54 protein-coding genes and 1 pseudogene (2 of these 55 only partly in view) are annotated in these 56,575 nt (G+C 62.4%); 30 read left to right on the top strand and 25 right to left on the bottom strand.

The window, feature by feature from the left end:
• A protein-coding gene (locus RB548_RS26315) for a family 4 glycosyl hydrolase (RefSeq protein WP_331376704.1) crosses the window boundary here: on the bottom strand, positions 1–1,082 show its 5' portion. Its footprint begins 304 nt before the window's first position; 1,082 of the gene's 1,386 nt are visible here — the first part of the coding sequence; its start codon is at positions 1,080–1,082; its stop codon lies beyond the left edge, outside the window.
• Between the two features lie 213 nt (positions 1,083–1,295).
• Here RB548_RS26315 and RB548_RS26310 point away from each other — a divergent pair, with 213 nt between their 5' ends.
• On the top strand, positions 1,296–2,069 hold the full coding sequence (locus RB548_RS26310; protein ID WP_331376703.1) for a GntR family transcriptional regulator: 774 nt from the start codon (positions 1,296–1,298) through the stop codon (positions 2,067–2,069).
• Between the two features lie 466 nt (positions 2,070–2,535).
• Positions 2,536–5,562, top strand: a complete 3,027-nt coding sequence (locus RB548_RS26305) for a calcium-binding protein (RefSeq protein WP_331376702.1) — start codon at positions 2,536–2,538, stop codon at positions 5,560–5,562.
• A gap of 87 nt (positions 5,563–5,649) precedes the next feature.
• Here the strand turns inward: RB548_RS26305 and RB548_RS26300 are convergent, their stop codons facing one another.
• A complete protein-coding gene (locus RB548_RS26300) occupies positions 5,650–6,612 on the bottom strand; it encodes a LysR family transcriptional regulator (RefSeq protein WP_331376701.1) in 963 nt (320 codons plus the stop codon).
• Between the two features lie 195 nt (positions 6,613–6,807).
• Here RB548_RS26300 and RB548_RS26295 point away from each other — a divergent pair, with 195 nt between their 5' ends.
• Positions 6,808–7,605: an NAD(P)H-dependent oxidoreductase gene (locus RB548_RS26295; RefSeq protein ID WP_331376700.1), complete on the top strand. Its 798-nt coding sequence runs from the start codon at positions 6,808–6,810 to the stop codon at positions 7,603–7,605.
• Positions 7,606–7,709: 104 nt separating this feature from the next.
• On the opposite strand, the gene RB548_RS26290 is transcribed toward RB548_RS26295, so the two are convergent.
• Complete coding sequence (locus RB548_RS26290) at positions 7,710–9,026, bottom strand: HlyD family type I secretion periplasmic adaptor subunit (protein ID WP_331376699.1); 1,317 nt, start codon at positions 9,024–9,026, stop codon at positions 7,710–7,712.
• The gene (locus RB548_RS26285; RefSeq protein ID WP_331376698.1) at positions 9,023–10,792 is read right to left on the bottom strand and encodes a type I secretion system permease/ATPase; all 1,770 of its coding nucleotides are present in this window, start codon (positions 10,790–10,792) and stop codon (positions 9,023–9,025) included. The genes RB548_RS26290 and RB548_RS26285 overlap by 4 nt, the downstream gene beginning before the upstream one ends.
• 391 nt (positions 10,793–11,183) lie before the next feature.
• Between RB548_RS26285 and RB548_RS26280 the strand changes: the two are divergent.
• A pseudogene (locus RB548_RS26280) lies at positions 11,184–11,915 on the top strand (YoaK family protein); the annotation flags it as partial.
• 35 nt (positions 11,916–11,950) lie between these two features.
• Here the strand turns inward: RB548_RS26280 and RB548_RS26275 are convergent.
• From RB548_RS26275 to RB548_RS26265, 3 genes are all read right to left on the bottom strand, one after another.
• A complete protein-coding gene (locus RB548_RS26275; protein WP_331376697.1) occupies positions 11,951–12,298 on the bottom strand; it encodes a hypothetical protein in 348 nt (115 codons plus the stop codon).
• Between the two features lie 304 nt (positions 12,299–12,602).
• Positions 12,603–13,046, bottom strand: coding sequence for a universal stress protein (locus tag RB548_RS26270; protein ID WP_331376696.1), 444 nt, complete (start codon positions 13,044–13,046; stop codon positions 12,603–12,605).
• A gap of 174 nt (positions 13,047–13,220) precedes the next feature.
• Entirely contained in the window at positions 13,221–14,318 is a 1,098-nt protein-coding gene (locus RB548_RS26265) for a DUF475 domain-containing protein (protein WP_331376695.1), read from the bottom strand.
• A gap of 432 nt (positions 14,319–14,750) precedes the next feature.
• Between RB548_RS26265 and RB548_RS26260 the strand changes: the two genes are divergently transcribed.
• On the top strand, positions 14,751–15,002 hold the full coding sequence (locus RB548_RS26260) for a DUF982 domain-containing protein (RefSeq protein WP_331376694.1): 252 nt from the start codon (positions 14,751–14,753) through the stop codon (positions 15,000–15,002).
• A 235-nt stretch (positions 15,003–15,237) separates the two neighbouring features.
• Positions 15,238–15,528 carry a DUF982 domain-containing protein gene (locus tag RB548_RS26255; RefSeq protein WP_331376693.1) on the top strand — a complete coding sequence of 97 codons (291 nt, stop codon included), beginning with the start codon at positions 15,238–15,240 and terminating at the stop codon, positions 15,526–15,528.
• A gap of 134 nt (positions 15,529–15,662) precedes the next feature.
• Here the strand turns inward: RB548_RS26255 and RB548_RS26250 are convergent, their stop codons facing one another.
• The 3 genes from RB548_RS26250 to RB548_RS26240 are packed head-to-tail and all read right to left on the bottom strand — an operon-like array spanning position 15,663 to position 18,452.
• On the bottom strand, positions 15,663–16,442 hold the full coding sequence (locus tag RB548_RS26250) for an SDR family oxidoreductase (protein WP_331376692.1): 780 nt from the start codon (positions 16,440–16,442) through the stop codon (positions 15,663–15,665).
• A gap of 36 nt (positions 16,443–16,478) precedes the next feature.
• A complete protein-coding gene (gene dgoD / locus RB548_RS26245) occupies positions 16,479–17,627 on the bottom strand; it encodes a galactonate dehydratase (RefSeq protein WP_331376691.1) in 1,149 nt (382 codons plus the stop codon).
• A gap of 57 nt (positions 17,628–17,684) precedes the next feature.
• Positions 17,685–18,452, bottom strand: coding sequence for a FadR/GntR family transcriptional regulator (locus tag RB548_RS26240; RefSeq protein ID WP_331377101.1), 768 nt, complete (start codon positions 18,450–18,452; stop codon positions 17,685–17,687).
• Between the two features lie 191 nt (positions 18,453–18,643).
• On the opposite strand from RB548_RS26240, the gene RB548_RS26235 reads away from it, so the two are divergent.
• The 4 genes from RB548_RS26235 to RB548_RS26220 all read left to right on the top strand — a co-directional run bounded on the left by RB548_RS26235 (position 18,644) and on the right by RB548_RS26220 (position 23,116).
• Positions 18,644–19,627, top strand: coding sequence for an arabinose ABC transporter substrate-binding protein (locus RB548_RS26235; RefSeq protein ID WP_331376690.1), 984 nt, complete (start codon positions 18,644–18,646; stop codon positions 19,625–19,627).
• Positions 19,628–19,696: 69 nt separating this feature from the next.
• On the top strand, positions 19,697–21,223 hold the full coding sequence (gene araG / locus RB548_RS26230) for an L-arabinose ABC transporter ATP-binding protein AraG (protein ID WP_331376689.1): 1,527 nt from the start codon (positions 19,697–19,699) through the stop codon (positions 21,221–21,223).
• A 2-nt stretch (positions 21,224–21,225) separates the two neighbouring features.
• A complete protein-coding gene (gene araH, locus RB548_RS26225; RefSeq protein WP_331376688.1) occupies positions 21,226–22,176 on the top strand; it encodes an L-arabinose ABC transporter permease AraH in 951 nt (316 codons plus the stop codon).
• Between the two features lie 7 nt (positions 22,177–22,183).
• On the top strand, positions 22,184–23,116 hold the full coding sequence (locus tag RB548_RS26220; protein WP_331376687.1) for an aldose 1-epimerase: 933 nt from the start codon (positions 22,184–22,186) through the stop codon (positions 23,114–23,116).
• Between the two features lie 189 nt (positions 23,117–23,305).
• Here the strand turns inward: RB548_RS26220 and RB548_RS26215 are convergent, their stop codons facing one another.
• The 7 genes from RB548_RS26215 to RB548_RS26185 all read right to left on the bottom strand — a co-directional run bounded on the left by RB548_RS26215 (position 23,306) and on the right by RB548_RS26185 (position 30,550).
• Positions 23,306–23,452: a DUF1127 domain-containing protein gene (locus RB548_RS26215; protein ID WP_128370480.1), complete on the bottom strand. Its 147-nt coding sequence runs from the start codon at positions 23,450–23,452 to the stop codon at positions 23,306–23,308.
• 217 nt (positions 23,453–23,669) lie between these two features.
• Positions 23,670–24,977 (bottom strand): Gfo/Idh/MocA family protein, encoded by a 1,308-nt coding sequence (locus RB548_RS26210; RefSeq protein WP_331376686.1) that lies wholly within the window; start codon positions 24,975–24,977, stop codon positions 23,670–23,672.
• Positions 24,978–25,141: 164 nt separating this feature from the next.
• Positions 25,142–25,966 (bottom strand): sugar phosphate isomerase/epimerase family protein, encoded by an 825-nt coding sequence (locus tag RB548_RS26205; RefSeq protein WP_331376685.1) that lies wholly within the window; start codon positions 25,964–25,966, stop codon positions 25,142–25,144.
• Between the two features lie 42 nt (positions 25,967–26,008).
• The gene (locus tag RB548_RS26200) at positions 26,009–27,427 is read right to left on the bottom strand and encodes an enolase C-terminal domain-like protein (RefSeq protein WP_331376684.1); all 1,419 of its coding nucleotides are present in this window, start codon (positions 27,425–27,427) and stop codon (positions 26,009–26,011) included.
• 7 nt (positions 27,428–27,434) lie between these two features.
• Positions 27,435–28,598, bottom strand: a complete 1,164-nt coding sequence (locus RB548_RS26195; protein ID WP_331376683.1) for a dihydrodipicolinate synthase family protein — start codon at positions 28,596–28,598, stop codon at positions 27,435–27,437.
• 3 nt (positions 28,599–28,601) lie between these two features.
• Positions 28,602–29,750 carry a Gfo/Idh/MocA family protein gene (locus RB548_RS26190; protein WP_331376682.1) on the bottom strand — a complete coding sequence of 383 codons (1,149 nt, stop codon included), beginning with the start codon at positions 29,748–29,750 and terminating at the stop codon, positions 28,602–28,604.
• A 122-nt stretch (positions 29,751–29,872) separates the two neighbouring features.
• Positions 29,873–30,550, bottom strand: coding sequence for a TetR/AcrR family transcriptional regulator (locus RB548_RS26185; protein WP_331376681.1), 678 nt, complete (start codon positions 30,548–30,550; stop codon positions 29,873–29,875).
• A gap of 211 nt (positions 30,551–30,761) precedes the next feature.
• Between RB548_RS26185 and RB548_RS26180 the strand changes: the two genes are divergently transcribed.
• From RB548_RS26180 to RB548_RS26135, 10 genes are all read left to right on the top strand, one after another.
• Positions 30,762–32,048, top strand: a complete 1,287-nt coding sequence (locus RB548_RS26180) for an ABC transporter substrate-binding protein (protein WP_331376680.1) — start codon at positions 30,762–30,764, stop codon at positions 32,046–32,048.
• 4 nt (positions 32,049–32,052) lie between these two features.
• The gene (locus RB548_RS26175) at positions 32,053–33,009 is read left to right on the top strand and encodes a carbohydrate ABC transporter permease (protein ID WP_331376679.1); all 957 of its coding nucleotides are present in this window, start codon (positions 32,053–32,055) and stop codon (positions 33,007–33,009) included.
• A complete protein-coding gene (locus RB548_RS26170) occupies positions 33,002–33,889 on the top strand; it encodes a carbohydrate ABC transporter permease (protein ID WP_331376678.1) in 888 nt (295 codons plus the stop codon). The genes RB548_RS26175 and RB548_RS26170 overlap by 8 nt, the downstream gene beginning before the upstream one ends.
• 22 nt (positions 33,890–33,911) lie before the next feature.
• A complete protein-coding gene (locus RB548_RS26165; protein WP_331376677.1) occupies positions 33,912–34,928 on the top strand; it encodes a Gfo/Idh/MocA family protein in 1,017 nt (338 codons plus the stop codon).
• Between the two features lies 1 nt (position 34,929).
• Positions 34,930–36,003 (top strand): Gfo/Idh/MocA family protein, encoded by a 1,074-nt coding sequence (locus tag RB548_RS26160; protein ID WP_331376676.1) that lies wholly within the window; start codon positions 34,930–34,932, stop codon positions 36,001–36,003.
• Positions 36,004–36,031: 28 nt separating this feature from the next.
• Positions 36,032–37,111, top strand: a complete 1,080-nt coding sequence (locus RB548_RS26155) for an ABC transporter ATP-binding protein (RefSeq protein ID WP_331376675.1) — start codon at positions 36,032–36,034, stop codon at positions 37,109–37,111.
• Between the two features lie 212 nt (positions 37,112–37,323).
• The gene (locus tag RB548_RS26150; RefSeq protein WP_331376674.1) at positions 37,324–38,004 is read left to right on the top strand and encodes a redoxin family protein; all 681 of its coding nucleotides are present in this window, start codon (positions 37,324–37,326) and stop codon (positions 38,002–38,004) included.
• Between the two features lie 285 nt (positions 38,005–38,289).
• A complete protein-coding gene (locus tag RB548_RS26145; protein WP_331376673.1) occupies positions 38,290–38,760 on the top strand; it encodes a carboxymuconolactone decarboxylase family protein in 471 nt (156 codons plus the stop codon).
• Positions 38,760–39,617, top strand: a complete 858-nt coding sequence (locus RB548_RS26140; RefSeq protein ID WP_331376672.1) for a sigma-70 family RNA polymerase sigma factor — start codon at positions 38,760–38,762, stop codon at positions 39,615–39,617. Before RB548_RS26145 ends, RB548_RS26140 begins: the two co-directional genes overlap by 1 nt.
• 208 nt (positions 39,618–39,825) lie before the next feature.
• Positions 39,826–40,626 (top strand): class I SAM-dependent methyltransferase, encoded by an 801-nt coding sequence (locus RB548_RS26135; protein WP_331376671.1) that lies wholly within the window; start codon positions 39,826–39,828, stop codon positions 40,624–40,626.
• A 19-nt stretch (positions 40,627–40,645) separates the two neighbouring features.
• Here RB548_RS26135 and RB548_RS26130 read toward each other — a convergent pair whose 3' ends face one another.
• Positions 40,646–41,530, bottom strand: coding sequence for an SMP-30/gluconolactonase/LRE family protein (locus tag RB548_RS26130; RefSeq protein WP_331376670.1), 885 nt, complete (start codon positions 41,528–41,530; stop codon positions 40,646–40,648).
• Positions 41,531–41,694: 164 nt separating this feature from the next.
• On the opposite strand from RB548_RS26130, the gene RB548_RS26125 reads away from it, so the two are divergent.
• Positions 41,695–42,651: a dihydrodipicolinate synthase family protein gene (locus RB548_RS26125; protein WP_331376669.1), complete on the top strand. Its 957-nt coding sequence runs from the start codon at positions 41,695–41,697 to the stop codon at positions 42,649–42,651.
• Positions 42,652–42,661: 10 nt separating this feature from the next.
• Here the strand turns inward: RB548_RS26125 and RB548_RS26120 are convergent, their stop codons facing one another.
• Positions 42,662–43,384 (bottom strand): FadR/GntR family transcriptional regulator, encoded by a 723-nt coding sequence (locus tag RB548_RS26120; RefSeq protein ID WP_331376668.1) that lies wholly within the window; start codon positions 43,382–43,384, stop codon positions 42,662–42,664.
• Between the two features lie 77 nt (positions 43,385–43,461).
• Between RB548_RS26120 and araD the strand changes: the two genes are divergently transcribed.
• Both araD and RB548_RS26110 read left to right on the top strand, forming a co-directional pair.
• Positions 43,462–45,186, top strand: a complete 1,725-nt coding sequence (araD, locus tag RB548_RS26115; RefSeq protein ID WP_331376667.1) for an L-arabinonate dehydratase — start codon at positions 43,462–43,464, stop codon at positions 45,184–45,186.
• Between the two features lie 13 nt (positions 45,187–45,199).
• Positions 45,200–45,991, top strand: coding sequence for an NAD-dependent epimerase/dehydratase family protein (locus RB548_RS26110; RefSeq protein WP_331376666.1), 792 nt, complete (start codon positions 45,200–45,202; stop codon positions 45,989–45,991).
• A 261-nt stretch (positions 45,992–46,252) separates the two neighbouring features.
• On the opposite strand, the gene RB548_RS26105 is transcribed toward RB548_RS26110, so the two are convergent.
• Positions 46,253–47,539: an ABC transporter substrate-binding protein gene (locus tag RB548_RS26105; protein ID WP_331376665.1), complete on the bottom strand. Its 1,287-nt coding sequence runs from the start codon at positions 47,537–47,539 to the stop codon at positions 46,253–46,255.
• A gap of 147 nt (positions 47,540–47,686) precedes the next feature.
• Between RB548_RS26105 and RB548_RS26100 the strand changes: the two genes are divergently transcribed.
• The 7 genes from RB548_RS26100 (at position 47,687) to RB548_RS26070 (ending at position 54,153) form a co-directional block, all read left to right on the top strand.
• Entirely contained in the window at positions 47,687–48,712 is a 1,026-nt protein-coding gene (locus RB548_RS26100) for a LacI family DNA-binding transcriptional regulator (RefSeq protein WP_331376664.1), read from the top strand.
• Complete coding sequence (locus RB548_RS26095; RefSeq protein ID WP_331376663.1) at positions 48,709–50,562, top strand: DUF2264 domain-containing protein; 1,854 nt, start codon at positions 48,709–48,711, stop codon at positions 50,560–50,562. Before RB548_RS26100 ends, RB548_RS26095 begins: the two co-directional genes overlap by 4 nt.
• Positions 50,559–51,569, top strand: coding sequence for a hydroxyacid dehydrogenase (locus RB548_RS26090; RefSeq protein WP_331376662.1), 1,011 nt, complete (start codon positions 50,559–50,561; stop codon positions 51,567–51,569). The genes RB548_RS26095 and RB548_RS26090 overlap by 4 nt, the downstream gene beginning before the upstream one ends.
• The gene (locus tag RB548_RS26085; RefSeq protein ID WP_331376661.1) at positions 51,566–52,336 is read left to right on the top strand and encodes a sugar phosphate isomerase/epimerase family protein; all 771 of its coding nucleotides are present in this window, start codon (positions 51,566–51,568) and stop codon (positions 52,334–52,336) included. The genes RB548_RS26090 and RB548_RS26085 overlap by 4 nt, the downstream gene beginning before the upstream one ends.
• Positions 52,337–52,470: 134 nt before the next feature.
• The gene (locus RB548_RS26080) at positions 52,471–52,896 is read left to right on the top strand and encodes a low affinity iron permease family protein (RefSeq protein WP_331376660.1); all 426 of its coding nucleotides are present in this window, start codon (positions 52,471–52,473) and stop codon (positions 52,894–52,896) included.
• Positions 52,897–52,995: 99 nt separating this feature from the next.
• A complete protein-coding gene (locus RB548_RS26075; protein WP_331376659.1) occupies positions 52,996–53,367 on the top strand; it encodes a hypothetical protein in 372 nt (123 codons plus the stop codon).
• 3 nt (positions 53,368–53,370) lie between these two features.
• Positions 53,371–54,153 (top strand): SDR family oxidoreductase, encoded by a 783-nt coding sequence (locus tag RB548_RS26070; protein WP_331376658.1) that lies wholly within the window; start codon positions 53,371–53,373, stop codon positions 54,151–54,153.
• Positions 54,154–54,465: 312 nt separating this feature from the next.
• Here RB548_RS26070 and RB548_RS26065 read toward each other — a convergent pair whose 3' ends face one another.
• From RB548_RS26065 to RB548_RS26045, 5 genes are all read right to left on the bottom strand, one after another.
• Entirely contained in the window at positions 54,466–54,714 is a 249-nt protein-coding gene (locus tag RB548_RS26065; protein WP_331376657.1) for a hypothetical protein, read from the bottom strand.
• 397 nt (positions 54,715–55,111) lie between these two features.
• On the bottom strand, positions 55,112–55,378 hold the full coding sequence (locus RB548_RS26060; RefSeq protein ID WP_331376656.1) for a DUF982 domain-containing protein: 267 nt from the start codon (positions 55,376–55,378) through the stop codon (positions 55,112–55,114).
• Positions 55,366–55,848: a CBS domain-containing protein gene (locus tag RB548_RS26055; RefSeq protein WP_331376655.1), complete on the bottom strand. Its 483-nt coding sequence runs from the start codon at positions 55,846–55,848 to the stop codon at positions 55,366–55,368. The genes RB548_RS26060 and RB548_RS26055 overlap by 13 nt, the downstream gene beginning before the upstream one ends.
• Positions 55,849–56,147: 299 nt before the next feature.
• Entirely contained in the window at positions 56,148–56,423 is a 276-nt protein-coding gene (locus tag RB548_RS26050; RefSeq protein WP_331376654.1) for a hypothetical protein, read from the bottom strand.
• Between the two features lie 57 nt (positions 56,424–56,480).
• On the bottom strand, positions 56,481–56,575 hold the final stretch of the coding sequence (locus RB548_RS26045; RefSeq protein WP_331376653.1) for a DUF1236 domain-containing protein. 190 nt of this gene lie beyond the right edge of the window; the window shows 95 of its 285 coding nt (coding positions 191–285); its start codon lies beyond the right edge, outside the window; it ends in the stop codon at positions 56,481–56,483.

Raw genomic sequence — 56,575 nt, 5'->3', positions numbered from 1 at the left:
TTGAGACCCGTGTAACAAGGCTTTCCAGTCTGCAGCGCATCGACAAGGTTGAGGGCGACGCCGGCGTAGCCCTCGCCCTCTTCACCGGTCTCTCCGACCGCAACGCTGTCGACAAACTTGTCGGCCTCTTCCATGCTTGGCGCATCGGCAAGCGCATAATGCATATAGGTCGCGTTGCGTCGCCGCTCGTAGGCATAATAGGCCGCCAGCGCACCCTCGGCGTCCGTCTCCAGATCGATCGTGCCTAGCTTGGCGATCAATGCCGCGTTCAGGTCCTTGACCTCTTCACCGCGCGTGCGCTCGTCGGACTTGAGCGCCTCGACGGCCCTTTCCGCATAGTAGTAGTAATAGAGGTATTCGTTGATCCAGTTGCGCCGGTGACGGATGAGCTTGCTGTCGAACATGCGCTGCGACGTCGCGCGGATGAAGGCGTCGTCGTCAAGCAAAGGCTGGAGCACTTCCTTGCCATCGATCTTCGCGCCCCTCGTAAAGGAAAGGTGGTTGAGGCCGTAGACCTCGGCGTGCACGTCGTTCTGCGGCACCTTGTACCAGCGGGCCAAGGCTTCCTGCGCGCCGTTCGCGCCGTCGCAAATGCCGACAGTGCGGTGATAGCCTTCATTCTGCAACGCTTGCGCGACCAAGCCGGCAGGGTTGGTGAAGTTGAACAGCCAGGCGTCCGGGCTGACCTTCTTCAGGATTTCCGCGTATTTGAGGATGACCGGAATGCTGCGGAGCGCCATCGCAAAGCCGCCCGGACCGGTGGTCTCCTGACCCAGTACGCCATGGGCAAGCGCGATGCGTTCGTCCTTGATCCGGCCCTCTTCATTGCCGGGCCGGACCGTGGTCACGACATAACTTGCCCCGTCCAGCGCCCGCTCGGCATCGGCAGACATCGTGATCCTGACCGGGGACTGCATGCGCCGCGCCAGCTCCTGACTGATCCGCCCGAAGAGATCGAGCTTCTGCTCATTGATGTCCTGCAAGCAGATCTCGGTCAGACCGCTTCTCTCCGCGCGCCTGAGGGCGGATCCGACAAACAGGGGTGCCCGGACTCCGCCGCCGCCAATCAAGGTCAGTTTCATTCTTTACTCCGCCATTCCGATCGTGCTATCGCTACTGGATATAACCAGTTATGTCAACTCAATCTGCAAGAGCTTTCTCGCGATCCACAGGTGGCCGAATCCGGTGTGAGCGACAACGCAAGGTGGACGGAAATCGCCCTGGCTCTTGTCTTCAACCTTGCCAGGTGCAATGCAGAAGGGCATCCGGCAACTGGCGGCTGAAACGAACGACTGATGGCACGACACGCAAATCTTCCGGACGAGAATTCCATCGATCGCAACCATCCGGATGCGCTCTACGTGCAACTGCGAAACCTGCTCAAGGGCATGATCGAAAGACGGGAACTTGCGGTCAACGACAAGCTTCCGTCCGAGCGGGAACTGGTCGCGGCCTATGGCGTCAGCCGCATTACGGTGCGCCAGGCAGTGAAGGACCTCGAGAATCTCGGCTATCTGCAGACACGGCCCGGCAAGGGCATCTATGTCACCGAACCAACGCCGATCTATGAACTCGAGATCGTGCGCAGTTTCACCCAGACGGCCTATGCGAACAATCGCAAGCCCGGCATGCGCCTTCTCAGCGGCAAGATCATCCGCGCCGACGCGGAAGTCGCGCGGCCACTGTCCCTGCCGACGGGCGCAGACGTCGTTTTCCTTGAAAGGTTGCGCCTGCTCGATGACGTTCCGGTGGTCATCCAGCGGGACTGGTTTTCCGCCTCGCTCGCACCGGGCATTCTGGACATCGATTGGACGGTCGAGAACCGGTCGCTCTATGCAGAGCTCGAGAACCGCTACGGCATCCTTCCGTCGCGCGGACAATCGACCCTGAGTGCCCGGCTCGCCACCGACGTCGAGGCGTCATTCCTGCAGCTCGAGCTTCCGGCAGCAGTTCTGACGCTGGACCAGATCGCCTACGACACGCACAACCGCACGGTCAATGTGAGCGCCGCCGCCTACCATCCGACCCGCTATCCGCTGTCGTTGACCCAGTCCCACAGAAGGCTGTGACCGTCCCATCCGGGCGTCCTTTTTTTGCAACCATAGATCTGTGTATCGATCCGAGAATCTACCCGTTTGGTCTGTTCCCGCGGAAACACAAAATGTTCTCGAACTCGTCAATATATGGCAGCGAGAACGGCAGGGAACGTTCTTCAAGTCACGCAATACCGCATGACTTGCAAGGGGTTAGACTGGGGAGACATTCCATGAAACGGCACCGCATCTAGAGCATCCCGCTTTCAAGTGGAATCACTGAAGGCGGATAAGATGCTCTAGAATCAAAGTGCTAGAGCGTCCTTTGTGCGTTCACTTGAACGCACGGCGCTCTAGTCTATTCGACGCCATGTCGCTCGTGACCATGAGCGATCGCCCGTCATGGGCGCCTCTTCCAAAAAATCCAGTAATCACCACGCCGAGGCGATCACCGCGGCGAACAGAGACGCATGTCCCGATGCAAAGGAACAAGGAAACAACTATGGCGACTACCTTCGGAACTGCCGGCAACGACGTTTTGACCGGCAGCGATCTTGAGAACGATTTCATCATAGCGCTTGCCGGCGACGACATCGTCAACGGCGGCATGGGAAGCGATACGGTGACCGGAGACGAGGGGAATGACACCGTCAACGGCTCGTTCCAATACGACAACCTCATGGGCGGCGACGGCAACGACACGCTGAACGGCAACAGCGGGGACGATCTGCTGACCGGTGGCGCCGGCGCCGACACGCTCAACGGCGGCAGCGGCAGGGACAGGTTTCTCGGCTCCACGCTTGACGATGCCTCCGGCGACGTGATCGACGGCGGCTCCGGCACCGATACCGCTCATGTCGACTATTCGGCCCACACGGCCGCCATCAATTTCACCGTCAAGGACTGGATTACGCCGCAAACGCTGACCGGCGGCCTTCAGACCATGAATGTCGAGGCTTTCACGATCAACGGCACGAATTTCAACGACGTCATAACCGGTGGTAACTATGCCGACATGCTGATGGGCGGCCTCGGCGATGACAGGCTTTCAGGCGGCCGCGGAACTGACGTCCTCTTCGGTGAAGACGGCAACGACAAATTGACGGGTGGCTACGGCTACGACGTGTTGCGAGGCGACGCAGGCAATGACGTGCTTTCCGGCGAAGCCGGCGCCGACGACCTCAATGGCGGTGAAGGTGACGACAAGGTCTATGGCGGCAACGACGGCGACTGGCTTTTTGGCGGGAACGGCAACGATCTCGTGTCGGGCGGAAACGACAACGACAATCTCATCGGCGGTGCAGGCGCAGACAATCTGGCGGGCGATGCCGGCAATGACATGCTCGACGGCGGTCTCGGTGACGACAGCCTCGAAGGCGGCGCCGGCGACGACACGATCACCTACAACTACGGCGAGGGCAAGGACACGATCACCGACGTAAGCGGCAGCGACCGGCTGGTGATTCGCAACTTCACCGGAAACTTCACCGCCAAGGCGCCGACCGACGTCAATACGCTTGCCGGCGGGACGACCTTCAAGGGCATCGAACACTACTCGATCTACGCGACTGGTTCCGCGGTCAACAAGGTCGTGACCGGCAGCGGCAATGACTATGTCGACGCCGCCGCTGGCGACGACATTATCGACGGCGGTGCTGGCAACGACACGCTCTTCGCCGGAATCGGCCGCGATACCGTCAATGGCGGCATCGGCAACGATTCCGTCACCTTGGGCGACGGCGGCGCCGACAAGGGCGATGGTGGCACCGGCACCGACACGGCTGCGGTGGACCGTCGCTCGCTGACAACCGCGCAGACGTTCTCCGCGACCGGCGCCACGGCGACGCTCTCCGACGGGACAAGCCTCAAGAACTTCGAGCATTATCGCGTCGAGTTCGGCTCGGGTAATGACGTCGTGAAGTCCGTTGGCTCGGCGCTCAGCGTTGCCTTCTACGGTTACGGCGGCAATGACACGCTGATCGGCACTAACGGCAACGACACGCTCGATGGTGGAGAGGGAAGCGACACGCTCAACTCGGGCGCGGGGAACGATGTCATCCGCGATTTTGGTGGCAAGAACTCGATCACTGCCGGAGACGGCAATGACGTGGTCAATGTCGGCGACAGCGCGACGGGAGCGGCCAGCTACAACACCGTCAATCTCGGAACCGGCAACGACAGCTTCACGCGCAGCGCCTCGACGGGCACGCTTGTCGTCGACGGTGGGACAGGCACCGACTTCGCCTCCATCAATTTCAGCAAGTACACGCAGGGCATCACCTTCAAGCTTGCTGCATTGGTGACGGCGACGAATGCGCCCGTCACGGTGAAAAACGTCGAACGGGTCGCGCTCGTCGGCGGAACGGGCAACGACGTTTTCGTCGGTGGCAGCCTCAATGACGATCTGCGCGGCGGCGCCGGCCATGACAGTCTCACCGCCGGAGCGGGCAACGATCTTCTGTCCGGCGATGCGGGCAATGATACGCTGCGGGGCGGAACGGGCAACGACACCATCTACGGTGACACTGCGACCACCAGCGGCGGCAGGGATGTAATCTACGCCGAGGATGGCAACGACAAGGTCTATGCCGGTATCGGCGACCGCTCCGACGGCGGCACGGGCACGGACGTGATCAGGCTGAACGTCTCGGAGCAGACGAAGGACATCGCGTTCAACTTCTCTACCGGCACGGTCAATGTCGATACGGCGACATCCTTCAACGCCTTCGAAGCGCTCGACTATGTCGGCAGCAAGGGCAAGGACACGGTTACAGGCGGTGCCCTCAATGACATCCTCGACGGCATGGCCGGCAATGATGTCCTCAGGGGCGGCAACGGCAACGACACGCTCCGCGACGGCGCCGGTGACGACCAGCTCTTCGGCGACGCCGGGAACGATGTTCTCACCCGCACCGTACATTCCGGCAAGGACCTCTTCGATGGTGGCGTCGGTATCGACACGCTGAGCTTCGTTGAAGGCGCGACGTCGGTCGTACTCGACCTGCAGGCCCAGGCCAAGAACAAGGGGCTGGCGCTCGGCCTCACCGTCAAGAATTTCGAAACCATCATCGGCAGCGCAGCGGATGACGAAATTCACGGTGATGCGAACGGCAACACGCTCCATGGCAAGGGCGCCGACGATATCCTCGATGGCCGCGACGGCAACGACACCCTGGTCGGCGGCGCAGGGGACGACTGGCTGACGGGCGGAGCCGGCAACGACCGGTTCGTCTTCGACCGCGAAGGACGCGACGGAGAAGGCGATGTCATCACCGACTTCGTCCGCGGGCAGGACAAGCTCGTCATCGATCGCGCCGCCTTCGGCATCGCCGCCGGCGACACGACCGTGACCCTGGTCACTGGCACCGACCCCGTCGCGACAAGCAGCAAGGGCACGTTCCTGTTCGAGACCGATAATGGCCGCCTCTGGTACGATGCCGACGGCAACGCCGCGACAGCGGATCTCGAACTGGTCGCGATCCTGCAGAACGTCAAGGCACTCTCGACGAGCGACTTCTCCTTCCTCTGAGCAGCTTTCGTCCAGCAAAGAGGCTCGACGATGCGCCCGTCCCGCGAAAGCGGGGCGGGCGTTTCGTTGTTTCCGGACCAACTGAGGTCATTTCTCGCGGCTGGTTCTTCGAGTCGGGAGTCGAACTGGCTTTGGCTTTTCGATCCCCGGGATAAAGCCTATTTGCTCGACGAGAAAGTCGACCAGCAGCCGCACCCGCGCAATGCCCGCGCGCTCCGGAACGATCAGCATGCTCAGCGGAACGGGCGGAAGCGAATAGTCGGGAAAGATCACCGCCAACCGTCCGGTCTCCAAGAGATCGTCGACCAGCCATCGATGCGCGGGCGCGATGCCGCGCCCAGCGACGAGGGCTTCGCGCACGGCAAGTCCGTGATCGACGCGAAACCGTCCGCCAAAGGGCACCGCGTGGATCTCTCCGTCCGGCCCCTGCAAGGTGAGGATGTCGCTTCCCGCCACGTTCGACATCCGGATACCCTCATGGCCAGACAGATCCTGCGGGACGGCCGGCACGCCGCGCGCCGCCAGATAGCCCGGCGCCGCCACCAGCAGACGCCGGGACTGACCGAGCGCTCTGAGCTTCATGGAGCTGTCCGCAAGCGGACCCAGGCGAAGTGCGACATCGACCCCCTCGCGCACGAGGTCGATCCGCTCGTCGGTGAGGCTGAGGTCGATCCCGATGTCGGGATAGCGATCCTGGAAAGCGAAAATCAGCCGGCTGACATGCATGACACCAAAGGCCGCCGTGCAGGATAGACGGATCGTACCGGCTGGCGCGCCACGCGTGCCGCGCGCCTCATCCACGGCCTGCTCGACGAGGCGAAGCACTTGAACGCTGTTCGCGTAATAGCGGCTGCCTTCATCGGTCATGGTGACGCGCCGTGTGGTCCTGCTGATGAGAGGTACCCCGACTGCCTCCTCGAGTTCCCTGAGATGCCGCGTGACCGTCGACTGGCCCACTCCGAACTCTCGCGCAACAGCCGACAGGCTCCCGCGCTCGGCCACCCGGACGAAGGTGCGCATGCGTTCCAGCGTGACGTCAGACTTATCCATTATTCGGCAGATTCATATCCATTACCCACATCTAGCGGATATCTATCGCGTTGGCTACCTACTGCCTGTTTCCTTAAATCGAAGCCGATTTGAGGACAAAAACATGCAGCAATTCAAAGTGCTACAGCGTCCTTTGTGCGTCTGAAAAGACGCACGGCGCTGTAGGGATCGATTTTGCTATTGGAGGCCGACGCCATGAAAGTCCTACTCGTCTTCGCCCATCCCGAACCGCGTTCGCTAAACGGCGCGCTTCGCGATATCGCCATCAAGGAACTGGAGGCCCAAGGCCACGAGGTGCGCATATCGGACCTTTATGCCGACCGCTGGAAATCCGAAGTCAATCATGCCGACTTTCGGTCGCGCGCGCCGGACGCACGATTGAAGGTGGCCAAGGCCTCGGGAGAAGCTTTCGCCACCAACGCTCTGACCGAAGACGTAAAAGCCGAGCACGAAAAGCTCTTGTGGGCAGACGTCCTGATCCTGCAGTTCCCGCTGTGGTGGTACAGCATGCCGGCGATCCTCAAGGGCTGGGTGGATCGCGTGTACGCCTACGGCTTCGCCTATGGTGTCGGCGAGCACAGTGACAAATATTGGGGCAACCGCTTCGGCGAAGGAACTCTTGCGGGCAAACGCGCGATGTTGCTCGTGACCACCGGCGGTTGGGAGGAGCATTACTCCGCCCGCGGGATCAACGGGCCGATCGACGACCTCCTATTCCCGATCAATCACGGGATCCTCTTTTATCCGGGTTACGACGTGCTTCCGCCATTCGTCGCCTACAGGGTTGATCGTCTCGATGAGCCCGGCTTCCATGTCGTGGCCGAACGCCTGCGCGAGAGGATGCGGACGCTCGGCTCCATGCCGCCCATCCCCTACCGGCGGCAGAACGGCGGAGACTATGTGATCCCGAGCCTTCAGCTTCGACCCGGTCTGGGTGATCCGAATGCGAACGGCTTCGCTCTTCACTTGAACGGCGCAAAAGCAGCAGACTAGAGCGCCGTGCGTTCAAGTGAACGCACAAAGGACGCTCTAGCACTTTGATTCTAGAGCATCTTATCCGCTTTCAGTGATTCCACTTGAAAGCGGGATGCTCTAGGCTAATCCTCCCGGAACGCATGCCGCATCTGGTCGGTGAGCGGCTTCGTCAGGTAGGAGATCACCGTGCGGTCGGCGATCTTGATGAACACCTCGGCCGGCATGCCGGGATAGAGCGAGAGTCCGTTGAGCTTGGCGAGGCTCTCTTTCTTCGGCCGGATGCGCAAGGGATAGTAGCTGGTGCCGGTGCGCTCGTCTGTTACGAGGTCCGGCGCGATCGTTGCCACCTCCGCCTCGACCTCGGGCGTCGTGCGTTGATTGAAGGCGCTGAAGCGGATTTCGACCGGCTGGCCGACATGGATCTGGTCGATGTCATGGGTGGCAACGCGTGCCTCCACCGTCAGGTCGTCGGCCTCGGGCACGACGAGCATCAGCGTCTCGCCCGGATTGACCACACCGTTTACGGTGTGGATGGCGAGCTGATAGACGCGGCCCGAAAGCGGCGCGGTAATGTCGAGCCGGCGCAACTGGTCGGATGCGGCGGTCCGCCGCTCCTCGTATTCGGCGATCTTCGCCTCGACATCCGTGAGATCCTTGGAGATTTCCGTCCGTCGATCCTCGTCGAGCTGCAGGATCTGCAGATCGATCTCGCTCGACTTGCCGCGCGCCTGGGCGCGGGCGGCGATGCGTTGTCCGCGGTCACCCTCGAGTTCGGCACGCTGGCGCTTCAGCGTCGTCACACGCTGCATCGGCACCAGGCCCTGACCGTAAAGCGAATCGACACCGGTAAGTTCCTCCGCGATCAGCTTGAGCGCGTCTTCGATTGCCTGCAACTGGACGGTCAGTCCTTCGATCTCGTCGGCCAACTGCGCCTTTCGGGAGGCAAGCTGGTCTCTCATGCCGATGAGCGCCGACCGGCGACTTGCAAAGAGCCTCTGCTCGCCGTCGACGAGCTTCGTCGCCGCGGCGCCGGAGATGAATTTGTCGAGATCCTTATCGACCTCGAACGAGACGGCACCGATCCGCTCGGCCTGAAGCCGGGCGCGGCGGGCATAGAGTTGCGCCAGCGTGCTTTCGACGATCGCCAGATTGGCGCGAACCGTGGTGCCGTCAAGACGGATCAGCACCTGCCCGGCATGGACCCGGTCGCCTTCGCGGACCAGGAGTTCGCCCACGATCCCTCCGGTAAGGTGCTGGACCTTTTTGACATTGTCGTCGACCACGACGACGCCACCGGCAACGATCGCGCTCGACAGCTCCGTCGTCGCCGCCCAGCCGCCCACGCCGGCGACAAGGGCGATAGCCAGCGTGGAGACGGCGACCATGTGGCGCCCGAGCGAGCGGCGGGCGCTCAACACCTGCTTTTTCCCGTCGCTCATTTCGCAACCTCCTGACCGTCACCGACAATTTTGAGCGGCGCCGAACGCTCCGCCTGCTGCACGCGTTCTCTGCGCAGCACCTTGCCCAGCACCTCATCCTTCGGGCCGAAGGCCTGCATGCGCCCGTCCTGCATCATCAGCACGAGGTCGGTACTTGCAAGCGCGCTCGGTCGATGCGCGACAACGACGACGATGCCGCCGCGCTCACGAACACTCATGATCGCCTCGCCGAGCGCCTGCTCGCCTTCGGCGTCGAGGTTGGAATTGGGCTCGTCGAGCACGACGAGGAAGGGATCTCCATAAAGCGCCCTGGCGAGCGCTATGCGCTGGCGCTGTCCGGCGGACAGCGCGGTGCCCCCCTCGCCGATCTCGGTTTCGTAGCCGTTCGGAAGGCGAAGGATCAGGTCGTTGACGCGCGCCGCCGTGGCAGCCGCGACGATCGCCTCGGGCGTGGCGTCTTCGATGAACCGGCAGATATTCTGTGCAACCGTTCCAGCGAAAAGTTCCACGTCCTGTGGCAGATAGCCAATGTGCTTGCCGAGAGCATCGCTATCCCACTGGTCAAGGGCCGCGCCGTCAAGCCGCACGGAACCGCGATAGGCGGGCCAAACGCCAAGGATGGCACGGGCGAGCGACGACTTGCCCGACGCGCTCGGACCGATGACGCCGACCGCGCTGCCGGCACGAACGGTGAAACTGATGTCGGAGAAGATCAACCGATGGGCGGCCGGCGGTCCGCTCGCCAGTCCCTCGACGCTCAGACGGTCGCGCGGGGCCGGCAATGCCAGCGGCGTCTCGGCCTCGGGCAGCGCCTTGAGCAGTTCCTTTAGCCGTTGCCAGCTCTGCCGCGCGCCGACAAGACCGCGCCAGTTGCCGATGGCGAGTTCCACCGGCGCAAGCGCGCGGGCCGTCAGGATCGAGCCGGCGATGATGATGCCCGGCGAGGCCTCGCCCTTGATCACCAGAACCGCGCCCGCCGCCAGCACACCCGACTGCAACGCCATGCGGAAGACCTTCGACACCGCGCCGTAACCGTTGCCGATATCGGATGTGCGACGGTTTTCGAGACGGAATTCCTCGTTGCGCCGTTCCCAGAGGTCGGTCATCCGCCCGGCCATGCCCATGGCCTGGACGACCTCGGCATTGCGCTGTGATGCCTGGGCGAAGGCATTGCGCAGGCCCCCCGCCTCTGCAGCCTTCTTGGCCGGCGCCTGGGTGCCGCTATTGGTGAGGTAGGTCAGAAGCGTGAGGATCAGCCCCCCGCCAATCGCTATGAAGCCGATGACGGGATGGAAGAGAAAGCAGATGGCGATATAGAAGGGTAACCAAGGCAGATCGAAAAGGGCGGCCGGACCGGCGCCCGACAGGAAGGACCGCACCTGATCGAAATCACGCAGCGCCTGCAGACCATCCCCGTGCATCCTCAGCTTCAAGGGTGCCTTGACCAGCGCCCGGTAGATCCGCCCACTCATCGTTTCGTCGAGGGCGCCGGCGATACGCACCAGCATGCGGCCGCGGATCAGCTCGAACGCGCCCTGGAAGCCGTAGAGCAGCAGTGCCAGGAAGGAGAGCGCGATCAGCGAGGGAATGCTTCGACTCGGCAGAACCCGGTCGTAGACTTCAAGCATGAAGAACGAGCCGGTGAGATAGAGAACGTTGACGAGCGCACTGGCGACACCAACGCCGATGAAGGCCGCGCGGCAGTCGCGCAACGCTTCCGCGGGATCGATGCTCTTTCGATTTGATGCTGCTCTTGACTTAGGCACTGATTGAAATCTCCGCGTCGGCCCCTCGGGCCGCTTGAACTCTGCTGACCGATCTATTCAGAGGCAGCAATGTAGAGTTGTTCCCCGGGAAACAATGATCCCTTCGAAAGCTTAAATATTGACTGCTGTCGGACCGGGGTGCATGCCCGCGCTCCGCCGTGATAACGCGCATGTCACTCCCACCGCTCGACGGCCGTTCTTCGGTCTTGGTGGATACGACCTGGTATCGCCCACAAGGCGCCCCGTTAGTATATCCCCGCCGCGCGAGCACGCCCATGACACCACCATACCAAACGCAAGATTGCTCGGACAGCCGCACCGATCCTGTGCTATCGGATGAATCGCACGTCCCGTCCGCCAATCCGATACTTTTCGGCACCATCGACCGAACATGAAATACTATCTCCGCAACCTGACTGCGAAGGAACGCAATGAGGCGACCGATCGCCATCTCGCCTTCTACCTGACATTCGTCGCCGGAGCTGCCAATGCTGGCGGCTTCATGGCCGTTAATCAATATACGTCACATATGTCGGGCATCATCTCGGCGATCGCAGACAACATCGTCCTTGGCAATATTGCACTGGTTGTGGCCGGCCTTGCCGCGCTCTTCTCCTTCGTTGCCGGCGCCGCCACCTCCGCTATCCTCATCAACTGGGGCCGACGGTTGGAACTGCAGGCGGAATATGCGCTTCCGCTGCTGTTCGAGGCGTTCCTGCTCATCTGCTTCGCAATAAGCGGAGCGTTCTTCCACCTCAATGAAGCTCTCGCCGTATCGGCCACCATAATGCTTCTCTGCTTCATCATGGGACTGCAGAACGCCATCATCACGAAGCTCTCCGGCGCGAGAATCCGCACCACCCATGTGACCGGCCTGGTGACCGACACGGGCATCGAGCTCGGAAAGCTGCTCTACTGGAACCGCGACAGCGCCAAGAGCTCCAGACTGCATGTCCGCGCCGACCGCCGGAAGTTGCGCCTTCTCATGTCCTTGATCGGCCTTTTCCTGGTTGGCGGGGTTTGCGGCGCTCTTCTCTTCAACAAACTGGGCGTTTCTGCGGCGCTTTTTCTCGCCGCGCCCCTGATGCTCATCGCAGCGCTCCCCGTGATCGAAGACGTCCGGTCTGCCTTGAACCGATAAAGTGATCGCCCTTCACCTCAATCCAATGACGGCCGGGTATCGAGAAAAGAGGGGATGTTGGCCGCAGCCGGTTCCGCAGACGATTCCAATGCAAGCTGCTGGGTTTCGATGTTGCCGCCCCTGCCCCATATCGCGGCAAGGCTCATCAATTCGTCCATCTCCTTTCTGAGCTTGTGCCACGCCAGAATGTCTTCGGCATGGATCGCATTCGTGCGCGGGTCGTAGAAGTGGCTGATTTCCTCAGCGACGTCCTTCCGGGCGGCCTCCAGACGGGCCTTCAGGACATTGACTTCATCCTTCACCAGGAAATAGCGCCGCATCACCGCAAGAAGCGCAAGATCGTTCGGATTGACGCTCAAGGACATCCCTCCCTGCCGTTTCATGACTGCCGACCTACAGCGCCGCGCGTCTTATCAGACGCGCAAAGGACGCTGTAGCACTTTGAATGGCTGCATGTTTTTATCCTTAGATCGGCTACGATTTAAGGAAACATGCAGGAGGTCGAACGGATCGGTACCCCCGCAGCCGTCGACCGGGCACGCCCCCCATCACGCGAAACTTTGACGCTTTTCCGGCAGCGGACAAAAAAACCCGGCGTCGCGAGACGCCGGGCCGGAAAACCTGCCGGAAAGCTGGAGAAAATTCGTGTCGTCCTGACGGCTTCGCGCGCTACTTCTTCCTGTAGATGAGCACGGGGATCGTCGAATGCGTCAGCACCTTCGCGGCGACGCTACCGAGGATCAAAGCGCCGACGCCGCCACGGCCGTGCGACGCCATCACGATGAGATCGGCGCCGATATCGTCCGCTTTCTTGATGATGGCACGATAAACCTCATGGCTGCGGGCCTGGTCCGTCTCGCACGACACGCCGGCACGCTCGGATTTCGCCGCGGCGGCGGCAAGTATTTCCCCCGCATGCTGACGGGACAAGGCTTCATATTCCTCTTTCGTGCTGCCGAGCTGCTCCGCATCGATCGAAAAGAGGTGGAATGGCTCCGTCACGGTCAACACCGTGATCTTCGCTCCGGCTTCCTTCGCAAAGGCAATGGCAGCGTCCACGGCGAGCGTAGCAAGCGGCGAACCGTCGGTGGGGATGAGAACGTTGCGGAACATGAAAACCTCCGTTGACTTCGCAGTTCAGGCTAACCGCATCGCCGCCAGTCACATTGACCCAGATCAATGTATTAGATATCGCTTAATTATACGGTATCAAGACAAGCAAAAACGGCCCGGCGGGTCACCCGCCGGGCCGTCTCTCCACCACGATTCTAACGCTTCGCCTCGTTCTCAGGCCTCGACGCGAAACCGGGCGTTGGGCTCATCCTCACAGGCCTCCGCCTCCCGCCGATTGTGACGAATCGACGACCACAGCGAGAGGCCGATGAGGCCGGCGCCACCGAGGCCGGTAATGACCTCGGGAATGTGGATCAGCGTCTGGAAATACATCACCACCGAAAGGATCAGAATCGCGTAGAAGGCGCCATGCTCCAGGTAGCGATATTCGTTGAGCGTGCCCTTCTCGACCAGCATGACCGTCATCGAGCGGACATACATGGCGCCGATGCCGAGGCCGATCGCGATGATGAACAGGTTCTGCGTCAAGGCGAAGGCACCGATGACGCCGTCGAACGAAAAGCTGGCATCGAGCACTTCCAGGTAGAGGAACGCACCGAAACCGCCCTTCGCCGCCGCGCTCATCGTCTGTTGCGAAGCATCGAGCAGACCGCCGACGACCTCGACGATGAGGAAGGTGAGCAGACCATAGATGCTGGCATAGACGAAGGTGTGCACGTGCTGGGCTTCGAGCAAGGTCGAGAACGCCAGGATGACGCTCAGGACAAAGGCGATCTCGATGCCCTTGATCGTTGCGAAGCGCGCCATCTTGCGCTCGAGCCAGGCGATCCAGTGCACATCCTTCTCCTGATCGAAGAAGTAGCTGAGACCGACCATCATCAGGAACGTTCCGCCGAAGGCGGCGATCGGCAGATGGGCGTCGCTCATGATGCGGGCGTATTCTTCGGGGCGAACCGCCGCAAGGATTACCGCGTCAATCGGTCCGATATTGGTGGCGATGACGACGATCAGCAGCGGAAAGACGATACGCATGCCGAAGACGGCAATGATGATGCCCCAGGTCAGAAACCGATGCTGCCAGGCCGGCGTCATGTCCTTGAGCTTGTTGGCGTTGACGATGGCGTTGTCGAAGGAGAGCGAAATTTCAAGGACAGCGAGCACCGCACAGATGAAGAAGACGGTCATGGTGCCGCTGAGAGTACCGGTCGACTGCCAGCCGAGCCAGACGCCAAGCAGTAAACCGAGGCCAGTAACGATGAAGGCCCACTTGAAATAGCCGAGGCCGGTCGTGTGCGAACGGGGCTGGGTCATGGACGACCCTCCGCGGCACGATGTGCCTCGGCGATTACAAACGGAAGATTTCGTGCAGGAAAAAAGCGCACAGCCGAATAGGCGCATGCGTTGGGCATGAGTTGAGTTTTCATGGTAGCTAACCCGCCGGCTCATTTGCTGGCGGTACCGACATCACGAGAGCGCCGTAAAACTCTCGCCAGAGGGGCCCGGCACCAATGTTCGTCCCGCGGTTCGATGTCTAAAAGGCGGGACCGCATCTTACTTAGCAGCGCCAAGCGTCTCGTCAAGAGGTGGGCGCGCGACCGGCACGCCACTTCGCCTTCTCAAAGGGCGTGCACAGAAGCGGCAATTGCGCGATAATATCACACCGTTCTGGCGTTACGGATGGAACCAAAGCCGGCTCCAACGGGTTTGAATTCCAGCGATAACGACCCTGTGAGGCAACGCGCCATGCACAGTTTCTGGTGGGACAGGAGTGTCCAGTTGGAACTCGATAACGCAGGCAAATACCGCGACGTAAAGAGCACGCGCGAGGCCGTCGAGTGCCTGATGCTGCGCTGGCCCCATCAGAACGGGCGTGCCCTTGCCGCCGCAAAACGCGTCTGCCTGCAGGCCCTCGAGGGCAAGGTCAAGACCGAGAAGGCTCGCAGGGCATTTATCAAGGCTGCCGAAGAGGCGCACCTCTCCATACGGAGTCAATAGGCATTCGCAACCCGGAAGCCTGTGGCTCCGCCCACAAGAGCATCAGCCCGAAAGTCGGATTCAATCTTTCGGGAAACATGATGCCACAAGTCGAAAGTCGTTCGGAGTGATTCGGACCCAGCCGGTCCGAAGGCGTTCGTCCCGAACCTATCCAGTACGCGGGTCAGCGGAATCCCACTTCGCTCGTTCCTCACCCCGCGCCAATGCCCCCGCTCGGGGACAGGAAAGGAAAGCGATGTACGAAATTCCATGGGCAGCGCCGGTCAGTATCAGCATGCTGGACGGGAAATGTCGCACGGTCGTCGGTCCGCTCGACGCGATGAAATGTCTGCAGCGCGAATGGCCCGTTCGAGGTGGCGCTTATTACAGCTATGCTATGCGCGCCTGCGAGGCGGCGCTAAAGCGCCAGAAAAGCCCGAGTGAAGCACGTGCGGCCTTCATTTGCGCGTCGCGGGAGGCCTTTCTGACGATCCTTGGAGGTCAAGCGCCCGAGGAAGGGAACAATGGATACCGGCCCGTGGAATGAACGCGTTCCTTTGGCATCAGCATCGCAGCGCTCGAACGCGATTGGCCGCCCTGCGTCGTCCGCGGGATCGCGATCCTTTGCGCACCCGATAAGACGCGCGGCGCTGTAGGCGCCGCGACGCAGGGAACCGCCAATCAGGCTGGGTGATGCAGCACGCTGAGGCCGCCATCCACCGTCACGCAGGTGGCATTCATGAAGGTGCACTCATCGGAAATCATGAACAGGGCGGCACGGGCGATTTCGTCAGGGGTCGCGATACGCCCGCCTGGGTGCAGCTTCATCGTTTCCGCTTCGGCCGCCGCCGGATCGGGGAAGCTGTTCCAGTAGTCGACCGCCTTCTGGGTCCGCACGTAGCCCGGAGCCAAAGCGTTCACCCGGATTCCCTTCGATGCATATTCGATCCCGAGCGACTTCGTCATGCCGATCAGTGCGTGCTTGGCAAGGGGATAGGGGAAGGTGTGCGGAATGATGGTGAAGGCATGCGTCGAGGCGATGTTGAGGATAACCCCGCCGCCCGCCTCGATCATGCCCGGGAGTGCGGCCTTGCAGCAATTCCAGGCGCCCTTTAGGTTCACATCGAAGCAGCGCTGCCAGTCCTCCTCGCTCGTCGCCAGCGGCTCCGCGAAGACGTTGATGCCGGCATTGTTGACCAGCGCGTTGGGGCGCCCGATGGTTTTCTCCGCCAGAGCAAAGGCCGCAGCGATTGCGTCGGCATCGGCAATGTCGGCGACCGCCGAGGAAACCGTGCCGCCCTCGGCCCGGAGTCTTGCTGCTTCCTTATCCAAGAGCGGCCGATCGCGATCGATCAAAAAGAGGCTGGCGCCCTCACCGTGGAAGACCTCGGCCATGGCAAGGCCAATGCCCTGGGCTGCGCCCGTTATGACGATGCGCTTGCCATCGAGCCGGTTGCCCATACTGTCCTCCTCGTTCTCGGTCCGCCCGTTGTCGCGTCACCATTCGGCGACGCTGCCATCCTCGTGGCGCCAGATCGGGTTGCGCCAGCGATGGCCTTCCCGGGCACGCTCGATGACATAGGCCTCGTCGACATCGATGCCGAGGCCAGGCCCTTGCGGGATCGACACGAAACCATCCTCGTAGCGGAACACCTCCTTGTTGGAGATGTAATCGAGGATGTCGTTGGCGGCGTTGTAATGGATGCCGAGGCTCTGCTCCTGGATGAAGGCGTTGTAGCTGACGGCATCGACCTGAAGGCAGGCCGCGAGCGCGATCGGACCGAGCGGGCAATGCGGCGCGAGCGCCACGTCATAGGCTTCCGCCATCGCCGCGATCTTGCGGCACTCGGTGATGCCGCCAGCATGCGAAAGGTCGGGCTGGATGATGTCGACATAGCCATCGGCAAGAACCGACTTGAAATCCCAGCGGGAATATAGGCGCTCGCCGAGCGCGATCGGCGTCGACGAATGATTGGCGATCTCCTTCAGCGCCTCCCGGTTTTCCGACAGCACCGGTTCCTCGATGAACATCAGCTTGAACTGCTCCAGTTCCTTGGCGAGCACCTTGGCCATCGGCCGATGCACGCGGCCATGGAAGTCGACGCCGATGCCGACATGCGGGCCGATCGCGTCGCGGATGGTGCCGATAGTCGAGACGGCCTTGTCGATCTTCTCGTTGCTGTCGACGATCTGCAGTTCTTCGCAGCCGTTGAGCTTGATCGCCTTGAAGCCGCGGGCGACGACGTCCTTGGCATTGCGCGCGACGTCGCTCGGCCGGTCACCGCCGATCCAGGAGTAGACCTTGATCCTGTCGCGGCATTGGCCGCCGAGCAGCTGGTGGATCGGCTGGCCGAGGGCCTTGCCCTTGATGTCCCAGAGCGCCTGGTCGATGCCGGCGAGAGCGCTCATGTGCAAGGCACCGCCGCGATAGAAGCCGCCGCGATACATTACGTTCCAGTGATCCTCGATCAGGAACGGATCCTTGCCGACAAGGTAGTCGGCGAGCTCGTGCACGGCCGCCTCGACGGTCAGCGCACGGCCTTCAACCACCGGCTCGCCCCAGCCGACAATGCCCTCGTCGGTTTCGATCTTGAGAAACAGCCAGCGCGGCGGAACGATATAGGTGGTGAGCTTGGTAATTTTCATGACGTGATGTCCATTGGGGGAAGAGCAAACGGGCGGGCTGCCCGCTTCACGAGTTGTTCAGGAGACCGGCCCTGTGGGCCGGTGCCGTTTGACGGCCGCAGCGAGATCGCGAGCCGCAAGGTTCAGCATGCGCATCGAACAGTCGCGCGCGGCCGCCTTGTCGCGCATGCGCAACGCCTCCACCAGTTCGCCATGGATGTCGATGGCCTCGTCCCGGCGTTCGGCGGCTTCGTTCGAAGCGTGCAGCGAGAATTTGAGCGCCGCCTGAATGATGCCGACGAGCTGCAGGAAGACCTGGTTGTGGCTCGCCTTCAGAAGGCATGTGTGAAAGGCGACGTCGGCTTCGGTGAAGCCCGCGACATCGCGCTCGCCGTCACGCATATCGCGCCAGGCGCGTTCGAGGTCGGCGATTTCCTGTACTGTCGCGCGCTCGGCCGCAAATTCTGCCGCCGCCGGCTCGATCGCCCGGCGCGCTTCCAGTATGCAGTTCAGCAGATCGAATTCGAAGATGCGCTCGCCGATCCATTCGAGAACCTGCGAATCGAGAATGTTCCACTCTTCCTTGTTGCAGACGACCGTGCCGACGCGGGAGCGGCCGCGCACCATGCCCTTCGATTCGAGGATCTTCAGCGATTCCCGGATCACGGTCCGGCTGACGCCATAGCGCTCGCAGAGATCGTTTTCGCGAGGCAGGAGCGTGCCGACCGGAAAGATCTCGGCGCAGATGTCGGAGGCAATGGCGCGCGTAATGTTCTTCTGGACGCGCGGCCGGCGCTGCGGCCGTTCCGCCACAATCCCCTGGTGCTCCTGCCCTTCCGCTGCCATCGGCTTCCCCACGCTGATCAAGTCGATGCTCCATAGCGCAGATCGCCGAGGCTGGCGACAGCGCGCCGAAGCGCACGCCTTCATTGTCATACATCACTATCGCATTCATCATACAATGGCAATTGACGAATATGATGATTCATCATACACAAATGCCAACTGCAGGAGGCAGTTCACCAGGGAGAGACATCATGCGCTTCATCAAGGCAGCCATTCTGGCCGGTACCGTCGCCGTACTCACCGCCACTTCGGCATTCGCCGCCGACGTCAAGATCGGCTTCATCGTCAAGCAGCCCGAGGAGCCATGGTTCCAGGACGAATGGAAATTCGCGGACGCCGCCGCCAAGGAAAAAGGCTTCACGCTGGTCAAGATCGGCGCCGAAGACGGCGAGAAGGTCCAGTCGGCCATCGACAATCTCGGGGCCCAGGGCGCGCAGGGTTTCATCGTCTGCACGCCTGACGTCAAGCTCGGCCCGGGCATCGTCGCAAAGGCTGCCGCCAACGATCTCAAGCTGATGACCGTCGACGATCGCCTGGTCAACGCCGACGGCAGCCCGATCGAAGACGTTCCGCACATGGGGATCTCGGCCACCAAGATCGGCGAGGCCGTCGGCCAGGCGATCGTCGACGAGATCAAGAAGCGCGGCTGGGACATGAAGGAGGTTGGCGCGGTCCGTGTCTCCTACGACCAGCTGCCGACCGCGGTCGACCGCGTCGAAGGCGCGCTTTCGGTTCTCAAGGCCAATGGTTTCCCGGAAGCTAACATCTTCGACGCGCCGCAGGCCAAGACCGACACGGAGGCCGCGCTCAACGCCTCGACGATCGTGCTCAACAAGAACGCCGGCATCAAGAAGTGGGTCGCCGTCGGCCTCAATGACGAAGCGGTGCTTGGCGCCGTCCGCGCGACCGAATCCGTCAGCATTGCCCCCGACAGCATGATCGGCGTCGGCATCGGCGGCGCGGAGTCGGCGATCAACGAGTTCAAGAAGCCTGCTGCCACCGGCTTCTTCGGTACCGTCATCATCTCGCCGAAGCGTCACGGCTACGAAACCGCGCTCAACATGTACGACTGGATTGCCAACGACAAGGAGCCGGAAAAGCTGATCCTGACCGCCGGCCAGCTGGCGCTCCGCGACAACTACGAAGCCGTCCGCAAGGAACTCGGCATCGAGTAACCGTCTCTGATGACGTCCTCGAGCCCCGGCGGTCCTCGGACTGCCGGGCATCCCGCTTCGGAGCAGTGCATGCAAGACTTCCTCGAATTCCGTTCCATTTCCAAGGGTTACCCCGGCGTCCAGGCGCTCTCGGATGTCTCCTTCGCCGTGCACAAGGGCGCCGTCCACGGGCTGATGGGCGAAAACGGCGCCGGCAAGTCGACACTGATCCGCGTTCTGTCCGGAGACCAGTCCGCCGACCAGGGCGAGATCCGCATCGACGGCGAGGTACAGCGCTACCGCTCCGTTCGCGACGCCTTCCATGCGGGCGTCATCGTCATTCACCAGGAACTGCAGCTCGTGCCGGAGCTGACGGTCGCCGAGAACCTTTGGCTCGGCCATTTCCCCGGCAAGGGCGGCGTGATCGACCGGCGGAAACTCATCGGCGTCGTCTCCCAAAAGCTGGCCGAAATCGGCATCGACGTCGACCCGGCCGCCAAGGTCGCGTCGCTTTCGATCGGCGAGCGGCAGATGGTCGAAATCGCCAAGGCAGTGATGCTCGACGCGCGCGTCATCGCTCTCGACGAGCCAACCTCTTCGCTGTCCTCCCGCGAGAGCGAAATCCTCTTTGCCCTCATCGATCGCCTGCGCGCGAACGGCACCGTCATTCTCTACGTCTCGCATCGCCTCGACGAGATCTTCCGGCTTTGCGACAGCCTCACGGTGCTGCGCGACGGCAAGCTCGCCGCACATCATCCGGAGATTTCCAAAGTGACGCGCGACCAGATCATTTCCGAAATGGTCGGGCGTGAAATCGCGAACATCTGGGGCTGGCGGGGACGCAGCTTCGGCGCCGAACGGCTGCGGGTCGAAAATATCGCCGGACCGAAACTGAAGGCTCCGTTGAGCTTCTCCGTCAGACGTGGCGAAATCGTCGGCTTCTTCGGCCTGATCGGCGCCGGCCGCAGCGAGATGGCGCGGCTCGTCTATGGAGCCGATACGCGCAGCCAGGGCAGCGTGTCGGTCGATGGCACGGCTGTGCCGGCAGACAGCCCGCCGAAGTCGATCCGGGCCGGCATCGTTCTCTGCCCGGAGGATCGCAAGTTCGACGGCATCGTCCAGGGACGGTCGATCGAGGAAAATATGACGATCTCCGCGCGCCGCCACTTTTCTCCCTTCGGCATCATCAACCCGCAGAAAGAAAGCGAGCTCGCCGACAGGTTCATCGCCAAGCTTCGCGTGCGGACGCCGTCCCGCCGTCAGGACATCGTCAACCTTTCGGGCGGCAACCAGCAGAAGGTCATTCTCGGTCGCTGGCTGTCCGAGGAAGGTATCAAGGTTCTCATCGTCGACGAGCCGACGCGCGGCATCGATGTCGGCGCGAAATCCGAGATCTACGAGATCCTCTACGGGCTTGCCGAGCAGGGCATGGCGATCGTCGTAATCTCCAGCGAGTTGCCGGAGGTGATGGGTATCACGGATCGCATCATGGTGATGTGCGAGGGGCGGCTGTCGGCGGACTTGCCGCGCTCAGCATTCGACGAGCGGCGGATCCTCGCGGCAGCCCTTCCCGACATCAAGAACAGCAGAGACATTTCCCTCACACAGGTACGGTGACGATGACCCATTTGAAAAAAATCCTTCTCGGCGAACAGGGCCTCGTCGTCATCTTCGCTGTCGCCTTCGTCATTGTGTCGTTGACGGTTCCGAATTTCCTCAGCGAACGCAACATGCTCGGCCTGCTGCAGTCGGTCGTGACGATCGGCATCATCGCCTGCACCATGATGTTCTGCCTCGCCTCGCGCGATTTCGACCTTTCCGTCGGGTCGACGGTGGCGTTTTCCGGCATGGTGGCGGTCATGGCCTCGAATGCCTCGGGCTCGATCCCGGTCGGGCTGCTGGCCGCCGTCCTTTGCGGTGCCGTTGTCGGCACAATCAACGGCGTCGTCATCGCTCGCTTCCGCATCAATGCGCTGATCACCACGCTTGCCACCATGCAGATCGTCCGCGGTTTCGCGCTGATCGCCTCGGACGGCCGGGCGGTCGGTATCAACGACCCCGGTTTCTACCAGCTCGCGCTGTCGCGCTTCCTCGGCATCCCGACACCGATCTGGGTCATGGGCCTGTTCTTCATCGTCTTCGGCTTCGTGCTGAACCGAACCGTCTTCGGCAAGAACACTCTGGCGATCGGCGGCAATCCGGAGGCCTCGCGCCTCGCGGGCGTCGACGTCGCCCGCATGCGCATCTGGATCTTCGCGCTGCAAGGCATCGTCTGCGCCGTTGCAGGCGTGCTGCTCGCGTCGCGCATCACCTCCGGCCAGCCAAATGCCGCGACGGGACTGGAGCTTTCCGTTATCTCGGCCTGCGTGCTCGGTGGCGTGTCGCTGGCCGGCGGCCGCGCGGCGATGACCGGCGTCATCGTCGGCGTGTTGATCATGGGCATCGCGGAGAACGTGATGAACCTGCTCAACATCCAGGCCTTTTATCAGTACGTCGTGCGCGGCCTGATCCTGCTCTTGGCGGTCCTCCTCGACAATCTGCGTTCGGTCGCAGGTAGACAGCGTGCCTGATCGGGCGATGCCAGACGACGTCCTGCATCTGCGGAATGAAGAGCTCTCGATAGAGCTGAGCCGCTTCGGCGGCTCGCTCATCGCCGCCACCTGGCGCGGCATCCCGTTCCTGAAGCCGACTGCGACTGCCGGGATCGCGACGCAACGCTTTGGCGCCGAGTCGAGCTTTCCGCTCGTGCCCTTCGGCAACAGGATCGAAGGCAACAGCTTCACCTTCGATGGGGAGCGCTTCTTCCTCGAGCCGAATACATCCGGCGACCCGCTCTGCCTGCATGGGGATGGATGGCTCGCCAAATGGGAGCTGAAATCGCACAGCGGAGAACAGGCGACACTTTCCTACGTGCACGCCGAGCGGGCCGGCAGCCCCTATGCCTATGAGGCCGTGCAAGATGTGCGGCTGGAGGGCAGCACGGTGGTTGTCTCCCTGAAGGCCACCAACATGTCGGCTCGCCCATTGCCCTTTGGATTGGGGCATCACCCCTTCTTTCCACGCACGGCCGGGACCCGGCTCGAGGCGAGAGCAAAACGCATCTGGGGCGAGAGGACCGGACACCTCCCCGATTTTCCCGGCCCAATTCCCCGCACGCTCGATTTCACCGAGAGCAATACGCTCCCCGCTCACTGGGTGAACAATGCCTATGACGGCTGGGACGGAGAAGCTGCGATCGAATGGCCCGAACGTCAGCTTGCCCTAAAGCTTGAAACCCAAGGGGCGTTCGGGTGCTTTATGATCTATTCGCCGGGTGCGGATGCAGACTTCTTCTGTTTCGAACCCATGACGCATCTGCCCAATGCTCACAACATGCCCAACGAAGCCGGTGGCCTCGTTGCGTTGAATCCCGGACAAGGTCTTGCAGGCAGTGTCAGCTTTCGCTTGGCCCCATTGACTAGAGCATCCCGCTTTCAGGTGGAATCACTGAAAGCGGATAAGATGCTCTAGAATCAAAGTGCTAGAGCGTCCTTTGTGCGTTCACTTGAACGCACGGCGCTCTAAGCGCGGGCTTAGCTAAGTCAGAAGCGAGCGATCGGTCCCCTACACGCGGGCGCAAAAGAAAAGCGCCCGCTGGGAGGTGCAGGCGCTTGGACAGATCTACTTCAGTTCCGACGTGGCGCACCGTCGATCGAGCCTTTAGCGGCCGACAGCGGCGCGAGCAACGCGATGGATATCGCCGCGGTTGATGCCGAGGTCGTTGAGTTCGCGGGTCGACATGCGGCCCAGTTCGGCGACCGTCTGACGATACTTGCGCCAGTTGTTAAAAGAGCGTGCTACGTTCATTTTGATCCCCCTTTCATGGGCTTTCGAAGCCTGGCTGCCAGTCCGTGGCGCCTCGTTTGCTTCGATGCGCGACATATAGTGCCTAACTTCGGGGGATTGCAGCGCTCATGCGTCAGCGCACCCATGCGTCAAATGCATGGATGCGGGCGCGGATGGGGAACCCTCCAGATCGCGGAAGGCGGTGAGCCTTGCGGCTACGCGAGAGGGCGAACGAAACTCATCGCCGGCCCGCAGTGGCGGAGATTTGCGCCGCGGCCCCTGGGACGGAGCCGAACTTTTCCTCGAAGAGCTCTGGCATCAGATCGGCAAGCCGGACCAGCTTGCCAGTGCGCGAGCTCTGCAGCGCCGCGATACCGCAGAGAACCGACATCGCGCCGGCGCGGGCACCGGCCCGCTGTCCCAGCGTGTCCCTCGCGTCTGGCTTGAAAAGCATGTTCCGCAAACGGTCGTCGCCGCCATAGTGCCCGCCGGGCGAATGCGGTACGGCGATGCGCTCGGCTCCCGCGCGGCCCTTCGGAAAATTGCGGACAAGCAGGATGACGTCTTCCTCTGGCATCTCCCATGGCTGGTCCTCGTACTGGCGAAGCTCGATCCTGCCTTTCGTTCCGTTGAAGGCGATGTGGTGGCCCTCGATCGGCTGGAGGGTGTTCAGCGAATAGGAGACGTGGACATTGTTCCGGTAACGTATGTTCGCGACCATCGTATCGGGAATGTCGATGTCCTCGCGGAAGACGCAGCCGTCGCGGAAGTAGCCGTCGATCTCCGAGGGGTCCTCATAGAGCGCGTCGAGGAACGGATCGGCTTCGAGATCAAGGTAGAAATCGCATTCATTCTTATGAGGACAGAGCTTGCAGCGCGGACCGCGGAAGGGGCCCTTGCGCCCATACATCTGCAGGTCGGCAAAAGCAGTCACAGCATCCGGATCGCTGTCGAGGTACCAATTCAACAGATCGAAATGGTGGGTCGCCTTGTGCACGAACAGGCTGCCCGACCGTTCCGTGTAGGCATGCCAGCGACGGAAATAGTCGGCGCCGTGCTTGGTATCGAGATACCAATGAAAGTCGACAGAGGTCACTCGCCCGATCTCACCGGAATTCAGCAGTTCCTTGATGCGCGCCGCGGTCGGCGCGAAGCGGTAGTTGAACGAGACGTCCACGCGCCGGCCCGTGCGCTTCTCTGCATCCAGAATGCGGCGGATCTTTTCAACGGTTGTCGACATCGGCTTTTCGGTGATGACATCGGCACCGGCTTCAAGCGCGCGGACGACGATGTCGTCATGCGTGCTATCCGGCGTGCAGACGATCACGAGATCGGGTCGCGCTTCGGAAAGCATGGTGTCGACATTGCCGTAGATCGGCGCGTTGGTGGCGATCATCGTGCGGGCGCGTTCGGCTCTGAGCGCATTCGTGTCGGCTATGGCGACGAGATCCACCTGGCCGCGCCAGCCGGCGAGCAGATCCTTGCCCCACATCGTGGTGCCGCGGTTGCCGGTACCGACCAGCGCAAAACGACGTTTGTTATCCATCTTCCTCACGCAATCCTGTCTGGAGTGAAGCCGCGCGACCGGCGGCAATACTGGCACAACATGTAAACTCAACATACATGTTAGTGGTCGAAATCGGCAAACGTCAAGGGTTTAGCCGCCGATTCCGTCACAAACTTGTAAGAACCTTGATCGAGCAATCCATCTCAGCAGCAGCTTCGATAGCGTTCCACGCAGGTGGCGATCACCTCCTCGGCCGGCCGCTTCCACCAGTTCTCGGCCGAGAAGATCTCGACCTCCTGCGCCCCATGAAAGCCGGCTGCCTCAATCCGGCGCCGGATCCCCTTCAAATCGATGACGCCGTCGCCCATCATGCCACGATCCGTCAGCATGTCCTTGGTCGGGACCAGCCAGTCGCAGATGTGATGTGCGAGGATCGCCTTCATTTCGCCCGCCCGAGCGATCTGGTTGGCAAGATCCGGATCCCACCAGACGTGATAGACGTCGATCGCGACACCGACACCGGCGCCCAGCGCCTGGCACATGTCGAGTGCCTGACCGAGCGTGTTCACGCAGGCCCGGTCGGCGGCGTACATCGGATGCAGTGGTTCGATCGCAAGCGGAACGCCGGCCGCTCGCGCATGCCGTAGCACCGTGGCGATTCCGTCCTCGACCATCCGACGGGCGGCATCGATATTCTTCGATCCCCCGGGCAGGCCGCCGACGACCAGCACCAGGCAGTCGGCGCCGAGCGCGGCCGCCTCGTCGATCGCGCGCCGGTTGTCGTCGATGGCCCTCTCCCGGCCGGCCGCGTCTGCCGCCGGGAAGAAACCGCCGCGGCAGAGGCCGGTCAGCTTCAACCCGTTGGACTTGACGATGCGGACCGCCTCATCGAGCCCGACCGCCGCCACCTGATCGCGCCAGGGAGCGATTGCCGTGATGCCATGTTTCAGGCAGAGGTCCACGGCCTCCGCAAAGCCGCACTGCTCGCGGATCGTCGCCAGATTGATGGAAAGGCCCTCGACCTGCATGATGTTCACCTCCCAGATTTCGTTTTGTGCCTGTCGTCGTCACTAGCTCGCTGTCATCGACGCCCAGTCCGGCTCAACTGACGAGCCGAGACCGACTGCCTGCAAAGCGGTTCCGAAAGTGAGTTCGCCGCCCTTGATTGCTAGTCGCGCCCGTCCGGACGCCCCATCGTAAAGATCGCGATGGGCGGCCAGATAGGACGCCTGCTCGCCCGCGGGGGCCTGCGCCATGCCGTCGACGTAATGGTGACCGTTGCGCTCGACATGGCCGGCGCCGACGAGCGCCGCGAGAACGAGGTCCTGTTGGAGTGCCAGCCCCGATTGCGTCGTCAGGTCCTCGGCGGACATGAAATACCGCGACGAACCTGCCTCGCGGTTCCATTCCTCGACGCGCGCGCGGTTGATCAGCGCCCGGTAGAAACCCTTGCAGGATTTCGAGGAAATGCCGGCATAGCCGAGTTCGCGTGCCCGCGGGAATGCGCCGATATCGCCGTCGGACTCGTCTATTTCGAGCGGAATTCGCTGCGCGAGCCCGGCGACCGATTTCGACAGCGCCTCCGCGCGCGCGATCGGCTGCTCGAAGAAGAGAAGGGATCGGCGCAGCCTCAAAAGGCGCGGCTCCTTCTGCAGGCGATCGAGAAGGTCGGCCGCCGCATCGGCGCCTTCGAACTGCTCGTTACCGTCGAGCGTCGCCCGATAACCGTCGACCGTGCGATCGAGCACCGCGGCGATGGCTATCAGGCGCTCCACGTCTTCGGCGGGGCGTCCCGAAACCTTGATCTTGAAATAGCGGTGGCCGTAGGCGGCGATCACCTCTTCCAGCGTCTGCGGCAGGCCGTCCATGAGCCGCTGCTCCGGCGCGAGATCGGCGGCGGTCAACGCATCGGCGAGCCCGATCGTATGGCGGACCGCAAGCCGCGGCGAAGGCTCCAACCGTGAGAAAAAGCCGGCCAGATCGAAGCCTGCAAGGTCTGGTGCGGTGGCGTTGGTGATGCCGAGCAGGTCGTGCCGGACGGCGTCGGCTGCGCTGGCGCCTTTCATCCGGCACAGCGCATCGATGATGGCGCGATCGATGAGCGCCAGGCCGTAAGAAGCGACGAGCCGCGGGAGGGCTCGGTCCGCGGCCGCCCGGTGATGATCGGCCTCGACGGCGGCATGCAGCCCGAAGGGCGTCCTTGCGCCGGCCGCCCGCAACCCGGCGCACGCCAGATGCAGCGACGCGCGAAGCTGCACAACATTGTCGTCCGGCGAAAGGGCCGGGTTCTTGTCGAACCATTTCGGCATCATCATTTCGGCTGACCAGCCGGTGGCCTCATGGCCGCTTTCGTCCGCGATCCTCACCCGGACGAAGGCCTGCGGCGCGCTTTCGACGCGCGCCGCTCCGAAGCGGAAAGGAAAGCGGAAGCCGACTTGTCGCTCGAAGATGTCTGCCTCGACGAGCCTGACGACGGGAGCCTCGGTCATGGCGGCCTCAGTCGATGCCGTGGACGGCGAGGACGCGCCGCATGCGCGAAACCGCCAGTTCCGGATCGGCAAGGGCGCCCGCCCGGTCGGCCAGACGGAAGAGCTCTGCGAGATGGGCAAGCGAGCGCGCGCTCTGTTGCCCGCCGATCATCACGAAATGATCCTGCAGGCCGTTGAGATAGGCAAGGAAAACGACGCCGGTCTTGTAGAAGCGCGTCGGCGCCTTGAAGATGTGCCGCGACAGCGGCACGGTCGGCTCCAGCAATTCGAAGAATTCGCCGTTGCGCCCTTCACCGAGCGCCTCAAGTGCCGCCGAGGCCACCGGCGCAATCGCATCGAAGATGCCGAGCAGCGCGTCCGAGTGCCCTTTTTCGTCGCCGGCAATGAGCTCGGCATAATTGAAGTCGTCGCCGGTATACATGCGCACGCCCTTCGGCAGCCGCTGGCGCATCGCGATTTCCTTTTCCTTCGAGAGCAGCGAAATCTTGATGCCATCGACTTTTTCGGCATGCGCCTCGATGACCGCAAGGCAGGTATTCATCGCCTCCATGTGGTCGGCATTGCCCCAATAGCCTTCGAGTGCCGGGTCGAACATCTCGCCGAGCCAATGGATGATCACCGGCTCCTTCACCTGCGAAAGGATACGGTCGTAGACGCGGATATAGTCTTCCGGCCCTTTCGCCGCTGACGCGAGCGCCCGGCTCGCCATCAGGATGATCCGCCCGTTTTCGGCTTCGATCGCTTCGATCTGGCTCTCATACGCCTTGAGAATATCGTCGATCGAGACGTCGGGGCGCGGCGGCAGGTGATCTGTGCCGGCGCCGCAGGCAATCAGCGCGCCGGAGCGCCCGCGCGCCTCGGCAAGCGCACGGCGGATGAGCTCGCGCGCTTCCGGCCAGCCGAGGCCCATGCCGCGCTGGGCCGTGTCCATTGCCTCCGCGACGCCGAGGCCGAGATCCCAAAGGCGGTGGCGAAAGGCGAGCGTGCGCTCCCAATCGATCGCCGGCGTCAACCATGGATCATTGTCGACAAGCGGGTTGGCGACGACATGCGCCGCCGCAAAAGTAACTCGCGGGAAGTCGGCCGGCGTGCGCTTTTGCAGGGGAACCGGCCGACCGCTAAGCTCGTAACGGGCGAGCCTGCCTTCAAGAGGGAGATTGATGCTCGCCATGGCTCAGAACTCCAGTTCCGGCACATCGAGCCAGCGGCGCTCGGCCCAGGACTTCAGCCCCAGCTCGGCGAGTTGCACGCCCTTGGCGCCGGCTTCAAGCCCGTAGGGCCAGGGACCATCCTCGGCGACATGCCGCAGGAACATTTCCCATTGCGCCTTGAAGCCGTTGTCGAACCCTTGAGTGTCCGGCACCTCGTCCCAGGTCTTGTAGAAATCGATCGTCTGCGGCTGATCCGGGTTCCAGACCGGCTTCGGCGTGTTGACGCGGTGCTGGGTCCAGCATTTCGTCAGGCCGGCGACGGCAGAGCCATGCGTCCCATCGACCTGGAAGGTCACGAGATCGTCGCGGCGCACCCGCACCGTCCAGGAGGAATTGATCTGCGCGATGATGCCGCCTTCGAGCTCGAAAGTGGCATAGGCCGCATCGTCCGTATCGCAATTATAGGTTCGGCCCTGCTCGTCGACGCGGCTCGGAATATGAGTGGCGCCGAGGCAGGAGACGGCGCGGACCTCGCCGAAAAGGTTGTCCATCACGTAGCGCCAGTGGCAGAGCATATCGAGAATGATTCCGCCGCCGTCGCCCTTGCGGTAATTCCAGGAGGGGCGCTGGGCGGGCACGCCCCAGTCGCCTTCAAAGACCCAGTAACCGAACTCGCCACGCACCGAGAGGATCTTTCCGAAGAAACCGGAGTCCCTGAGGAGAGCCAGCTTGCGAAGCCCGGGCAGGAACAGCTTGTCCTGGACGACGCCGTGCTTGAGCCCGGAGGCCCGCGCCTTTCGCGCCAGCTTCACAGCCGTTCTCAAGTCGTCGGAGACGGGTTTTTCGCAGTAGACGTGCTTGCCGGCGTCCAGCGCCCTGCCGATGAGGTCGGCGCGCATCAGCGTCGTGCCGGCGTCGAAAAAGATCTGGTTGTTCGGATCGGCAAGCGCCGCATCGAGGTCGGTCGACCAGCGTGCAATATTGTGACGCTTCGCCAATTGCTCCATCTTATCGCGGTTGCGACCGACGATGATCGGGTCGATCTCCAGCCGCTCGCCGGACTTGAGCACGATCCCGCCCTGATCGCGAATGGCCAGTATCGAGCGCACCAGGTGCTGGTTGTAGCCCATCCGCCCGGTCACGCCGTGCAATATGATCCCCAAACGTGGCATGCGATCTCCTCCCTGCCAGGCCTCGTGGGAGCGGACCAGCCCTCCCAAGCCAGTAACTAAACAGTTACTTTGTGGCAGAGAAAAAGCGCACCTGTCAACAAAAAAAACGACATGTCAGCGATTCAGCGCCTGATCGAGGCCAAAGTCACATGGACGATGTGACGCTCCCAGCCCTCGAGATTGTCTCGTTCCGCGAGATCGCGGCCGAAGATCGTCGAGAGCGTGTACTGGTTCGAGAGGTAGAAATAACCGAGCGAGGCCATCGTCAGATAGAGGTGCAACGGGTCGACATCCTCCCGGAAGAGGCCCTTTGCCCGGCCCCGGTCGAGCAGGTCGGAAAGCTTGCCCATGAGTTGCGAATGCAACTCCTTGAGACGGGTCGATTGCCGGAGCCACCGGGCGCGATGAAGGTTCTCCGTGCCGAGCAGACTCAGGAACTCGGGGTGCTCAAGGAAGTACCTCCATGTGAACATCGCCAGCTCGGCGATGCCCTGCTCCGGCTCCAAGTCGCTGAGATTGATGGATTTTTCCGCTGTTCTTATGCCGATATAGGCTTCTTCCAGGACGGCGAGGTAGAGTTGCTCCTTGTCGCCGAAGTAATGATAGAGCATGCGCTTGTTGATGCCGGCACGCTCGGCAATGGCATCGACTCGCGCCCCACCCATGCCGTTTTCCGCAAACTCCTGAGTGGCGGCCGCGAGGATAGATGCGCGCGTCCGCTCGGGATCGCGCTGCGCGGAGCGCTCAGCGCGCTCGCCGTTTGCATTCCTTCCTCTCGCGTCCGCTTGCGGCTTTTCCATTACTCCACCTCCGGCACCTCTTGCCTTCGGCGGCATTCGATGCGACATCGTAAAGAAAATTTACAAGATAATGACAGCACTTCACACAACTGCTTGACACGATCTTTGCTTGCCCCTAGTTTGTAACCAATTAGTTATTTATTGCAAGAGGACTCAACAAGACGACGATGACACGGAGCGTTGTGGAGGCGCTCCGAGGGAGGAGGAGCAAATGACGCATCGCATCAGCAGACGCAGTGTGCTTGCAGGAGGAGCAGCACTTCTTTCATATGCGGCTTTCGCGCCGCGCGCCTTTTCTGAGGAGGCGCGGCTGCGCCTGCTCTGGTGGGGATCGCAGACCCGCGCCGACCGCACCAACAAGGTCAGCGAGCTTTTCAAGACAGCTAATCCGGGGGTTGCCATCAACGGTGAGTTCCTCGGCTGGAGCGACTACTGGCCGCGCCTTGCGACCCAGGTCGCGGGGGGCAACGCGCCCGACGTCATCCAGATGGATTACCGCTACATCGTCGAATATGCCCAACGCGGAGCGCTCGCGCCGCTCGACAGCTATCTCGGTTCGGTGCTCAAGGTCGAGGATTTCGACCAGGTGCAGATCAAGGGGGGCAGTGTCGACGGCAAGCTCTACGGCATCAGCCTCGGCGCCAACTCGACGGCGATGATGGTCAACACGGTCGCCTTCGAGGAAGCAGGCGTCGACCTGCCGACGCCGTCGACCACCTGGGACGACCTCGCCCGCATGGGTATAGAGATCACCAAGGCCGGCAAGCGCAAGGGCTATTACGGCCTCTCGGACGGCAGCGGCGTCGAGCCGCTCCTCGAAAACTGGCTCCGCCAGCGCGGCAAGGCCCTCTTCACCGCGGACGGCAAGATCGCCTACGGCGCGAACGACGGCGCCGAATGGTTTGCCATGTGGCAGAAGATGCGCGAGGACAAGGCCTGCGTACCGGCGGACATACAGGCTCTCGATCAGTTCAATATCGAGACCAGCCCCTTGTCGCTTGGAAAGGCGGCGACATCCTATGCCCATTCCAACCAGCTCGTCGGCTATCAAGCGATCAACAAAGACAAGATCGTGCTCAGCAGCCATGCGCTGATCAGCAAGGATGCCAAGGGCGGCCATTATCGCAAGCCATCGATGTTCTTCTCGGTGTCGGCCAAGAGCAGCGATCCGGAACTCGGCGCCAAATATGTCAACTTCTTCGTCAAGGATCCGGAAGCCGCCAAAATCCTCGGCGTCGAACGCGGCGTGCCGGAATCGGCGTCCGTACGCGAGGCGCTCGCTCCGTCGCTCGATGACCTCGGGCGGGCAGCACTCGACTATGTCTCGGGGCTCGGAGCGCTCGCCGGCGATCTGCCGCCACCGCCGCCGTCGGGTGCCGGCGAGGCGGAGCTGGCTCTGCGCAGCGTCGCCGAGCAGGTGGCCTTCGGCCAGCTCGACGCAAAGCAGGGCGGCGAGACGCTGGTGAACGAGGTCACACAGATCCTGTCGCGAGGTTAAGGAGATGGCGGCCGTGCAGGATACCGCTGTCGTCGTCGGTGCGGGCGCCAAGGCGCGCCCCGCCGCACAGGGCCGATGGGCCTCCATCTGGGCGAAGCACGGAGCCGGCTACATGTTTCTGTTGCCGTGGCTCATCGGCTTCTTCGGCCTGACGCTCGGGCCTGCGATTGCCTCGCTCTATCTCTCCTTTACGAGCTTCGACCTGATCCGCGCGCCGGAATGGGTCGGGGCCGCCAACTATGTGCGCATCGCGACCGCCGACCCGAAATTCGCCGCCGCGATGCGCGTGACGTTCCTCTATGTCGTGCTTTCGGTGCCCTTCAAGCTCGCCTTCGCGCTGCTGGTCGCCATCCTTCTCGATCGCGGCGTCAGGGGCCTCACCGTCTATCGTGCGATTTTCTACCTGCCCTCGCTGCTCGGCGGCAGCGTTGCGATCGCCGTGCTCTGGCGGCAGCTCTTTGCCGGCGACGGTCTCATCAACAGCCTGCTTGCCCAGTTCGGCATCGAGGGTCCGAGCTGGATCTCGCATCCGAACTATTCGATCTGGACGCTGGTCGTCTTGAGCGTCTGGCAGTTCGGCTCGCCGATGATCATCTTCCTCGCGGGTCTCCGCCAGATCCCGACCGACATGTATGAGGCCGCAAGCCTCGACGGCGCGTTGAAGTTCCGGCAGTTCTACAAGATCACCCTGCCGCTGCTGACGCCCGTCATCTTCTTCAATGCGGTGGTGCAGACGATCGACGCCTTCAAGGCCTTCACCCCCGCCTTCATCATTTCCGGCGGCACCGGCGGCCCGATCAACTCAACGCTGTTTTATACGCTCTACCTCTATCAGGAAGCCTTCGGCAATTTCCGCATGGGCTATGCCTCGGCCTTGGCCTGGATCCTGGTGCTGATCATCGCGCTCTTCACCGCCTTCTCCTTCCTGACCTCTCGCTACTGGGTGCACTACGATGACTGACGCGACCATGAACCTGGTAACCGCCCCGCCATCGGCACCGCTCGGCCGCCGCGGCCCCTTGGGGTCGGTCCTCGTCCACGCCGGCCTGATCGCCGCGTCGATCGCGATGCTCTATCCACTGCTGTGGATGATTTCCGCGTCGGTGCGCCCGGAGGATGAGATCTTCGCCTCGACGTCGCTCTGGCCGTCGTCGATCGATTTCGCTTCCTATTTGCGCGGCTGGTTCGGCCTCGACGTCAGCTTCGGCCGCTTCTTCTGGAATTCACTCGTCGTCGCCGTGCTGACCGTGATCGGCAACGTCGTCGCCTGTTCGCTCGCCGCTTACGCCTTCGCGCGTCTTCGCTTCGCCGGGCGCAATTTCTGGTTCGCGACCATGCTGGGGACGCTGATGATCCCCTATCACGTGACGCTCATCCCCCAATATGTGCTGTTCCTCAATCTCGGCTGGGTGAACACCTTCCTGCCGCTTGTGGTGCCTAAATTCCTGGCGAGCGACGCCTTCTTCATCTTCCTGATGGTCCAGTTCTTCCGCGGCATCCCGCGCGAACTCGACGAGGCGGCGATGATGGACGGCTGCGGTGCCTGGCGCATCTACTGGAAGATCATGCTGCCGCTCTCCCTGCCGGTGCTCGCAACGGCCGCGATCTTCTCCTTCATCTGGACCTGGGACGATTTCTTCGGACCGCTGATCTACCTGAACGACATGAACACCTACACGATCCAGCTGGGCCTCCGGACCTTCGTTGACTCGAGCAGCACCTCCGACTGGGGCGGTCTCTTCGCCATGTCGACGCTGTCGCTCGTGCCCGTGTTCTTCTTCTTCCTGTTCTTCCAGCGCCTTCTGATCGAAGGCATCGCCACCACCGGCATGAAGCGCTGATCGAGGGAGCTGGAGTTTACCCATGGACGAATTGCGTTTTGCCGCCGTCGGGCTCAACCACAACCATATCTACGGCCAGGTCAATTGTCTTCTCAGGGCCGGCGCCCGCCTCGTCGGCTTCCATGAGAAGGGCGATGCGTTGGCCGCGGAATTCTCGGCCATCTACAAGGATGTACCGCGTGTCGCGACACTCGAGCAGATTCTTGAGGACGAGGCCATCGGGCTCATCACCTCCGCTGCCATCTCGGCAGAGCGGGCAGAACTCGCGATCCGCGCCATGCGCCACGGCAAGGACGTGCTCGTCGACAAACCCGGAATGACGAGCCTCGACCAGCTCGCCAAGGTGCGCCGGGTTCAGGCCGAAACGGGGCGTATCTTCTCGATCCTATATTCCGAGCATTTCGAAAGCCCAGCGACAGTGAAAGCCGGAGAACTGACCGCCGCCGGCGCCATCGGCGAGGTCGTCCACATGGTGGGCCTCGGACCGCACCGGCTGCGTAGGGAAAGCCGCCCCGACTGGTTCTTCCGCCGTTCGGACTACGGCGGCATCCTCACCGACATTGCCTCGCACCAATGCGAGCAGTTCCTCTTCTTCGCCGGCGCCAGCGACGCCACCATTCTCTCGGCAAGCGTCGACAACCGGAGCGTTCCCGACAGCCCGGAACTGCAGGATACGGGCAACATCCATCTCTCGACCGGCAAGGCGACCGGGATGATCCACGTCAACTGGCTCACCCCGGACGGCATGCCGACCTGGGGCGACGGCCGGCTCTTCATCGTCGGTACGACCGGCACGATCGAGGTGCGCAAGACGGTCGATCTCGCCGGGCGCGCAGGAGGCAACCACCTGTTTCTTGCCGGTCGCAGCGGCGTCGAACACATCGATTGCTCGGGCGTCGACCTGCCCTTCGGCCGCCAGTTCCTCGCCGACATCCGCGACAGAACCGAAACCGCCATGCCGCAGGAACGCTGCTTCAAGGCCATGGAGCTTGCCCTTTCAGCGCAAGCGATCGCCGAGCGTAACCAGGAAAAGAACTGATATGAGCGTAAAGACAGTTGCCATCATCGGCTGCGGGATCGGTCGGTCGCACATCGTCGAGGGTTATCTGCCGCATCCGGACAAGTTCCGGGTGACCGCGCTCTGCGACCTCAACGAGGAACGGCTGAACGAAGTCGGCAACGAGTTCGGCATCGAAAAGCGAACGACTTCGTTCAAGGAATTGCTCGCCGACGACAGCATCGACATCATCGATATCTGCACGCCACCCGGCATTCACCTCGAACAGGTGCTCGATGCGCTGGCCTCGGGCAAGCACGTGATCTGCGAGAAGCCGCTCACCGGTTCGCTCAAGGGCGTCGACCGGATCATGGAGGCGGAAAAGCAGGCCCGGGGCGTGCTGATGCCGATCTTCCAGTATCGCTATGGCGACGGTATCGAGAAGGCGAAGCGCATAATCGACGCCGGTATCGCCGGCAAACCCTATGTGGGCTCCGTCGAAACCTTCTGGTCGCGCACGCCAGAGTATTACTCCGTTCCGTGGCGCGGCAAATGGGAAACGGAACTTGGCGGCGTGCTGGTGACCCATGCCCTTCACCTGCACGACATGATGCTTCATCTCCTCGGTCCGGTCGCAAGGGTGTTCGGGCGCGTCGCGACACGCGTCAACGATATCGAGGTCGAGGACTGCGCCTCGGCGAGCCTGCTCATGCAGAACGGCGCCTTCGTGTCGCTCTCCTGCACGCTCGGTTCGCAAGAGCAGATCAGCCGCCTTCGCCTGCACTTCGAGAACGTTACTTTCGAAAGCAGCCATGAACCCTACGCGCCGGGCAAGGATCCCTGGAAGATCATTGCCGCGAACGAGACGGTTCAGGCTGAGATCGACGACGTGATCGGCGACTGGCGTCCGGTCTCCCCGCGCTTCACCACGCAGATGGAGCATTTCCACGCCTTTCTCAGCTGCAAGGGGCCGCTTCCTGTCACCACCAAGGATGCGCGGCAGGCGCTGGAACTGGTGACGGCGATCTATCAGTCCGCCGACACAGGTCGCGAGATAACGCTTCCGATCGGACCGGAAAGCCCGAAATATGCCAACTGGCGTGCGAACACGCGGTAACAGCAAAGGCCGCAGGGAGGAACTCGAAATGGCAACCAGCGTCGTTCTTCAGAAGGTCGAGAAGCGCTATGGCGCGCTCGACGTGATCCACGGCATCGACCTCACCATCGATCCCGGCGAATTCGCCGTCTTCGTCGGTCCGTCCGGTTGCGGGAAGTCGACGCTGCTGCGCATGATCGCCGGCCTGGAGGAGATTTCCGGTGGCACGCTCATGCTCGACAACGACCGGATGAACGAGGTGGCGCCGGCCAAGCGCGGCATCGCCATGGTGTTCCAGTCCTATGCGCTCTACCCGCACATGTCGGTCTATAAGAATCTCGCCTTCGGCCTCGAGACGGCCGGCTATAGAAAGGCGGATATCGAGCCCAAGGTGCGTCGCGCCGCCGAGATCCTGCAGATCGAGAAGCTGCTCGACCGCAAGCCGAAGGCACTTTCCGGAGGTCAGCGCCAGCGCGTGGCGATCGGCCGGGCGATCGTGCGCGAGCCGCGCATCTTCCTCTTCGACGAGCCGCTTTCCAACCTCGATGCCGAACTCCGCGTACAGATGCGCGTCGAAATCTCGCGGCTTCACCGCGATCTCGGCAACACGATGATCTATGTCACCCACGACCAGGTGGAGGCCATGACCATGGCCGACAAGATCGTCGTCCTGAACTCGGGGCGGATCGAGCAGGTGGGCGCGCCGCTCGATCTCTACAACCATCCCGTCAACCGGTTCGTCGCCGGGTTCATCGGCAGCCCGAAAATGAACTTCCTCAAGGCGCGCATCGCGGCCATCGGGGAAGCGGAGACCGCGATCCAGGTTTGCGGCGGCACCATCCGCCTGCCGCGCGCATTGAGCGGCGCAGCGCCGGGGCAGGACGTGACTTTCGGCATCCGGCCGGAACATCTTTCCGCACACAACGATGGCATCACGCTCGCCCCGATCAATGTCGAGCTCGTTGAAAACCTCGGCGGTGAAACCATGCTCTACGGCATCACCCCTGATCATCAGCACATCACCGTCGCGCTCGAGGGACAGCAGAAAGTCGAGCGCGGCACCAACCTCGCCGTCTATTTCGATCCCTCGCGCTGCCATGTCTTCGGCGCCGACGGCAAGGCGATGTAAGCACGGCGCCGGCTCCGCGCCATGGAACGAAACGGCGGAAAGGCCAAGGGGCCGGTCCGCTGTTTACCGCTTGCTCGTGGGCCAATGTGGGGCCATTCTGAGGGCATATCCTGGCTGTAAGGCCGAACCCTATTCGCCCTGGAACGCCAGCTCGACCTCGAAGCACTTGCCGTGCTGCCTTTTCTCGACTGACCCGGGGAAGGAGGTTGCCTATGTCTGCGCCCCATGCCGACCATCCGTTACAACCGGGCGACCGGGCACCTAACATTGTGCTGGATGCCATCTCGCGCGAGGGAACGATCGCACTTGATGATTTTCGCGGTCGCAGCCCGTTGTTGATCGGTTTGTTTCGAGGCCTGCTGTGTCCGTTCTGCCGGCGCCATGTCGCGGCGATGGCACAGCTCAACACGGCACTGCGTGAGAAAGGCGTGAACTCTCTTGCGGTGGTAAATACCCCAGTCGAACGCGCGCGACTCTACTTCCGTTATCATCCGATACCGGGCCTTCTTGCTGCATCCGATCCGGAGCGAGCCTCACACCGCGCCTTCGGCTTATCTCTCCTTGAGATCACGGAGAATGAGACCGACTGGCCACACAAAGTTGGAATGGATGTGGTCACGACAATGCGGGTCGATCGGCCCGGGGAATTGCCTGAACCGATGAATCCGGACGCAGCAGGCGACCTTCTCAACACGAAGGACGGGTACGAGATCACAGAAGCCGATCAGCAGGTGAGGGTCCCCGGTTATATGCAGCTCGTCGGTCATTTCCTGCTCGATCGAGAAGGTGTCGTGCGCTGGAGCTTTACAGAAGTTGAAGACGAAGGCCGAAATGTGTGCCGGGCACTCAATCCCGAAGACTTGATGTCGGCAGCTTCCGAAGTCGCCTCTTAACAGCGGGAACTCGCTCGGTAACCACTCCGGCAGTGATTGCCGAGAGCGCCGTGCGTTCAAGTGAACGCACAAAGGACGCTCTAGCACTTTGATTCTAGAGCATCTTATCCGCCTTCAGCGATTCCACTTGAAAGCGGGATGCTCTAGGCGTCGGGATATTCAAGCGCGTCGGCCAAAGTCTCCTGCCCGCAGGAAAGCATGCCCCGATAAGAAATTTCTACGCTCATGTCACACTCGCAGGTCCTGTCTCGTCATGGTGTCGGAGCCAACAGAAGGAACTGAATCATGACTGCCAAACTTGATCTTTTCGCCGCTGCCCCGTCGCTGATGAAGAACTGGATGAGCACGTCGGTCGCCGTCGAGTCCAGCCTCGAGCCAAGTCTCATCGAATTGGTGAAGATCCGTGCCTCCCAGATCAACGGCTGCGCCAACTGCATCAACATGCATACGGTGGAAGCTCGGGAAAAAGGCGAGACGGAGCAACGCATCTACCTGCTGCCGGCGTGGCGTGAAGCGCCCTGCTATTCCGATCGCGAGCGCGCAGCGCTAGGCTGGACCGAGGCTCTCACGCGGCTGTCGGAGGGCCATGCACACGAACGCGCCTTTGAGGCCCTGAGAGCTCATTTCAGCGAGGAGGAGCAGGTGAAGCTCACGCTCATGATCAATGTCATCAATGGGTGGAACCGCCTTGCGGTTGGCTTCGGCTTGTGGGTCGATCCGGCCGCGGCAAGGGCCGCTGCCCAGGCAGCCGCCTGATGACGAACACCAATCACGAGGACGCAGCGGCGGGATTCGATCCGCTGCGTCCAAAGCTCATGCGGGTCGCCTATCGCATGCTCGGCTCCGTCGCCGACGCGGAAGATATGGTGCAGGAGGCCTTCATCCGCTGGATGGGGGCCGACCGCTCCGCGGTGCGTGAGCCCGAGGCGTTCCTGCGCCGTACGGTCGCTCGGCTCTGCCTGGATCAGCTCAAATCAGCACGACGTCAGCGCGAGACGTATGTCGGCCCCTGGCTTCCCGACCCGATCGTGGAAGAGGAGCAGGAGGAAGACGTCACACTGCCCTTGATGCTTGCCCTGGAACGCCTTTCTCCACTTGAGCGCGCAGCCTTCCTGCTCCACGACGTTTTTGGGCTGGGATTTGAAGAAGTCGCCACGACCATCCAGCGCGACCCCGCTGCCTGCCGCCAGCTCGCCAGCCGCGCGCGCACCCATGTCCGCGAGGCGAGACCTCGCTTCCAGATCGAGAAACAGAAAAGCCTCGAGATCGCTGAAGCTTTCTTCACCGCCTCGCGCAGCGGCGACATGACGACGCTCGGCGCGATGTTGGCAGCCGACGTCAGCATCCATGCCGACGGCGGCGGCAAGCGTCCCGCGGCAATGAAGCCGATCATCGGATTTGATGCCGTGATGACGGTCCACGAACAACTGGCGGTTCTGTTCCAAAAGAACGGCTCGAAACTTGTTCGAGCCGGTTTCGTCAACGGACTGCCCGGATTCGTCACGCTCGAGGCAGACGGCGAACTCCAGACAACCGCGCTCGAAATCGAGGACGGCAAGGTCGCTGCAATTTATGTGATGCGGAACCCCGACAAGCTGAGACACCTGCATTAGCAATGTCGCGGGAATCGGACGTCGGCCACTGCGACGCAAAGTGCTATTGCGTCCTTTGCGCGTCTCATAGGAGGCGAGGCGCTGTAGATCATTTCACCGTTTCTTTGCAAGACCGTCATGCGATTGACGCTGCCTCGACAACGGACTGCTCGCGCTTGGCAAATCGCCAGGTCGAGGTCTACCATACGCTCAACGTGTGGAGACTTTGATGACTTCCAACTTCACTGTCCATGATGCGGCCGGCTATGAACAGCTCATGGGGCGCTGGAGCCAGAGATTGGCGCCGCTATTCATCGAGTTCTCTGGGCTCGCCGACGGCGAAAAGGTTCTCGACGTCGGCTGCGGCACCGGCAGCCTCACTTTTGCGCTCGCGAGAACCGCCGGTCCCGCCGAGATCACAGCCATCGACTATTCGCCCGTCTTCGTCCAGGAGGCGAGCCGGCGCAATACCGACCCGCGCGTAAAGATCCGGCAGGCGGATGCCTGCGCCCTGCCCTTCGAGGACGGGACTTTCGACCGTGCTTTGGCGCTGCTCGTGCTTCATTTCGTACCCGAGGCCGACAAGGCAGTCGCCGAGATGCGCCGGGTCGTGCGGCCGGGCGGCGTCGTCGCGGCAGCTGTGTGGGACCATCTCGGCGGCATGCCCGGCATGCGGATGATGGTCGACACGGTGGCCGCACTCGGCGAAGGCGGACGCCAGCTCCGCGAGCGCTATTGCTTTCAGCCGATGATGCAGCCGGGTGAAATGAAAAGAACTTTTGTGGAGCAGGGCCTCGTCGACGTTTCGGAGACCCAGCTCATGATCCGTATGGACTACCAGAATTTCGACGACTACTGGGCGCCGATTGCCGCAGGCGAAGGGCCGCTCGGCAAGTATGTGATGGCGCTCGGGGCCACAGAACGGGCGCGCACCGATGCCGCCGTGCGCGACGCTTACGAGGCAGGTCGGCCGGATGGTCCGAGGTCGTTTGCGAACATTGCCTGGGCCTGCCGGGGTATCGTTCCCTGAGCCTGCGGCCAACGAAACCTCAAAGCCTGCGATCATCGAAGCGCTGCACAGCGACTCCTGCTATCGGGCTGCGGGCAGCGAAAATGCCGCCGGCCCGACTGTCCTCGCCGACGCCCGCCGGACGCAACGACGTGACGAAGAGCGTCTTCCGATCCGGTCCGGCGAAGCAGGGCATGGTGGGCGTCGGCACCGGGAAGCGATGCGTCCTGACCAATTCGCCTTCGGCGGAGAGGCAGTTAAGGACGCCGGCCGAAACCCCGGCGCTCCAGTAACTTCCCTCTACATCGGTCGCCGCTCCGTCGGGACGGCCGCATGCCTCGTCGAGAACGGCGAGCCGTCTGCGTTCGGAGATCGCCCCGGTCTCGCGGTCGAATTGCCAGCGGTCGATCCAGGGTCCGCGCGAATCCGAATGAAAGAGAACGGAATCGTCCGCGCTCCAGGCGAGACCATTGGAACAGATGATGCCGCCGACCTTGCGCTCCACCGTGCCGTCCGCCGGAACGCGGTAAAGCGAAGCGACCGGCCGCCGGTCGGCCGCTTCATGCATCGTCCCCACCCAGAACGCACCGTCCGGCCCGACCTTACCGTCGTTCAGACGCGTGTCTCGTGTTTCGGCCTCGATGGAGGCGATCTCCTTCGCGATCGTGCCGCTATCCGGATCGAACAGCACGACGCGGTCCCGTTGCGCGAGCACGAGGCGTCCAGACTGTGCAAGTCCGATGCTGCAGGCACCGTGCACGAAGGTCCACGCGATATGGCCCGACCCGGTAAGATCGGCACGATGGAGGGCGCGCTTGCCGATATCGACGAAAAACAGGCAGTTTCGGCGGTCGTCGTATACCGGGCTTTCAGCCACTGCGCAGCGCAAATCCAGCACGCACTCAAATGTCAAGTCGAAAGACATGTCTGGCACCATCGTCTGACAGCCGCCGTTCGGAGAGAGAACAAGCGTCCTTCGCAAACCGCGGGATTTTTAGGCACTTATCGGCTGACGTTTTCTCTAACATTGCTATTGCCCTTCCTCAACTTGTAAATTAAAAATACAGGGAACTTGGCAAGGAGATTTCCATGAAAACGACTCCGGTAGAGTTGGCCGATCTCAGGTCTTCCGTCCTTTCCGTGCCGCCGCTGGCGCGCCATGTGAATGGCGAACCGAGCAAGACGGAAAATCGCAAGATGGTCGATTGGCTGCTCTCGGGAGGGGTGACCACTTATCTCTATGGCGGCAACGCCAATCTCTACAATTTCGGCGTCGCGGGGTTCGGCAGCCTTCTCGACATGCTCGAGGACATCGCCCCAGCGGAAGGCTGGATGATCCCCTCGATCGGCGCGGATTTCGGCAAGGCGATGGACCAGGCGATGATCCTGCGCGGGCGGAGCTTTCCGACCGCCATGGTGCTCCCGCTCGCCTTCCCCGCGACTTCGGCAGGGCTCGTCTCGGGATTTTCCAAGCTGGCGGATGCAGCCGGTCGACCATTGATCGCCTACATCAAGAATGACGGCTTCCTCGATGCCGGCGATGTCGCGCGTCTCTTCCGCGATGGCGCGATCTCGGCCTTGAAATACGCGGTCGTGCGGCCCGACCCGAAAAGCGACGCCTATCTCTCCGCCATTCTCGATGCGGTCGGCTCGGGCGAGCGGATCGTCAGCGGTATTGGCGAGCGTCCGGCAATCGATCACGTCGAGATGGGCCTCACCGCCTTCACCTCCGGCTCGGTGTGCATTGCTCCGCATCTCTCAACCGCGATCCTGAAGGCGTGCCAATCCGGTGAGTTCGCTGCGGCAAGGACGCTTCGCGAAAGCTTCCTACCGCTCGAGGATCTGCGCGATGCGCATTCGCCCATCCGCGTCCTGCATGAAGCGGTCAGGCTCGCCGGCATCTGCGACACCGGCCCGATCGGCGAATTCCTGTCGAATCTCGACAATGCCGGACAGATCGACGCCATCACCTCGGCCGCGCGCAAGCTGAAGGCGAAGAGCGAAGCCGTGGTGAGCGGCGCCCGGCCGCTATCGGCGAGCGCCTGACATGTCACCGTCACTGGTCGCTATGGGATCCGGTGATGCGGGCCCGCGATTCCGTCAGGTGGTAGCGCATGTAAAGACGTGCGAGCTCGCGATTCTGGCCGGAAATCGCGGTGAATATCTTGCGGTGCTCTTCGAGAACGCGGCGCCGCCGGTCCTCCGAACCCTGGCGCGTCAGGCTGAGCGCCATGCGCATCGAGCCGCGCAGAATATCGCCAAGCTCTTCCAGGAGGCGCGGGAAAAGCTCATTGCCCGCGGCCGCGGCAACGGCAAGATGGAAGGCGAAGTCCTCTTCCCATCCGGTCTCGCCACGGGCAAAGGCGCCTTCCAGCGCCGCCAGCGCTTCTCCGATCTGGTTGAGCTGAGCCTTGGTTCGGCGCATCGCGGCCAGTCCCGCGCACTCCGTCTCGAGCGCGAGCCGCGGTTCGAAGGCCTTGAGATAGCTGGCGATCTCCGCCGACGCCGCAAAATCGGTCAGCTTGTTGGACGGGCGCGACTTGACGAAGGTGCCGATGCCCTGCCGCGAAACCACCAGGCCGTCCGCCTGCAGCCGCATCAGCGCCTCGCGAACGACCGGCCTCGAAACCTGGAAGTCGCGGCAGATCCGGGCTTCCGACGGCAATTTCGCCCCCTCGGCCATCTGGCCGCTCGCGATCTGCTCAAGGATCTGGCCGTAGAGAACATCGGCGAGCCGCTCTCGCCGCGCCGGTTTCAGTTTCAACATCACGTCGTTCAATGGTCCGCCTTCACCTGTCATTTTTCTGAACAGGTTCAATCTAGCCGACCCGCCCGGGAATGCAAAGGAGGTGACCGATGACGAGACGCAAGAAACCGGAGGAATTTCGAAGCTTTCGCTGGTTCGGCGTCAAGGACCTGCGCTCGTTCGGCCACAGGTCCCGGCTTTACCAGATGGGCTATGACAATGCGGAAATCGCCGGCAAGCCGGTCGTCGCGATCATCAACACCTGGAGCGACATCAATCCGTGCCATGCGCATCTGCGCACCCGCGCCGAAGAGGTGAAACGCGGGGTTTGGCAGGCCGGCGGCTTTCCGATCGAGCTGCCGGCGATGTCGCTGGCGGAAACCTACGTCAAGCCGACGACGATGCTTTACCGCAACTTCCTCGCGATGGAGGTGGAGGAACTTATCCGCTCGCACCCGGTCGACGGCGTCGTGCTGCTTGCCGGTTGCGACAAGACCACGCCGGCGACGATCATGGGCGCGATCCAGGTCGATCTTCCGACGATCTTCGTGCCGGCGGGGCCGATGCTGCGCGGCAATTACCGCGGCCAGGCTTTGGGTTCGGGCTCCGATGTCTGGAAATACTGGGCGGAGAAAGAGGCAGGACGGATCACCGAGCACGAATGGGGCGTCATGGAGCGCGGCATCGCCCGTTCCTTCGGCACCTGCATGACCATGGGCACCGCCTCGACGATGACGGCGCTTGCCGACACGCTTGGTCTGTCACTGCCAGGTGCCTCGGCCATTCCGGCCGCCGACGCCGGCCATTCGCGCATGGCAGCGCTTTCCGGTGCGCGCATCGTCGAGATGGTCTTCGAGGACCTGAAGCCTTCGGACATCCTGTCAGCAAAGGCGTTTGAAAACGCATTGACAGTGCATATGGCGATGGCCGGCTCAACCAATGCGATGATTCATCTGATCGCCATGGCGCGGCGATGCGGCGTCGAGCTGACCTTGGACGATTTCGATCGCATGTCGGAAAAGGTGCCGGTCCTCTGCAACATCCGCCCGACCGGCGAATTCCTGATGGAGGACTTTTATTATGCCGGCGGGCTGCCGGCGTTGTGGAAGCAACTGGAGCCCTTGCTGCATCTCGAAGAGCGCAACGTCATCGGCAGCATCGGCGAGGCGATCCGCGATGTCGAGGTTCATCTGCCGGACGTGATCCGACCGCTCGATAACCCCGTTGCCGCGCGCGGCGGCACGGCGATCCTGAAAGGAAACCTCGCGCCGCAGGGCTGCGTCATGAAGCCTGCCGCGGCCGACCCTTCCCTTCTCAAGCATCGCGGGCCTGCCCTCGTCTTCGACGATTACGACGCGATGATGAAGGCGGTGAACGACGAGGAACTCGATGTTACCGCCGACACGGTCCTCGTCCTGCGCAACGCCGGTCCCGTCGGCGGGCCGGGCATGCCGGAATGGGGAATGCTGCCCATCCCGAAAAAGCTGTTGAAGCAAGGCGTGCGCGACATGGTGCGCATTTCGGACGCCCGCATGAGCGGCACGAGCTACGGCGCCTGCGTCCTGCACGTCGCGCCGGAGTCCTACGTCGGCGGGCCGCTGGCGGCGGTTCGCAATGGCGACATCATCACCCTCGATGTCGCCGAGCGCGCGCTCACGCTGGAGGTCGATGCAAAAGAAATCGAGCACCGGCTTTCCGAGTGGCGACCGCCGGAGCGCGATTATTCGAGAGGCTTTCTGAAGATGCATGCAGAGCATATCCAGCAGGCCCCTGAAGGCTGCGACTTCACCTTCCTGCAATCGCCCCATAGGCTGCCCGAACCGGACATTCATTGACACAGGTGGGACGATGACGACGCGGCTGCTGGTGACGGGAGCGGGAGGTGCCTTGGGTCGCCATGTCCGGCACGGCTTGAAAGGTTGTGCAAAGGTCCTGCGCCTCTCGGATATTGCCGCTCTTGCCCCGGCCGAGGACGGCGAGGAAGTGGTCCGGTGCGACCTCGCCGACCGGCAGGCCGTCGGTGATCTCACACGCGACTGCGATACGATCCTGCACCTTGGCGCGATCTCCGTCGAGGCCGACTTCGACGGACTGCTTCAGGCCAACATCCTCGGCACCTACAATCTTTACGAGGCGGCGCGAAAAGCGGGGGTCAGGCGTATCATCTTCGCGAGCACCAACCATGTGACCGGATTTCATCGCATCGGCGAGACGCTCGACCACACCTCGCCGCGTCGGCCGGACAGTCTTTACGGTGTCAGCAAGTGCTTCGGCGAGGACCTCGCCCGGCTCCACTTCGACAAATACGGCATGGAAACAGCCTGTCTCAGAATAGGCAGTTGCTTCCCGGAGCCGAAGGACCGGCGCATGCTTTCCACCTGGCTGAGCCCGCGTGATTTCCTGTCGCTGGTGCGCAGTCTTCTCGAGGCTCCGGCCATCGGCTATCTGGTGCTGTACGGCGCCTCGGCGAACCGGGATGCCTGGTGGTCGAACGCGCACGCCGATTTCCTCGGCTGGCAGCCGATGGACAGCAGCGAGCCTTTTCGCCAGGCAATCGAGCGGCGCGAGCATGGACCCGTGGAAGTCAGCAAGTACCAGGGCGGCCGCCTCGCGACGGTCAAGACCCAGACCGGGGATTAGCGCCAGATCCGATCGGGCTGCGTAAATACCCCCCTCTGCCACGCCGACCGACTCGGAGATGTACGCTGCGATGAGCGCGACGATCCAATGAGAGCGGTTTTCGCTATAGATTTGCCGCGTTGGGCGTGCATCGAACCCCTGCGCTCCATCGGCTTGCGCTCAACGGCCTTCTTACCGTGACACCCAATCAAAAGTGGGCCGAGGCTCGACGGCAATGATCCGTCGAGCCTCGGGTCCATTTGGCACGATTGCGTTCGGCGGTCAGCCGGCCCGAACGGTCGATTTTCCCTCGCTGACCAAACGCTCGGCGGCATCCGCGATCGATATGCGCTCAAAGGCGAGCTCGTCGGCAATCGGGCGAAAGACGCGATGGTCGAACTCGGTTGCTCCAAGCGGTGCCGGGGGCGGATAGCTGCCGACCTGGTCCTTCAGCGCGTTGATGTATTTCACCGTTTCCGCTTCCGTCGGGTTGAGCTGTGGCAGTATTGCTTCGCGAACTGTCGGCGACATCGGCACACCGCGCTCGACCCCGAGGATCTTGCCGGCCTCCACGTCGTTGACGAAGAAACTGATGAACCTGGCGGCTTCCTCGCCATGTTCGGTGGTGGCGCCGACGCTCCAGATCAGCGCAGGGCGATAATAGTGGCCGGAGGGGCCGCCCTTCTCGCCTCGCGGCAGCATGCCGATGCCAAGCTTGCTCTTCATGATGAGCTGATAGCCGATCATCTGGTTCGAATAGGCCATGCCGATCGCCGAATAGCCGAGCGCCAGGCAGTTGGTGTCGATCGTATTCTGGTCGAGCGTCTGGATGTCGGCTCCCACGGTACCGCCTCGCTTGCGCAGGTCCTCCCAGTAGGCATACCACTCCTTGGCCTCTTCGACGCCAAAGCCTAATCCGCTTTCATTGAAAAGACTGCTGCCGCGTTGCCTGAGCCAGGCGTCGAAGACATAGGTGTAGCGAGCTGCATACGGCCCACCGCCCTTGCCGGTGGCCTTCGCCATCTCGATCGCGATGTCGGCGTATTCCGACCAGGTCGTGTCAAGCCCCGGAGGGGTGATGCCCGCCTTTGCGAAGGCATCGGCATCGTAAAACAGTGCGAAGGAGTTGAGGCCGAGGCCAATACCCCAGAGCTTGCCGTCCACGGTGGTCAGTTTCAGCACGTCCTCGCCGAAACCTTTCACATCCAGCACCGAAGCGATGAATGGATCGAGGGCGAGGCAGGCGCCGCGTTTCGAGTAGTCCGAAATCGTATTGGGCTCGAGCTGGAAGACGTCGGCGATGGAGCGACCGGCCATCTGCGTCGCGAGCTTTGTCCAGTAGCCGTCACCGCTGAGGCTCTCGCCGACAACGGCGATGCCGGGATTCTTCTCCTGGAAGAGCTTGGCAACGCTCAATGTTCGCTTCGAGCGATCGTTGGAGCCCCACCACATGGCGCGCAGATGTACATCTTCTGCCGCAAAGGTCGGCCGCAGGCCACCGGGGCCGAGTGCAATGCCAGCAGTCGCACCTGCTGCGCCGAGCATGAATGTGCGCCGATTGAGTCGCATGCCAGTCCTCCCTCTCGTTATCTGCCTCACGCTCTCCTCCAGCGTCCGGCGGACCAAAGTTCGGCAACAACATTATGCAAAAATCAACATCTTGCAAGAAATTGTTTATGTCTTGCAAATTTTCATGATTTGCGTAACATTTGCAACATGAATGACGCACCCACAAGACGATTCCGCCAATCCGACATCGCCGCCCGTGCCGGGGTTTCCGTTTCCACCGTCTCGCGCGTTCTTGCGAACGAACCCGGTATTAGCGAAGACGTCCGCCAACAGATTCTGAAGGTCGCCAATGATCTCGGCTATCCGCTGAAGGCCGGCGCGAAGACGACCCCCGGGACCTTGGCACTGATTGCGAGCAACGGCGTCACGGGGGTTCTGAGCATTTTCTACGAGGGAATTGTCGAGGGCTTGCGCTCCGAGGCAGCCCTGCAGGGCATCCCCTTCGACATCCGCCTCATCAGCGAGGCGAAGGCGACGCCCGAGACAGTCCGGAATCTGATGGAGTCCGTCGGCGCGCAAGGGCTGTTTCTGGTCGGCATCGACCCCGGTGACGCGCTCGGCGCGTGGCTGATCGAAAGCCGCACGCCCGTGATACTCGTCAACGGCACAAGCCCTCAACTGCGCTTCGACGGAGTCTCGCCGTCGAACTTCTTCGGCGCCTACGCCGCGACGCAGCGGCTCATCGACGCCGGCCACCGCCGCATCCTCCACCTGACCGGATCACATCGGCAGACGATCCGCGAACGCATACGCGGCTTCGAAACGGCAGTCGCTTCGGTTGGAGGCGAGGCGCGCGTGATCCGCTTGCCGTTCGAGACCAATGCGAGCGTCGAGGCGCATGCGGCGACACTCGCCGCACTCAAGGAGCACCCCGGCTTCTCGGCCGCCTTTTGCATGAACGACTTTGTCGCCGTAGGCGTCCTCGAAGCGGTGACCGAGATCGGCCTCAAGGTACCCAGGGATTTCGCCATCGTCGGCTTCGATGACCTGCCCTGCGCCGAGATGGCCAGTCCACGGCTCGCGACGATGCGCGTCGATCGCGTGGCCCTCGGCCGCGAGGCGATCGGCATGATGCATTACCGCTTCCGTCACCCGGAAGCTCCCGCCCGGCACGTGTCTCACGCCGTCATCCCGGTCCATGGCGGCACGCTTGACGAAGGACAGCGCTCATGACCTATGATCCTGCCAGTGCCAATCCGCTTGGCCCCAATCCGCTGGCAACGCGCAGTGACATGCAGCGCGCCCTGATCGACCTCTTCAACCCGCTGCTGCCATATTTTTCCGAAGGGAACGCCCGCGTTCGCCTCGACGACGCCGCCGCTCATTTCGACCGCGCCGCCGCTGATCTCGAAGGTTTCGCAAGGCCGCTTTGGGGGATCGCACCGTTCAGCGCCGGCGGCGGCCACTTCGCCCACTGGGACCGTTATTCGGACGGCATCGCCAACGGTACCGACCCGAACCATCCGGAATACTGGGGCGCGGTCAATGGTCGCGACCAGCGCATGGTCGAACTCGCCGCGCTGGGTTTTGCTCTTGCCCTGGTACCGGAAAAGCTGTGGGATCCGCTGAGCTCGCGGGCGAAAGACAACCTCGTCGCCTATCTCATCCATGCCCGCCAGTTCGACTATGCCGACAACAACTGGAAGTTCTTCCGCATATTCGTCGACATCGCGCTCGATCGCCTCGGCATCGAATACGACCGCAGCCTGACCAGGCAGTATCTCACCGAACTCGAAGGCTTCTACATTGCGGATGGCTGGTATCGCGATGGCGATGTCCGGCGCATCGACCACTACATCTCCTTTGCCATGCACTTCTACGCGCTGATCTATTCGCGGTTCGTCGACGACGACTATGCCAAGCGCTACCGCGAGCGGGCCATCGCCTTTGCGCAGGATTTCCGCCACTGGTTCGGGCAGGACGGCGCAACCCTCCCCTTCGGCCGCAGCCTCACCTACCGTTTCGCCTGCGCGGGCTTCTGGTCCGCGCTCGCCTTTGCCGATCTCGAGGCGCTGCCCTGGGGCGAGATCAAGGGACTTTGTCTGCGCCACCTCAGATGGTGGACGGACAAGCCGATAACCCACCGCGACGGCGTGCTGTCGATCGGCTACGGCTATCCGAACCTCCTGATGTCGGAAAACTACAATTCGGCGGGTTCGCCCTATTGGGCGTTCAAGGCCTTCCTGCCGCTCGCAGTTGGCGAAGACCACCCGTTCTGGACGACCCCGGAAACGCCTCCGGCGCCGCTCGACGAAACCGTCCCCCTTCGGCATCCGGGCATGGTGATGATGCCTTGCAAGGGCGACGTGGTGGCACTTTCCTCGGGCCAGGAAAACCGGCAGATGCGCTTCGGCTCGGAGAAATATGCAAAATTCGCCTATTCGACGCGCTACGGCTTCAGCGTCGAGAGCGACGAACGGGCTTTTACCGGCGGCGCCTTCGATTCCATGCTCGCTTTCAGCGACGACGGGATTCACTACCGGGTGCGCGAGAGCAATGACGAGGTCCGTCTGACCGGCAATGTGCTCTTTTCCAGATGGTCGCCCTGGCCGGACGTCGTGGTCGAAACCTGGCTGCTGCCGTCGGCGCCCTGGCATGTGCGGGTGCATCGGATCGCGACACCGAGGGGCCTCGAAGCAGCTGAGGGCGGCTTCGCCATCGCCCGACGAGACTTCGAGGCCGACACGCTTTCCTCGGCACCCGGCGCGGCTCATGTGATTGGCGCGGAGGATTTCAGCGGGATCTGTGATCTGGGCTCGACTGTCGCGCGCGAGGGTCTCGCTCAGAAGGCTCCGCCAAACACCAACCTGATCGCCGCGAAGACGCTGGTGCCACAGCTGCGTGCCACCATAGCGGCCGGCGAGACCATTCTGCGCAGTGCCGTTTTGGCCGTTCGCGACACCTCCGCCGTTTCAGGTGAGTGGACGAGACCGCCTGCCTCCCCGGACATTGACGCGTTGCGTGTCCTGGCGATGCAAGGCGAGAGCGTGAGCGCAATGGACGCACCGGGACGAATGCCATGACGCGCCCCGCCATTGCCTTTGCGATGCAGCCAGAAAGGACGCGGTACGTCCTCACACCGGAGCTTCTAACCAGGTTCGACAGTCTCGGGCGTGTTCTGGATCAACATCCGATGACAGATTTCGGCGACACCCGGGCAAATCGGCTGCTGGCTGAAACGGAAATCCTGGTCACCGGCTGGGGTGCCCCGCTGTTCGACAGGGCAGCGCTCGCGGCGGCACCGCACCTCCGCCTCATCGTGCACGCGGCCGGGACGGTCAAGGGACTGATCGACGATTGCGTTTTCGACGCAGGAGTGGCTGTCAGCCATGCGGCCGAAGCCAATGCCGTGCCGGTCGCCGAGTTCACGCTTGCCGCGATCATTTTTGCCGGCAAGCAGGTGTTTCGCTTCCGCGATTTCTATGCCTCCGACCGGGACCGCACCCGCACCTATCTCCTGCAGGGGCAGCCGATTGGAAACTATCGCCGCACAATCGGGATTGTCGGCGCCTCTCGCATCGGCAGACGGGTGATCGAGCTTCTTCGTCCCTTCGACTATCAGGTACTGCTCTATGACCCGCTGGTCGGGCGGGATGCCGCTTCCGCCCTCGACGTCGAGAAGGTCGATCTCGATACGCTGATGGCCCACGCGGACATCGTATCGCTGCACGCGCCGTCTCTGCCCGAGACCCGGCACATGATCGACGCGCGGCAGCTGTCTCTCATGAAGGATGGCGCAACGCTGATCAACACGGCTCGGGGTGCGCTCGTCAACGAAGCCGCGCTTATCGAGAGGCTGAAGACCGGCACGATCAACGCCGTCATCGACGTCACCCATCCCGAGGTGCCGGAAAGAGACTCTCCCCTCTATGACCTCCCGAACGTCTTCCTGACCCCGCACATTGCCGGGGCCGTCGGCCTCGAGCGGACGCGTCTCGGAGAGATGGCGGCCGATGAGATCACCCGGTTCATCGAAGGCAAGCCGCTGCGTTACGAGATTCTCAAGCGTGACCTGGAGCGCATCGCATGAGCACGTTCGAACCCGGGCTCTGCACGGTCACGTTCCGCAGCCTGCCTGCGGACGGGATCGTGGAACTCGCGGTGGAAGCGGGGCTTGCGGCGATCGAATGGGCGGGCGACGCCCATGTCCCTCCGGGGGACGAGCCGGTCGCCAGGGACGTCGGGCGTCTGTCGGAAAAGGCGGGCATGGCAACGTCCTATGGTTCCTACGTTGCGCCGCCCACCGATGACCTATCCGTCTTCCGGCGCGCTCTCGAAAGTACGATCGCGCTTGGAGCCTCGAATATCCGCATCTGGCCCGGCACCCGCCAGCGCGATTCCAAAGACTACAGTACCGGTGAACGACACGCCGCAGCGGCTGCAATCCGCGACATGGGTGCGGAAGCGGCGCGGCATGGGGTCACCGTGTCGTTGGAGTATCACCCGCAGTCTTTGACGGATGCGACGGATTCGGCCCACAGCCTGATCGATGCGATCGCGCACGACAACGTCTATCTCTATTGGCAGCCGCGGCCCGGGCTTCCGCTTGGCGATGCTCTGGCCGAGGTCGCTCAAATTGGCCAGCATGTCTCCCATCTTCACGTCTTCGCCTGGGATGCCGGCCGCAACCGCTTTCCCCTGAAGTCGGCGTCGGATTACTGGCGGGCAGTTCTCACCGCCATGCCTGCATCACGCTGGACCGGGCGACGCTTTGCCATGTTGGAATTCGTGGCAAATGACGATCCTGCGGCATTTCTGGAAGATGCCGAAACGCTCAGACAAATCGTCAAAGGTTGAAGGCTGGTGAGCAGCTTCCGCTGACGCGCCCTGCGTATGTTTCGACGCGTTCCGCTCCGCCGCGGCAGGTTGGTGGTCGGAACTCTTTCGCACGCCGGGGGTTATCGGAATCGAATGTCCGCCGGATGTCTCGAATGTCCCAAAAGACCAATGCCTTTACCAAGTTCTCGACGGCTGTTGCCGAGTATTCCGGGCGGCCTGTCGCATTCGCACTAGCCGTGGCCGCGATCGTCCTCTGGGGCATCACGGGGCCGCTATTCGGCTTTTCCGAGACATGGCAACTGGTGGTGAACACCGGCACCACGATCGTGACCTTCCTCATGGTTTTCGTTCTCCAAAACTCCCAGGTCCGCGAGGGCACAGCGATCCAGGCGAAGCTCGACGAGCTCATCCTGACGAGTTCGGCCGAGAACGAATATGTCGGCATCGAGGAGCTTGATGAGCAAGAACTCAAGCGCATCACCGAGATTCTGAAGGAACATGCCCAAAGTGAGGATGATCGCGCGCTGCACGAGAAGATATCGCGAGCAGCCGAGCGGCAGCCAACGGGAGGACAGTAACGAAAACGGCTCTGGCCGCGAGCACGCAAGAGGCGTCGCCGGAACCAAACGCCAGCGAAGCCGTTTGCGTAGCGAAGGCAGTTGCCAGGAGGGTCACGCATGCATCTCGTTGGAACACAGGTCATCCCGGAACAGGGCGGCCGGTCAGGGTTCACGGTCGAATTCGTCGGCGAAGGCGGAGAGATCGTCTCCGTTTCGATGCGCAACGACACGTCGCGGAGCCTAAACCGGCTGAACGCGGTCGAACGGGCCAAGGCGGTTATGCTGGAGCTTGCGCATACCGACACGCCGGATAGCAGCGATGCCGACATTGAGCGCAGAGTGAAGACGGCGCGGAGCGCGCGGGCGGCCAAGGACAGGGCCGAGATGGAACGCCAGCTCGATCAAGGCCTGGAAGACACGTTTCCCGCCAGTGACCCGGTTTCCGTTACGACGCCCAGCGTCCCCGGCGATCGCCCGAAGAAGCGCTAGGCCATGCCGCGCGGATCGTCTGTCGCCTTGATCACCGGCGCGGGATCCGGCATCGGACGCGCTACCGCACTTGCGCTTGCCGCCGACGGAATGAAGGTCGGCCTGCTCGGCCGTACCCGCTCGAAGCTGGAAGATTGCGCGTCGGAGATCGCTGCCGCCGGGGGCCAAGCACTGGTGCTCGAAGCCGATGTGGCGGATGAACTCGCGATGCGGAACGCGGTGAAGACACTTCTCCGCGAGTTCGAGCATCTCGATATCGTCGTTGCCAATGCCGGCATCAACGGGGTTTGGGCGCCGATCGATGACTTGAAGCCGCACGAATGGGACCAGACCATCGCCGTCAATCTGCGTGGCACGTTTCTGACGCTGCATGTGACCGTTCCCTACCTCAAGGAAAACGGCGGCGGCGCGATCGTCGTCGTATCGTCGATCAACGGTACCCGGACCTTCACCACACCCGGCGCGACCGCATACACAGCCACCAAGGCGGCGCAAGTGGCGATCGTCCAGCAGCTCGCACTCGAATTGGCCAGGCACCGCATTCGCGTGAACACCGTCTGCCCGGGAGAGATTCAGACCGCGATCGACGAGAACACCAGCCTGCGCCATGCAGAGGAGACCGCGATACCGGTTGAGTGGCCGCAGGGCCAGGTCCCGATCACAGGCGGCAAGCCCGGCCGCAGCGAGGACGTTGCGCAAGTTATTCGCTTCCTGGTTTCGGATGACGCACGACACGTCACCGGCAGCCCAATCTGGATCGACGGAGGTCAGGGGCTGCTGAGGTAGCGAGGCTACCGCATGATTTCCTCAAATCGGAATCGATTTAAGGACAAAATCATGCAGCAATTCAAAGTGCTGCAGCGACCTTTGCGCGTCCGATTGGACGCACGGCGCTGTAGTCTCCTTGGTCCTTCCCAACACGGCACCGGTTGCCAAAAAAGGCCCCACCAATTGGTGGAGCCCGATCTGCACTGTTGTTTGGGATCGCGCGGTCCGTAGGGGCTTGCGGAGAGGGGACTTTGTTCCACGCGACCCGACCCATAAACCGGATGCGAGGCGATTTGTTCCCGATCGGTGCAAGAAAAGCTTGCCGTGGTATCACCAAGACCAGAACCGCTGGCTGCGTGGAGGAGGGGTTGATGTGCCGCCGACAAGATAGCCCGCGACGAATGCCAGGGTCGCGACCACGAGCAAGGTGCCGCTGAGCGCCGCCGGATGCTCGCGGGCCGTCCCTGCAACCACCGCCGCCTCGTCGCGGACGTAGCGCGCGGCCTCCTGAGTCTTCGTTTTCAAATCGGGTTCCGCCGGCTTGCCAGTGAAGCCGGCTCTCAGCGTTTTCAGTGCCATCGTTCCGCTCCTCATTCCTGGTCGTTCATGCCCGGAGTCGAATAGTGTTGATCCGCATCTGCGAGATCGGACTTCACGGGGTAACCGTCTCTCTTTTACCGCGCGGCCTCCCGCATGACGCGGTGCGCGGTGGCTTGCGAGATCGTCCGGCTCGGCAGGTTGCTTCTTCGCGCCCCGATGCAGATCGCTATCCTTCCCGGCCGGTCTGTCCTCCTGAGCATTCCTGATGAGTCAACGCCAGGCCGGATGGGAAGTTCCCGACTGAAGCAACCGTGAGGTGATCGATCGGTGGCGGCAGGAAGGCGCACAGCGCCTTTCTCGGCAAGGTTGCGATCGGCGATAGATCGGCAAGGAGAGCGCTCACGACGGGCCGATGCCGCCGGAACGCTGCAGCCAATCAGGCACCGGTCCAGCTGTTGACGCGGAATTGCGCTTCCTCGGCCGCCTTGATGAAGGCGGCACGTGCGGCGTCAGGTTCGTCGTTTCCCTCGATCACACGGTCGCATGCAGCCAATGCTTCGTTTTTTGCCGTTCCGTCGGCGAGCGGCCAATGGTTCTTGAGACATAGGAAGGCGTCGCGCGTGCTCTGCACCCGCAGCACTCGCCTCAGCGCCTCGAGGATGACTGCTTCGCTCCAAAGGCGATCCTGCATCAGGCTTGGCATGTCGAGGCTCCTTCAAGCGGAGTGGATTGGGGCGCCTGTCGGCTTATTCCCCCCAATACGAGCCCCCCGAGTTCCGGGCTCGCGCGCGTGATGTCGGCTAGTGAAACGATGCCGGCCGCGTGCTTCTTTTCGTCAACGACGACGAGGCGGCGTATCTTGTAATCATGCATCTTTTGTGCGGCCAGCAGGATGCTGTCGTCCTCCTCGCAGGACTCGGCGGAAACCGTCATGAACTCGAACACAGCCGTCGATGTCGACAGTCCCTGGGCCACCACCGAAGCGAGGATGTCGCGGTCCGTGACGATCCCGAGGATCGTTCCGACACCCGGGGCCTCGACCGGCAACGCGCCAACCCCTGCCTCTTCCATCAACCGCGCAACGGATTGCGCCGTATCGCTCGGTGAAACCGTAAAGACCTGTTTGGACATCACGTCCCGAACGCGTATCGCTCTGTCCTCATGGGCGGCCATTGGCGAGACTCCTGCCATTGATCGATGCAGGCACCCTGACTTCCTCATCTGCCGGCTTCTTGAGTGTGAGATCGACGCGGTAGGGTACAGTCACCTGGGGCTGCCAGGTGTTTCGCTGCGCCTTTTTGGGATTTGGATTCTCAGGCGGCCGAAGGAATCTCGGTCGCTTTTGCTTCGATCTTTGCCGCACGATATGCTCCCTTCTGCTTCGTGTGGACATGCGCGGTTTAAGCCGCAATGCCTCCTTAACGCACCAACAGAGGAGCGGTTCCCCCGTGCGGCAGGCTATTTCGTCTTTCTCAACGGTCGTTTTTCGGCGCGGCAGGGCTGACGCCGCCAGCCGCGCGTGCTCTGGCGTCCTGAAGAATCGATGAAATTTCCGCAGTCATCGCATTCTGCCGGGCAAAGGCCTCGGACGGCACGATCCCAGGATCCTCCTCATGATCCTGCACGATCAGTTCCTCCTCCAGGATGCCGTTGATCTTCGACCAGGCATCGTCATTTTTCGCCAGCGCGGAAAGGACAGCCACCAGGATTTCTCGATGGGCAGCTAACCGAAACTCGATGTTCTCCATGCTTCGCTTCGCTTTCCGGTGTTTTGCGGGCGGGACGACTCGCTGGGCCTCGTCCTGTTATTCAAGGACCTGCACGATCGTGTGCGTCTTCGGGTTCACGATGACCCGCCTTTCGTTGACGATCGCATAGGCGTAATCAGGCTGGTCCGGAA

This window comes from Sinorhizobium chiapasense, assembly GCF_036488675.1.
Taxonomy (GTDB): domain Bacteria; phylum Pseudomonadota; class Alphaproteobacteria; order Rhizobiales; family Rhizobiaceae; genus Sinorhizobium; species Sinorhizobium chiapasense.
The sequence above is the reverse complement of the archived record's forward strand: the minus strand, read 5'-3'. Positions and strand labels throughout refer to the sequence as shown.

Coding starts and splice junctions, on each gene's coding strand:
- RB548_RS26205 (WP_331376685.1), bottom strand. CDS start 25,966: ATGCAGGTCGAGGGCCTTTCCATCAATCTGGCGACGATCCGCGAGCAG.
- RB548_RS26305 (WP_331376702.1), top strand. CDS start 2,536: ATGGCGACTACCTTCGGAACTGCCGGCAACGACGTTTTGACCGGCAGC.
- RB548_RS26200 (WP_331376684.1), bottom strand. CDS start 27,427: ATGACCGAGGCTCCCGTCGTCAGGCTCGTCGAGGCAGACATCTTCGAG.
- RB548_RS26240 (WP_331377101.1), bottom strand. CDS start 18,452: ATGGCAGCGGAAGGGCAGGAGCACCAGGGGATTGTGGCGGAACGGCCG.
- RB548_RS26160 (WP_331376676.1), top strand. CDS start 34,930: ATGAGCGTAAAGACAGTTGCCATCATCGGCTGCGGGATCGGTCGGTCG.
- RB548_RS26190 (WP_331376682.1), bottom strand. CDS start 29,750: ATGCCACGTTTGGGGATCATATTGCACGGCGTGACCGGGCGGATGGGC.
- RB548_RS26310 (WP_331376703.1), top strand. CDS start 1,296: ATGGCACGACACGCAAATCTTCCGGACGAGAATTCCATCGATCGCAAC.
- RB548_RS26050 (WP_331376654.1), bottom strand. CDS start 56,423: ATGGAGAACATCGAGTTTCGGTTAGCTGCCCATCGAGAAATCCTGGTG.
- RB548_RS26055 (WP_331376655.1), bottom strand. CDS start 55,848: ATGGCCGCCCATGAGGACAGAGCGATACGCGTTCGGGACGTGATGTCC.
- RB548_RS26150 (WP_331376674.1), top strand. CDS start 37,324: ATGTCTGCGCCCCATGCCGACCATCCGTTACAACCGGGCGACCGGGCA.
- RB548_RS26145 (WP_331376673.1), top strand. CDS start 38,290: ATGACTGCCAAACTTGATCTTTTCGCCGCTGCCCCGTCGCTGATGAAG.
- RB548_RS26095 (WP_331376663.1), top strand. CDS start 48,709: ATGACCTATGATCCTGCCAGTGCCAATCCGCTTGGCCCCAATCCGCTG.
- RB548_RS26215 (WP_128370480.1), bottom strand. CDS start 23,452: ATGAACGTAGCACGCTCTTTTAACAACTGGCGCAAGTATCGTCAGACG.
- RB548_RS26220 (WP_331376687.1), top strand. CDS start 22,184: ATGCCAGACGACGTCCTGCATCTGCGGAATGAAGAGCTCTCGATAGAG.
- RB548_RS26295 (WP_331376700.1), top strand. CDS start 6,808: ATGAAAGTCCTACTCGTCTTCGCCCATCCCGAACCGCGTTCGCTAAAC.
- RB548_RS26175 (WP_331376679.1), top strand. CDS start 32,053: ATGGCGGCCGTGCAGGATACCGCTGTCGTCGTCGGTGCGGGCGCCAAG.
- dgoD (WP_331376691.1), bottom strand. CDS start 17,627: ATGAAAATTACCAAGCTCACCACCTATATCGTTCCGCCGCGCTGGCTG.
- RB548_RS26165 (WP_331376677.1), top strand. CDS start 33,912: ATGGACGAATTGCGTTTTGCCGCCGTCGGGCTCAACCACAACCATATC.
- RB548_RS26080 (WP_331376660.1), top strand. CDS start 52,471: ATGTCCCAAAAGACCAATGCCTTTACCAAGTTCTCGACGGCTGTTGCC.
- RB548_RS26185 (WP_331376681.1), bottom strand. CDS start 30,550: ATGGAAAAGCCGCAAGCGGACGCGAGAGGAAGGAATGCAAACGGCGAG.
- RB548_RS26100 (WP_331376664.1), top strand. CDS start 47,687: ATGAATGACGCACCCACAAGACGATTCCGCCAATCCGACATCGCCGCC.
- RB548_RS26195 (WP_331376683.1), bottom strand. CDS start 28,598: ATGGCGAGCATCAATCTCCCTCTTGAAGGCAGGCTCGCCCGTTACGAG.
- araD (WP_331376667.1), top strand. CDS start 43,462: ATGACGAGACGCAAGAAACCGGAGGAATTTCGAAGCTTTCGCTGGTTC.
- RB548_RS26260 (WP_331376694.1), top strand. CDS start 14,751: ATGCACAGTTTCTGGTGGGACAGGAGTGTCCAGTTGGAACTCGATAAC.
- RB548_RS26140 (WP_331376672.1), top strand. CDS start 38,760: ATGACGAACACCAATCACGAGGACGCAGCGGCGGGATTCGATCCGCTG.
- RB548_RS26130 (WP_331376670.1), bottom strand. CDS start 41,530: ATGTCTTTCGACTTGACATTTGAGTGCGTGCTGGATTTGCGCTGCGCA.
- RB548_RS26155 (WP_331376675.1), top strand. CDS start 36,032: ATGGCAACCAGCGTCGTTCTTCAGAAGGTCGAGAAGCGCTATGGCGCG.
- RB548_RS26235 (WP_331376690.1), top strand. CDS start 18,644: ATGCGCTTCATCAAGGCAGCCATTCTGGCCGGTACCGTCGCCGTACTC.
- RB548_RS26180 (WP_331376680.1), top strand. CDS start 30,762: ATGACGCATCGCATCAGCAGACGCAGTGTGCTTGCAGGAGGAGCAGCA.
- RB548_RS26075 (WP_331376659.1), top strand. CDS start 52,996: ATGCATCTCGTTGGAACACAGGTCATCCCGGAACAGGGCGGCCGGTCA.
- araH (WP_331376688.1), top strand. CDS start 21,226: ATGACCCATTTGAAAAAAATCCTTCTCGGCGAACAGGGCCTCGTCGTC.
- RB548_RS26265 (WP_331376695.1), bottom strand. CDS start 14,318: ATGACCCAGCCCCGTTCGCACACGACCGGCCTCGGCTATTTCAAGTGG.
- RB548_RS26210 (WP_331376686.1), bottom strand. CDS start 24,977: ATGGATAACAAACGTCGTTTTGCGCTGGTCGGTACCGGCAACCGCGGC.
- RB548_RS26110 (WP_331376666.1), top strand. CDS start 45,200: ATGACGACGCGGCTGCTGGTGACGGGAGCGGGAGGTGCCTTGGGTCGC.
- RB548_RS26070 (WP_331376658.1), top strand. CDS start 53,371: ATGCCGCGCGGATCGTCTGTCGCCTTGATCACCGGCGCGGGATCCGGC.
- RB548_RS26170 (WP_331376678.1), top strand. CDS start 33,002: ATGACTGACGCGACCATGAACCTGGTAACCGCCCCGCCATCGGCACCG.
- RB548_RS26290 (WP_331376699.1), bottom strand. CDS start 9,026: ATGAGCGACGGGAAAAAGCAGGTGTTGAGCGCCCGCCGCTCGCTCGGG.
- RB548_RS26250 (WP_331376692.1), bottom strand. CDS start 16,442: ATGGGCAACCGGCTCGATGGCAAGCGCATCGTCATAACGGGCGCAGCC.
- RB548_RS26060 (WP_331376656.1), bottom strand. CDS start 55,378: ATGCCAAGCCTGATGCAGGATCGCCTTTGGAGCGAAGCAGTCATCCTC.
- RB548_RS26065 (WP_331376657.1), bottom strand. CDS start 54,714: ATGGCACTGAAAACGCTGAGAGCCGGCTTCACTGGCAAGCCGGCGGAA.
- RB548_RS26090 (WP_331376662.1), top strand. CDS start 50,559: ATGACGCGCCCCGCCATTGCCTTTGCGATGCAGCCAGAAAGGACGCGG.
- RB548_RS26125 (WP_331376669.1), top strand. CDS start 41,695: ATGAAAACGACTCCGGTAGAGTTGGCCGATCTCAGGTCTTCCGTCCTT.
- RB548_RS26085 (WP_331376661.1), top strand. CDS start 51,566: ATGAGCACGTTCGAACCCGGGCTCTGCACGGTCACGTTCCGCAGCCTG.
- RB548_RS26105 (WP_331376665.1), bottom strand. CDS start 47,539: ATGCGACTCAATCGGCGCACATTCATGCTCGGCGCAGCAGGTGCGACT.
- RB548_RS26270 (WP_331376696.1), bottom strand. CDS start 13,046: ATGTTCCGCAACGTTCTCATCCCCACCGACGGTTCGCCGCTTGCTACG.
- RB548_RS26300 (WP_331376701.1), bottom strand. CDS start 6,612: ATGGATAAGTCTGACGTCACGCTGGAACGCATGCGCACCTTCGTCCGG.
- RB548_RS26255 (WP_331376693.1), top strand. CDS start 15,238: ATGTACGAAATTCCATGGGCAGCGCCGGTCAGTATCAGCATGCTGGAC.
- RB548_RS26135 (WP_331376671.1), top strand. CDS start 39,826: ATGACTTCCAACTTCACTGTCCATGATGCGGCCGGCTATGAACAGCTC.
- RB548_RS26275 (WP_331376697.1), bottom strand. CDS start 12,298: ATGTCCTTGAGCGTCAATCCGAACGATCTTGCGCTTCTTGCGGTGATG.
- araG (WP_331376689.1), top strand. CDS start 19,697: ATGCAAGACTTCCTCGAATTCCGTTCCATTTCCAAGGGTTACCCCGGC.